Below are 48,409 nucleotides of genomic sequence, written 5' to 3' on the forward strand. Positions count from 1 at the left end.
GGTTGAGCCCGGAGGACGTCGAACGGGCCGACCGCTACGTGCAGTTCGCCATGGTCGCGGCGGACGAGGCGATCGCCGACTCGGGCCTGGACCTGCCCGGGAGCACCCTCTACGATCGTCGGGTCCGCCGGCCGGTTCGCCATGGGTCCGGGGGCCGCCGGACCGTGGTCGAGGCAGAACGGGGGTGCCTTGGTGAGGTGGCGACGGCGCACGAGGGCCGGCACCGGCCCCGAGCCCGTGGCGACGGCCGAGGCCGTCCCGCTCCCCGAGGAGCGTCCCGCGGCGGTGGCGGCACATCAGTGGAGCCATCGTTGGGGGCCCTGGGCCGAGCAGTGGCAGGACTGGCTGCGCCGCTCCCCCGTCGGGGTCGACCTGCTGGTGTGGTGGCGGGACGAGGGGGGCGACCTGCTCGCCCTCGTCGGGCCGCAGCGCTACCTCCAGCGGCTGGCCGAGCTGCTGTCCCGCGCCTCACCGCGGGACGTGGCGGCCCTGGGGATCGGGTGCACCCGCCGCATCGACCGGCCGTGCCGCGATCCGGGGACGTGCGGCCAGGACCGGGCCGACGACGACCCGACCGCCGCACCCCGGCACCGCACGGGTCCGGTTCCGGGCGCCTGCAGCGGATTCAAGGACTGCTGGAGCGCGTACGGGATCGACGTCGAGTTCACCGCCGACGACCGGCACCGCGCCGTGCACCTCCAGGACCCGTCGGACCACTCCAGGACGGACGTCTGGGTGGACGGCGTCCGGGTGGCGGACGGGATCACGCTGGACAGCTCGGGCTACTGGGTGGACGGACGGTACTACGTGGTCCAGGCCGAGGGCCCGCAGGACCACCCCGAGCAGAGCCACACGATGGGACACCTCTGCTGCACCGTCCTGTCGCTGGTCGTCCACGACGCCGAGCGGGCCGTCACGCGGATCCTCGTGCCCCGGGCCACCGAGGCGTGGACCGATCCCGAACTGGGCCGGGACGGCGACACCTTGTGCGTCTACCCGAGCCGCGGGGCCCGTGCGGCCGGGCGAGCGGACCGCGTCCTCCCCGTCGAGCCGCTGCCGCCCTCGCCGTCGCGCTGACCGTGGCGGAGGGGGGCGGCCGGACCGCGGGTGCCCGTCACAGCATGACGAGCAGCTTGGTGCCCGTCACCAACTTGCGGTTCACCGACGTCGACTGGACGAACACGGTGTACGACGGGTTGTCACCCGGCTTCACCGTGGCCTCCGCCGACGGCAGGCCCAGGAGCCGACGGGCCGCCGGACCGGAGAACACCCTGCCCGTCATCCGGCCGGTGGCCGGGTCCTTCTCGGCCACCGCGAGCTGCTTCGAGCCCTGGATCTTCTCCCGCTTGGACAACTCGTAGTAGGCGCAGCCGGTCTTGTAGGGGTGCCCGGCGCCGGTGACGAAGTCGCGGATCGGCATCGCCTCGTCGACCGGGACCAGGATGTACTTGCCGGCGTCCAGGGCGTCGAGATTGGCCGTCACGTCGGCGGTGCTCAAGTCCTGGCCCATCGCGAACAGGTTCCTGGTGCCGCGCACACCCTGCTCGCGGCCCCGCAGGAAGCTCGTGGCGGCCGACTTGACGGTGCCGATCGCCTCCTCGACGCCCTTGCTGGAGTCCGCGTCCCAGATCGCGATGTTGCCCGCGGGGAAGCCGTACTCCTGAGCGGTGCGCTTGGCCAGCGAGTTCGGGACCAGGATCGCCGACGTCCAGTGGTCGGGGAGGTCGTCCATGGCCTTCTGGATGCGGCTCAGCCACGTGCTCAGCACCGTGCTGCCCCGGCCGCCGTTCATCTGGGTGTGCATCCGGCCGTTCTGCGAGAACCCGGAGGCGTTCTCCTCACCGTCGGTGACGACGACCTGGAGGAAGGAGTGCTCCCCGTACCCCTCCCAGATGTTCTTCAGGTCGTCGACGGACTTCACGGCCGCCTCGATCAGCGCCGTCGCACCGCCGTTGACCTTGTAGAGACCGCGCAGCGACGGCAGGTGCTTGACGTCCATGTCCCACACCAGGTTCTCCACCTCGTGGTCGAACGCGTAGAGGCTGATGCGGGTCTCGTGACCCAGCCGGTCGGACTCCTCCTGAAGGCCCTTCACGAATTCGTCCACCACGCGAACAAGCTGCGCCGCGTGCTGGCGCATCGAGCCGGAATTGTCGACCACCAGGGAAACGTGGTTGACCTTGTGCTTGATCCTGTTCGCAGACATTCTTCTACCCCTTGTCCCAACGCGCTCGCGACGCCTTCCGGCGCCCCCTCCAACGTTGGTTCCACACTACGGTGAGGCACTGACAATCCGCCCTGACCTGGGTCTTCGCCGCCCACTGACGACCCGTCTGATGCGCCTGCCCGAGGACGGGAAACCGGAATGCGGCGGCGGGCACGGGTCGGACGAATCACCGCTCGTCGCCCGGCGGTCACCCGAATTCGGAATACCGCACCCGCCACCGTCCGGCGCGGATTTCCTCGCCGTCGACCTCGCCCCCTCCCGAACGCGGACCGCGACCCGGTCCAGCGGTCATCGGCCCGGTCCGGACGCGCAGAACGCCCGCCGGGACCAGGCCCGCCGGACGCTGCTGGAGAGGTGCCGGGCCCTCAGACAAGGGCGACGACCAGGAGGAGGAACGCGGTCACGATGACGGCCACCCGCAGGTAGTGGAGGCGGTCCCAGCGGCCGAGCTGCTCCCGCCAGTCCGCCGGGGCGCTCTCCGGCGTCCAGTGCGCCGCCCGGGAGTTGATCGGCACGAGCAGGGCGACCGACATCACCACGCTGAGGACGAGCAGCCCGGCGGCCGTGGCGACCAGCCCCGCCCCGGCGTCCCCCCAGGTCACGGCGGACCACGCCACGCCGAGCACCACCGACCCGATGTACCAGAACGGCATCACCCGCCCGAGCAGCCGGGCCCCCTCGCTGCGGGCGGCGAGTCCGCCGTTGTGCGGCAGCCCGTCGACGATCGGGTTGACGAAGACCGCCACCGCGAACTCCACACCCACCAGCAGGCCGACGACCACGACCGTGACGACGGCCAGTGCGTTCTGCATGTTCCCTCCCCAAGTTCGGACCCCGCGCCTTCTAGCGCCGCTAGGTCATGGGGCAATGCTAGAGGTGTCGCCGCTCGAATGTCTAGCGCCGCTAGCCTCCAAGGTGCGGCGGGTCGCCCCGGCCGCCTTCTCCCCGGGACGTCGCCCCGACCTCAGCCGCCCGCCGGACCGCCCCCGGCCGCCGCGACCACGTACCAGTGGGCCGGCAGCGCGACCCGGGAGCCGTCCGGGTGGTGTTCGCTCATCGCGAGGTCCGTCCCGCCCTCGTCGAGGATCTCCAACCCGGCGCCGCGCAGCAGCCCGGGCATCTCCCCCGGCGTGACCTCGGCCGGGCGCAGGTCGTGCTTGCGGACCTGGCGGAGCTTCTCCGGCGGCCCACCCGGCCGTTCGGCGACCTGCTGGAGCACCGTCTTCGCGGCGGCGGTCGGCTCGACCACGAAACCCCGGCCGCGCCGGCCGAGCAGCAGGGCGACGGCGGCCGCGACCGGTGGCCGGTCCGCCGGTTCGCTCTGGTGGAGCACCGCCCGCAGGTAGACGTTGGCGTCGCCGAGCCGGTCACCGAGGCGCCGTACCCCCGCCAGGTCGGTGAGGTCGAGCTGCTCGAACTCGGCCACCCCGTCGCGGTCCGCCCGACGGGCGTGTGCCACGGCCGAGGCGGACAGGTCGACGCCCACCGCCCGGGGGAACCGGCCGGCCAGATAGCGGGTCTGGGTGCCGTTGCCGCACCCGAGGTCGACGATGGGCAGCGTGCGGTCGGCGTGGCTCGCGAACAGGGCGGTGTGCGGGGCGGCCGTCAGCGCCGGATCCGCGTCCCAGAACGGCTCGCCCGGCTCACCCGTGTTCTCCGCCCAGAACCCCTCCCACGCGCGTACGTAGCGCTCCGAATCACTCATCAGCTGGTCTCTCCCTGGGTCGTGGCAGCGGTGACAGCCTCCATACCGGCCCCCGCGGCGGCGGAAACCGGCCGACCGAAACCTTCACCCCACGTTCGACCCCGCACCGGCGAAACCACCCGATCGGTGACTCCCGGGCGGGCGAAGGCGCCGGGCGATGGCGGCGGCCGACGGGGCCGCCGCGTTTCGGACGTCCGTGTTCACCGCTGCGGAACCGAACACCGACCGCCCCGCCGCCGTCCACGGGCGTGGACGGCGGCGGGGCGGAAGCCGGGCCCCGGGGGCGGATCAGCCGACGTCGATGCCGGTGACCGCCGGGGCGCCCATGCCCACCGCGTCCGCCTCGTACCCGGCCGCCGCGAAGGCTCGCCTGGTGAGGTCCAGGGCCGCCTCACCGGCGGCCGTGCGGTCGGCCGCCTCGACCTCCAGGCGCAGCACGAACGTCCCCTCCGGCTCGTCCAGGGTCAGCACATCGAGGTCGGGGACCTCCTCCGTACCGACCTCCTCGGGATCGGCGCCGCGCACGACGGCCAGCAGGGTACGGCGAGCGGAGTCGTCGACCGGCCGCTGGACTGTTCCGGGAATGGTGATCACATAGCTGCCCATGCCCTACATGTCACCCGAGCCCGGCGTCGCAAACCTCGGCGGGGCCGTGCGCCCCCCGGATGTCCGTGCCCGATGTTTCCTCCCAGTTCAGAGGCACGATCATCCACCCAGGTCGGCAGTCGGCAGGACTCCCGGCGGTTCCGACCACTGGGGCGACCACGCGCCTCGCGCGCGGCCCCGAGGCTCATCGCCCGCGCCGGCCGGAGATCGTCCGGTCGCGTCGCCAGCCGGAGGGGTCTGCCGCCGGCCGGCCTTCGGGGCGGCTACGCAGGCCGTCGTGCCCCGGGCTCCGGGCTCGCGCCGGGCAGCCGGGTGCGGAACGTGGTGGTGTCCGGTGTGTCGAGGACGGTGAGGGTGCCGCCGTGGACGGTGGCGATGTCACGTGCGATGGACAGGCCGAGGCCGGAGCCGCCGTCGTCGCGGCTGCGGGCGTCGTCGAGGCGGGTGAACCGCTCGAAGATCCGCTCCCGGTCGGCGGGGTCGATCCGGGGGCCGTCGTTGCTCACGTCCAGAACGGCGTACCCGGTGGCGCTGTCCTCGAACAGGCGCACGGTGACGCGGTGTCGGGCGTGGCGCCGGGCGTTGTCGAGGAGGTTGGTCAGCAGGCGCCCGAGCCACAGGGCGTTGCCCGTGACGGTGATCTCGTCCGGGGCGTCGAGGACGACCGGGTGGGGCTCGGGTCCGTAGGCCCGCGCGGTGGTGCGGACGAGTTCGGTGAGGCGGACCGGCTCGTCGGGGTGGTGGTGGCCGCCGGCGTCGAGACGGGCCAGGAGCAGGAGGTCGGTGGCGAGCGACTGGAGCCGTTCGGTGTCCTGGAGCGCGCCGGCCACCAGGTCGGCGCGCACCTCGGCGTCGGGGTGGGTGAGCGCCACCTCCAGCTGGGTCCGCAGCACGGCGAGAGGGCTGCGGAGCTCGTGGGAGGCGTCGGCGATGAAGCGGCGCTGTCGGGTGCCGGCCGCCTCCAGGCGTTCGAGCATGGCGTTCATGGTGCCGGCGAGGCGGGCGATCTCGTCGTCACTGCGTGGGTCGGGAACGCGCCGGTCGAGGTCGCGGTCGCCGATGGCGGCCACCTCGGCGCGGATCGCCTCGACCGGCCGCAGGGCGCGGCCGGTCGCCCGCCAGGTGAGGGCGCCGACGGTGAGAAGCAGGACGGTGCTCAGGGCGGCGAGGGCGCCCGTGGTGAGGTCCTCGGCGGCGTCCGCGGTGCGCAGGGAGGCCCCGACATGGACGGTGGCGGGCCCGGTGGGGGTGGCGGCGGTGACCGTGGTGACGCGCTGGTGGTGCTCGTCGCCCAGGGCGCCGAGGTTGAAGGTGTCGTGGCCCTCCCGGTGGCCGGCGGGGGTGAGGGCCGGGTGGCCCGCCAGGTTCTGGCTGGCGGCGACCACCGTGCCGTTCGCGTCGACGACCTGGATGAAGTCGGTGCCGTGGTCGAGCGGCAAGGGGTTGCCGAGGTGCCCGTCGGTGGCGAGCCGGGCGACGGCCTGGGCCTGTTCGCGGGCGCCGGTCTCCACGGTGCGTTCGAGGTTGACGCGCAGCAGGAGGATGACGGCGGCCGAGGCGACGGCGAGGACGACGGCGACGCTGAGGCAGGCGGCGGCGGTGGTCCGGGTGCGGACCGAGCGCGGGGCCAGGCGGTCCAGGAGGGCCACCGTGCGGGGGTGGCCGAGGAGCCTGCCGAGGGCGGTGCGGGCCCGGCGGTAGGCGGCGGGCCGGCGGGGTGCGGGGCCGGCGGTCGGGTCAGCCACCGTCGGCCGCCAGGCGGTAGCCGGTACCGCGGACCGTCTGCACCGAGGCCCTGCCGAAGGGGGTGTCGATCTTGCGGCGCAGCGCGCTGACGTGCACCTCGACGGTGTTGGGGTCGCTGTCGAGGGCACTGTCCCAGACGGCGTCGAGGATCTCGCGCTTGGAGACGGCCTCGCCGGCCCGGCGGGCGAGGTGGTCCAGGACGGCGAACTCGCGGGGTGTGAGCGCGATGGCGGTGCCGGCCCGGGTGCAGGTACGGGCGGCGGAGTCGACCACGAGGTCGCCCAGGACGGTGCGCCGGGGTGCGCGGCTGCCGATCCGGCGGGCGAGGGCCTTGAGGCGGGCGACGAGGACGACGAAGGAGAACGGCTTGGACAGGTAGTCGTCGGCTCCGGTGTCCAGGGCTTCGGCCTCGTCCCACTCGCCGTCCTTGGCGGTCAGCATCAGGATGCCGGCGTCGCTGCCGGCGGCCCGCAGCCGCGCGCACACCCGGTACCCGTTGAGACCGGGCAGCATGATGTCGAGCACGATCACGTCGTAGGCCTGGTCCATGGCCTTGGCCAGGCCCGAGAGGCCGTCGTGGGTGATGTCGACGGTGAACCCCTCGGCGGTCAGCCCGTGCTGCAGCGCCAGGGCCAGTCGGCGCTCGTCCTCCACCACCAGTACTCGCATGCCCCCAGGGTGGCAGGTCCGCGGACCGGGCGGCTGAAGGTGCCTTCAGGTCTTCAGCTGTCCTTCAGCAACGCCCGGTCATGCTGGCCGTACCGTCCGGGCGCAGGTCCCGGGCCTTGTCACAGGATCGGGGTGGGCGCAGTGAGCGAGCCCAGAGGCGGGACGCGGTCGCCGCAGGAGCCGGGCGGCGGCCGGGGCCGGCAGGCCGTGGTCCTCGGCCCGGACGGTGTCCGGCACCTGGTGACCGTCGACGGGGCCACCGGCACGGTCACCGGCGACGCGGTCCTGGGCGGCTGATCCACCGGGACGGCGCGGCCGGGCCGCGCGCGGAGACACCGCGACCGCGCTCCGGCCGCGGCCGCCCCGACTGGCTCGAACAGCTCCCTCTGGAAAGGCGCAACCCCGTGATGCTCTCCTCATCCGCCCTGCTGGCCGTCAATCCGCTGGACGCGAGTTCCCTTCTCGGCGCGTTCGGCGCCCTGGGCATCGCCGTGGTCCTCTTCGCGGAGACCGGTCTGCTGATCGGCTTCTTCCTGCCGGGTGACTCCCTGCTGTTCACGGCGGGCCTGCTGTGCACCACCGGCTCGCACAGCGGACCGCACCTCGACCTGGCCCAGGTCCTGACCGCGTCCGCCGTCGGGGCCCTCGCGGGTGCCCAGGTCGGCTACGTCATCGGGCGGCGCGGTGGCAGCGCGCTGCTCGCCCGCTCCCGCAACAGACGGCTGCACGAGGGAGCTCTGCGGGCCGATGAACTCCTCACCCGCTACGGCCACGGCAAGGCCGTGGTCCTCGCCCGGTTCGTCCCCGTGGTCCGCACCGTGCTCAACCCGTTGGCCGGAGCCCTCGGGGTCGACCTCCGCACCTTCACGATCTGGCAGAGCGTGGGTGGCCTCGTCTGGACCCTCGGTCTCGTCCTGGCGGGCTACGCGCTCGGCTCGTCGGTGCCCGATGTCGACCACTACCTCCTGCCGATCGTCGGCGTCGTCATCGCGGTCTCCCTGCTGCCCCTCGTGCTCGAAGTCCTCCGCTCGCGCCGCCGCCGGGAAGCCCGATGACGGCCGCCGCCACCGCGCTCGCCCTCGACGGCCGCCCGATCGACGCCGGCCTGTACCTGCGCGCCGACCACTGGGCCCAGCACCTTCCCGCTCCCGCCCGGGAGGTGATCACCGCGTTCTCCGCCTACGGGCTGGGACTTCTGGCCGTCCTGCTGCTCTGGGCCTGGTGGCGCGCCCGCGCCGACGACGGCGCCGCCATGGCCCGGGCTCTCGGCGCGCCGCTGGTGGTCACCGCCGTGTTCGCCGCCGACACCGTCCTCAAGACCCTGCTGCACGAGCCACGGCCGTGCCAGGTCCTCGACGCCGGCACCACGCTGGAGGCGTGCCCCGGCACCGGGGACTGGTCGCTGCCGAGCAACCACACCGTCATCGTGTTCGCCGGCGCCGCCGTACTGTGGCAGGTCAGCCGCCGCATCGGCGCGCTAGCGCTGCTCCTGGCCGCCGCGATGGGCGCCTCCCGGGTGCTGGTCGGCGTCCACTACCCGCACGATGTCGCGTTGGGCGCGCTGGTGGGCGTCTGCGCCGGATACGGGCTCGGCCTCCTGGCCGGGCGGGGCGGGGGCGTGGTGGACCGGGCCCGGTCGGGCGGCGCGCGCCGGTGGCTCACCGCGTGACCGGCCGCCGACGGCTCGCCGTCCTCGCCGGGAGCTGGGCGGCGTTCGCCGTGCTGGCGGCCGTACTCGCCGCGCACGACTGGGCACCCTTCCCGTTCGAACGGACCGGCGTCGACTGGAGCGTCGCGCACCGCCCGCCCGTCGCCGAGACGGTGGCCCTCGCCGTCACCTCGCTCGGCACGGGCGTCGCGCCCTACCTCCTGGTGCTGGCCGCGGGCCTCGTCACGCTGCGCGCCTCCCCCGCCGCCCGGTCCCGCCGTGCGACCGCCGGGACCGTGCTCGCCCCCGTGCTCTGCCTGGCCGCGGGCCAGTTGCTGCGCCAGGGCCTGATGCACGCCTTCGGCCGCCCCCGGCCGCCGCGGACCGACTGGGCGTTCACCGCCTCCGGATTCGCCTTCCCGTCCGGACACGCCTTCACCTCCGCGCTCTGCGCGGGCCTGCTCGCCCTCGCCGTCGCCCGCGCCCACCCCCGGGCGGCCCGGGCCGCCGTCGTGACCGCGGCCCTGTTCGCGGGCTCGATCGGCCTCAGCCGTATCTACCTCGGGGTGCACTGGCCCCTGGACGTCCTCGGCGCCTGGCTCCTCGCCGCCGGCTGCCTGGCCGCCGCCTCGATCGTCCCGCGTCCCCCGACGCGACCGAGGGCTCCCGCGCCCGAAGTCCCGTAGCGGCCGGCCCAGCCTGCGCACGGCTCGACGGGGAACCCGGCCGTGCCGCGGTCTCACACCCCTGCCGCACCGCTCGGACGGCGACCGCCCCCGGCCCGGCCGGGTCGCCCGGTCCGGGCTCCTGATCCGCCGAGGTCCCGCGCTTCCCCCGGAGCGCGGGGCCTCGGTCGCACCCGCGGGGAGCCGGTTTCCGGTTCCCCGCCTCGGTCGGCCACGGACGCGCACCTGGTCCGGCCCGGCCGACCGGCGGCCGTTCGGGCCCCGGAGGCCGAACGGGGATCCGACGACGCGGACGCTCCGGGAACGGCGGTGGCCCGACCCCGGGAGGTCGGGCCACCGCCGTACTGTGCTGCTGGACGGCAGGTCAGTGCTGCCAGACCCGCACGTAGTCGACCTGCATGTCGGCCGGGGTCGCCGACGGACCGCCGCCGGACCAGACGGCGTTGTTCAGGATCAGGTACTGCGGCGACGAGCTGATGCCGGTGGTGATCTGTCCGACCTGCTTGCCGTCGTAGAAGTAGGTCACCGAACCCGGCTTCCACTCGGCGCCGTAGGTGTGCCAGCCGCTGTAGTTGCTTGTGGCGCAGCCGCCGGGGCCGCCGGACGGCGAGTGGTAGTGGTAGCAGGCCTGGCCGCCCAGGCCCTCCATGACGTCCATCTCGCCGTCGGCCGGCCAGTTGTGACCGTCCGTCCAGAACGCCGGCCAGTTGGCGATCTGCGAGCCGTCGGCGGGCAGGTGGATCCGTGCCTCGAAGGCGCCGTAGGTGAACTCCGCCTTGCCGTTGGAGGAGAGCATGCCGGATCGGTACGGGTAGGTCTTGCCGTTCACCACGGTCGGCTGCTGGGCGATGTTCAGGTGCAGCGAGCCGCCGCTGACGGTGGACTGCGACGGGGCGTAGGCCGCCAGCTCGATGTCGGGGTTGACCGGCTGCGTGGTGCAGGTCTGGCAGCCGAACCAGTTGGGCGTCCACTTGGCGCTGTCGACGGTGCTGCCGTTGAACTCGTCCGCGAACACCGGGCGCCAGCTTCCCGCGATGCCCAGCGGACCGCCGGTGGAGCCGGTGGGGGTCGGCGTCGGGGTCGGGGTGGGCGTCGGGGTGGGCGTCGGGGTGGGCGTCGGCGTCGGGGTGGGCGTCGGGGTGGGCGTCGGCGTCGGCGTCGGCGTGGGGGTCGGCGTCGGGGTGGGCGTCGGCGTCACGGTGCCGCCGCTCGACGTGAAGCTGTGGACCGGCGTCAGGTTGTGCCAGCCGTCCGAGGCCTGGTAGGCGACGAAATAGGTGTACGAGCCGCTGGGGAAGGTCCGGCTCTTCGGCGTGACGGTGGTCTGCCGGGTGCCCAGCGTGGTGGCGACGGCCCCGGGGAAGTCGTAGTTGGCGCCGCTCGCCGAGCGCACCGCGATGGTCAGGCTCTGCAGTTTGAGCCGCTTGTTCGCGTGCACCTTGGCGGTGGCGGTCACGGCCGAGTCCGGCGCGGGCGAGGTCGGCGTGATGCCGAGCGAGTCGACGGTGACCGGGCTGGTGGCCGCCTCGGACTGCACCGCCCAGGTCGCGGTGCCGGCGGTCACGGCCGCGGCCGCGAGTCCGGCGACGGTCAGCCGCTTCCACGCCGTCGGCGCGCCCCGGCGGTGTCGGGCGTTGTTTCGCAGGGTTCTCATGCTGTGGCAGTACCTTTCCTGCCCCCCTGGAGAGCCGCGGGCCCCGTCCGCGGCAGGAGCGGAGGAGAGCCCGTCGAGGGTGGAGCTTGTGCGAACGGACGCGTCCTTCGCAAGCCGCGGAGCCCGGGCCCACCCCGTGCAGGCACCTGGGGCGACTGCCTCTCCACGGGCGAACCAGCAGGTCAGAGCGGGCATGAGGGCCGCCTGCGGGAACACCTGTGAGGTGCGGCACAGGTGACCGGGGCCACACGGGGCGTCCGCTCGGCGGGCCCCGCCGGCCCGCCCGGCCGACCCGGTCACGCGGTCGGCCCGGCAGGCGACGGGCATGGGCGCCAGCCAACGGCCGACGGGCGCCCGCGGTCAGGACTTGCGCCAGAGCGCCCAGCCCTGCGCCCGGTTCTCCTTCGCGACGTACCACTCGGCGGGGTGCTCCGGCCAGTACCCGTCGGTGGCCTTGCCCTCCGGGGCCGCCGGGGTGACCAGGACGGTCGCCTCCGCGGGGACGGGCTGCCAGCGCGGGTCGCGGTACCAGACCCGGCCCAGGTAGACCTCGAAGGCCTGGGCGTTGCGCAGACCCCCGTCGAGGTCCCAGGCCAGGACCACGTTGTCCGTGGGCTTGATCCCGGAGGCCTTGGTGAAGCCGGTCGCCAGCGGCTTGCGGTAGTTCGCGTGCGGGTAGCTGACCTGTTCGGTGATGGTGGCGGTGGCGAAGCCGGCGAACAGCGCGAGGGAGAGTCCGATCGCCCAGAGCACCCGGCGCCCGCCCGCGGCCAGGAACAGGACCACCGCGCCCAGGACGACGAAGGCGGCGACGGACGAGCGCATGACGTTCAGCCGCATCCAGTCGGTGGCCAGGAAGGTGACGTCCGGCAGGGCCCAGCCGATGAACAGCTTGGTGGTCAGCGCCGAGCCCGCGGACCAGACGACCAGCTTGCCGAGGAGCACCGTGAGGCCGACCGTGACGGCCGCCGTGACGGCGAGCCGGCGGCGGCCGAGCCGGGAGAGCACGGCGGCGCCGACGACGAAGGCCGCCGGGACCAGGAACGAGAGGTAGCGGGCGTAGACCCAGTCGTCGACCCGCCCGTCGTCCGGCAGGGCGGCGGCGGAGGCGAGCGCGGTGCCGACCAGCAGGGCCGCCAGCACCCCGCCGACGATCCGGTCCGGCCGCGGGAAGCGGCCGCTGAAGAGCGCGAACAGGCAGACCACGACCGCCAGGCCGCCGATGCCCCAGGTGGAGACGATGAAGTACCAGATCTGCCCGGCCACCCGGGTCAGCGTCATCCCGGTCTTGTCGGGGTCGGTGAGGCCCTTCCAGAGGTAGCCGCCGACGTCGCTCGGCTCGACGGTGAACTGGCGGTCGAGCCACCAGGACAGCGCCTTGACCCCCACCACGCCGACGCCCAGGGAGCCGAGGCCGACCAGCGTGGTGCGCCACGGGGCCCAGCGCAGCGCCAGGACCCCGACGAGGACCACTCCGGTGAGCGCCACCACCACGCCGCCGCGGTCGTGGGTGGCCATCGTGTACGCGGCGGCCGCGCCGGTGCCGGCCGCGTACCAGGAGCGGTGCTTGACCGGGCCCTCGCTCAGCCAGCCGTGCAGGCACAGCAGCCAGGCCAGGATCAGCACCGGCAGCACGGTGTCCGACATGACGAACTCGGAGTAGAAGATCACCGGCGGCAGCAGCGCGGTGGCCCCGGCGAAGACGTACGCCAGCAGCCGGCGCAGGCCCAGCCGGCGCAGCGCCAGGTAGGCCAGCGGGAAGACCAGCGCGTTCAGCAGCGCGTTGATCCCCATGATCAGGTGATAGGCCATGACCGGGTCGTCGGCGATCCGGAACGCCGGGGAGATCAGCAACGGATAGCCGCCCGGGATCACCACACCGACCGGCATCTCGGTGGTCGGCCGGCCGGCCAGCACGCGGGCCAGTACCAGGTAGGAGTCCTCGTCAGGGTGCACCGAGGGGTAGCTCAGGTGCCGGACGAGCACCAGGCGGAAGAGGACCTCGACCGCGTATCCGGCCACCAGGACCACCGGCCAGAACCAGCGCCGGCCGCGGGCCACCTCGAACCGCAGCGCCACCAGGCCCAACAGGCCTGACAGGCCGTCGGCGGGACGGGCGGGCCCGGTGGTCTCCGTGGCACCGGCCCGGCCCACGTCGGGGACGGCGGGCCGCGGCAGGGTCTGCGGCTGCGTGGAGCGTTGTGTCATGCAGCTACATATATAGGCTACCGACATATAATGTCCAGAAGAGCAACCCGCCGCAGCGGCGGACCCCGGAGCACCGCACGCCGACGGGGCGTTCGGGTGCGCACCGAGGCTCCGGGCGCTCCGGCACGAGTCCGCAGAGCGCCCGAAAGACACCAGGAAGAACGAAACGGAGCCGCACTCCGGTTCAGCGCCGGCCCTTCGCAAGGCGGCGGCGAGGACACCCCACCGGGGTGACGCCCACCGCCGTCGCGGCCGGGGCACCCGGACCCCGGCGACGGGCAGACCCCCCGCCAGCCCTTGGTGGCCACGTAGGCGGTCTCGGTGGCGAAACCCCAAGCCGGGGCAGCGTCCCACGGGATGTCCAGCTCGTCGTCGGTGGCGTAGACGTAGCCGGCGCCGCGGGTGAAGGCCGTGTCCAGGGTGGCGCGCATGGCGGTCGCGTCCGGGGCAGGGAAGTCACGTGGACGCCTCCAGTCCCTTCGACGGCCGGAGCCGGACCGACGGTGGGCACGGCCGGGCGGCGTGCGGAGGGACCGGAGCCGCCGCCGACCTGCGGGTCCCGCCGCTCCCCGGCCCCCCGCGACGCCGAGTCGATCATGGTTGAATGCTCTGCGTCGCGGCACTCGGGGGGCTTGTGCCGCGCGCCCGCGCACTCCTCTCGGCGATGTGACGCGGGTCACTTCGGCCCCGTGTCACGAACGGGAGGGCAGCTCGCGTCTGGTGGTTGTCCGCACGGCGGGAACGACCGACACGAAGGCGACGATGACGATGACGAACACGACAGCAACACGGCAGCACGAGGTCCTGGTCCTGGGCGCCGGCTACGCCGGACTCTCCGCGGCGATCCAGCTCGCGGCCCGCACCCGCAAGCGCGCGGATCTGCGGGTGACGCTGGTCAACCCCGACGAGCACTTCACCGAGCGGCTCCGGCTGCACATGACCGCCACCGGCCAGCAGACGGCCGCGATGAGCATCCCGGAGCTGCTGGACGGCACCGGTGCGACCTTCGTCCGCGGCTGGGTCACCGCCGTGGACGCCGGGGCGAAGACCGTCCGGATCGACGACGACCGGGTCCTGCGCTACGACACCCTGGTCTACGGCCTGGGCAGCGTCGCCGACACCGACGCCGTCCCCGGCGTGGACGACCACGCCCACACCCTCGACAGCCCGCAGGACGCCGCGCTCCTCGCCGACCGGCTGGCCCGGCTCGGCGGCGGGACCGTCGTGGTCGGCGGCAGCGGCCTCACCGGCGTGGAGGCCGCGGCGGAGATCGCCGAGCGGTACCCGGAGCTCCGGGTGGAGCTGCTGGGCCGTCAGGAGCCGGGCGCGACCATGCACCCGAAGGCCAAGGCCCACCTGGACGCGGCGCTCGCCCGGCTCGGTGTGCGGGTGCGCGGCGGCGTCGAGGTGGTCAAGGTCCTGCCGGACGGCGTCGAACTCGCGGACGGCACCGTCCTCCCCGCGGACGCGGTGTTGTGGACCAGCGGCACCCGCGTCTCCCCGCTGGCCGCCGCCGCCGGCCTGACCGTCGACGAGCGCGGCCGCGTGGTCACCGACCCGGCCCTGCGCTCGGTTTCCCACCCGGACGTCTACGCCGTGGGCGACGCGGCGGCGGTCCGCCAGGGCTACGGCGTGATGCACGGGACCTGCCAGAGCGGCATGCCCACCGGCGTGCACGCGGCCCTCTCACTCCTGCGGGTCCTGGCCGGCAAGGAGCCCAAGCCCTTCCGTTTCGGCTACTACCACACACCCGTCAGCCTGGGCCGGCACGACGCCGTCGTCCAGTTCACCCACCCCGACGACACCCCGCGCCGGCTCGTGCTGACCGGCAAGCGGGCCGCGAAGTACAAGGAGACGGTCAGCGCCGCGCCGTGGCCGACCTTCGCCCGCATGAAGAAGATGCCCGCCTCGGGCGCGTTCTGGCCGCACGGCGGCCGCTACACCAGGATCCGGAGCGCCAAGTGACCCAGCCGCGACAGGACGACGCCGACCAGCTCGTCTTCCAGCAGTACCGCAACCTGCTCTTCTCCGTCGCCTACCGCCTCCTCGGCACCGCCGCCGATGCCGAGGACGTGGTCCAGGACGCCTGGCTCAAGTGGTCGGCGGCCGACCGCTCCCAGGTCGCCGACCCCAAGGCCTACCTGGCCCGGATCGTCTCCAACCTGGCGATGGAGCGGCTCCGGTCGACCCGCCACCAGCGCGAGACCTACGTCGGACCGTGGCTCCCCGAGCCGATCCTCACCCTCCCGGACACCGCCGAGGACATCGCCGCGGCCGACTCGGTCTCGATGGCCCTGCTGGTCGTCCTGGAGACGCTGAGCCCGCTGGAGCGCGCGGTGTTCGTCCTGAAGGAGGTCTTCGCCTTCAGCTACGCGGAGATCGCCGAGGCGGTGGAGCGCTCGGAGCCGGCCGTGCGCCAGGCCGGGCACCGCGCCCGCGAGCACGTCCAGGCCCGCCGGCCCCGCTTCACCGCGGACGCCGCCCGCCGACGCGACGTCACCGAACGGTTCTTCGCGGCGACGTCGGGCGGCGACATCAACACCCTCATGGAGTTGCTCTCCCCGGACGTGACGCTGTGGACCGACGGCGGCGGCAAAGTCCGCCAGGCCCTCAAGCCGGTCGTCGGCCTGGAGACGGTGGCCCGCTGGTTCGCCGCGCTCGGCAGCGTGACCTATCAGGGCATCGAGCCCGGGCAGATGCGGGCGGAGCTCACCTCGATCAACGGCGGCCCGGGCCTGGTCTTCCGCGGCCCGGACCGCGTGGTCGCCACGCTGACCTTCGAGTTCGACCCCGAAGGGCGGATCTCGACGATCCACAACGTGGCCAACCCGGACAAGCTCCGCGCCGTCGGCGACGGCACCCGCCACGACCTGCGCTGAGCCGCCGTGGGTCGCCGACGCTCTCCGGGCCCCGCGCGCCCGGTCTGCGACCTCACTGTCATGGGAGCGGTACCGGGCACGGCCCGGGCGGGTGCGCGAGCGGCCGCCGGGACGGTGCCCACGTCGTGGACGCCGCCCCTGACGGCCGACGAGGCCGCGGACTACCAGCCGCCGGAGGTGGTGTGGAAGCCGCCGGAGGTGGTGGCCGTGTCGGCGGTGCGGGTCGACGGGAGGTCGGAGCCGGAGGTGCTGATCCGGGCGCCGCCCCGGCCCGGGGCCTCCTGGCGGTCGGCCGACTCGGTACCGGTCCACCGGGGCGCGGGGGCGGACGCGGGGGCCGCCGGGGGGCGCGGGTCCTCCCGGTCGATCCGCAGGACGAGGCTGCGGCCGCCGGGGTAGCCGCTCCGGTCGCGGTCGGTGCACCGGACCACCTGGCTGTGGGTGCCGCCACGCTCCTCCCAGCGGCCCACGACGGCGCGGATGCTGGGCCCCCAGACGCCGTCGTGCTCGTGCTCGACGGAGAGCTCCCAGTCCGCGGCATCGATCAGCTCGCTGGCACCGACGACGCCCGGCACCACGACGGTGCCGCCGCCCCGGACAGTCGCCACGGCCCGTTGCGGCCGGTCGGCCTGCACGCCGGTCACCGTGATCCGGTGGGCGCCTCGGTACTTCGGCATCTGTCACTCCCGCGGGCTGGTTCGACTGTTCCGTACTCCTCTTCCCTTGAACGGCCGGCGACCGGGCCAGGGTTCGCCGCCGGGCCGATGCCGGGCCGGTTCCCGGCGCGGGGCACGGGTGAGGAGCAGGGGTGGGGAGCAGGGGTGGGGAGCAGGGAGCGGGCCGGGGAGAGGAGGCGCGGCCGGCGGAAGTGGGCTGCGCCGCAGCGGAGTTCCGTCGCCGCCGGTCGCCCCGACCGCGGCGACGCGCGTTCGTCGGGCTCCCACCACACCGCGGTCCGGCCGGTCGGTGGGGGCAGGCCGGGCGCGCCCCCACCGGAGGCCGGGGTCAGTAGACCAGGATGTCCCAGTGGTTGCCCTCGTTGCAGTAGAGGTTGCCCGACGCGGCCTTCCACTGCGGGTAGCCGTCACCCCGGTAGCCGATGTAGGTGAAGGAGTTCTGGACGTAGGCGTCGATGCAGGAGTTGCGGGAGATGTCGACCTTGTAGCCGTTGTAGTGGCTGTACGTTCCGGAGGCGTGGCCCACCTCGGTGCCACCCGTGATGTTGATGGCGCAGCCGCTGGACTGCTTCAGGGTGATGATCGTGCTCACCGTGCCGGAGTTGATCTGCTCGAACGACGTGCAGGTGGAGTTGGACCGGGTGGTACAGCCGCCACTGGAACTCCACGTGATGCCGGCGTTCCTGAACTGACCGGCGGCGGTCGACTGCGAGACCTTGGTGCCACTGGCGCCGGCCGTGGGCGCCGTGACGGCGAGCCCGGCCAGGGCCAGGGCGATGACGGTGGCTGCGGTGCGGGGCTTCATCTGCGTCTCCCGGTGAGGGCGCTGAACCTCGGACCGGGCCAGGATGGCCCCGGCGCCCTCTATGCGAGTAGACCCCGTGCTGTGAATTTCCCGTGACGGCGGCGTGACCGGGTCGCCCCGAGCGCCGCCGCCGTGCCCGCCGACGTCCCCGACCTCACCGCCCCGGCCGGATCACGCCTGGGCGAGCAGCGGGTCGTAGGCGGTGGAGCGCTGACGGCCCGCCATGAAGGCGAGGAAGTCCTTGATGAACGCGGCCCGCGTGTACGTCCCGTTCGAGTCGAGCAGTTCGCGGTGGAAGCCGGTGCGGAAGAGCGCGCGGTACTCGTCCGCGTCGATGCTCTGGTTGCCGTCGGCATCGGTCACGTCGAACAGCACCTCGGCGACCCGGATCAGGGCGGGGCCGGCGAGGGAGGGAACCGCCTCCGCGTACTCCTGCCGGCTGACCCGGCCGTCGCCGTCCGTGTCGAGCGTCGACTGGAGCTCACGCCACCAGGCGGCATAGGCGTCGTAGAGCCTGGTCTCCTCCGGCTCGTCCAGGTCGAGGCGGCCGGACAGCTCCCGTGCCATGGCCGCCAGGTCGGGCCAGTCCAGGTAGCCGTTCCCGGTCTGGTCCAGCACGGTGTCGAAGAACTCCTCCGCGCCGCGCCGCCCGGCACCCGCCCGTGCCGACCGCCCCGACGGCCTCCCGGCGCCGGGCCGCTCGGGCTCGTCCGGGAGCGGGGTGACCAGTCGCAGCAGGGCACCGAACCGCTTCATCCCGTCACCCACGGCGGCCAGCGCCCTGGCCCGGGGGTCGTCGCTGTCGGGTGACAGCGAGATCAGGTCGAGAAGGTTGTCGGCGGTGACCCAGCCCTCCGGCAACAGGCGCGCCGAACCGAGGGCCAGGTAGGCGGCCTGGCTCAGGGCCTGGGCGCCGGGGACCTCGGTCAGTCCGGCCCGCCTGCGGAACGTCTCCGGCAGGGAGGCCACCGTGACCACCCCGATCGCCGGCCCGGCGAGGGCCCGGCCGGCCGCCCACAGCGTCGGCACGCCCTCCAGCAGGGGAGGCGCCGGAAGGTGGTCGAAGAGGTGGTACAGGATGGTGCGCAGCGCCTCGGTGTTCTCCAGCTCCTCCTCGACCACCCGGTCGTAGTACGGCCAGAAGTCCCGCAGTGAGGCGGGGAGTTGGCCGGAGGAGTCACCCAGCAGCGCCTGGAAGGCCAGGAACTGCGCGTACAGCTCCTCCATCGCGGCCTGGTCGAGCGGCCGCCCGCTCCAGCGGAACATGGTGACGGCGCTCTCGAACATCGTGGCGACCACCCACGCGCGGGCCGCCGGGTCCATCGCGTCGTAGGGCCGGTTCGCCGCGTCGGTGCCGCTCATCCGCGCGTGCATCCGGTTGAGCCGGGCCACCTCCCGGTCCCGGGCCGCCTCGTCCGCACCGGTCACGCGCTGCAGGCTGCGCAGGGTGTTGGTCATCCGGCGCCAGGGGTGGGTGAGGAAGGTGGAGCTGTCGACCAGGGCCGCACCGATCTGCGGGTGGGCGGCTTCCAGGACCGTCGCCCGGATCATGGCCACGGCCCAGCACGGGTCGTCGAAGAGGCGGTGGAACCGCGTGCCCGGGCCGAACAGCGGTCCGGGCCGCGCAGTGGACCCGGCTCCGGGAGTGGCTCCGGGTGCGGGAGTGGCCCCGGCTGTGGGGGTGGCTCCGCTTCCGGGGGCGGTGTGCTCGCCCTCCGGGTGGTCGTCGGTCGTCCGGGTCACGATCCGGCCTCTCCATTCGTGTCGGCCGCCACCCCGCCGAAGCGGCGGTGGCGTCGCTGATAGGTGTTCAGGCACTCCAGGAAGTGCGTCGCCCGGAAGTCGGGCCAGAGCACCGGCGGGAAGATCCACTCGGCGTAGGCGACCTGCCAGAGCATGAAGTTCGAGATGCGCTGCTCCCCGGAGGTCCGGATGACCAGGTCCACGTCGGGGGTGTCGGGGAACGGCAGGTGGGCCGCGAAGCCCTCCTCGTCGAGGGTCTCGGCCGACGCACCGCTGCGGATCAGCGAGCGCGCGGCCTCGACGATGTCCCGGCGCCCGCCGTGGTCGAACGCCACGGTCAGTGTCATGCCCCGGTTGCGGCTGGTGAGCGTCGTCAGGTCCGCGAAGTCGCGGGCCAGTGCGGCCGGGATCCGAGGATCCGCGCCGCCGAGGAAGCGGCAGCGGATCCCGCGCGCGTGCAACAGCGGAGCGTGCTTGCGCACGACCCGGCGCACCAGGTGCAGGAGGTAGTCGACCTCCTCGCCGGGGCGGCTCCAGTTCTCGGTGGAGAACGCGTACAGGCTGAGCCACCGGACGCCGGACGCCCGGGCCGCCTCGATGACGTCGATCACCGTCGCCTCGGCCGCGCGGTGACCGGAGGTGCGGGGCAGATCGCGCCGCGCCGCCCAGCGGCCGTTCCCGTCCATCACACAGGCGACATGACGTGGCACCGGGGCCGAGCGCTCCCCTGCGGCCGGCCGGGGCACGGCCGCTCCCCCGGGCGGCGCGAGACCTCCGAAGACCTGCTCCACCACCACTGCCGCCCCTCCGCTCGCCACCGGCCCGCGATCTCCGCGAGGCCGTCATGAGCGTGCCGGGGCCCGGGCCGTACTGTCCGGCGATCGGGCGATCTTCACCCGATCCGGTGACGGCGGGGCCTCCCGCCACCGCCTGCGGCACCGGAGGCCGAAGGGCGGCCCGGGTGCTCGGAGGTCCGGACCGGCCTCCAGCTGCCGGGTCGGTCGCCCTCGGCCGCCCCCCGGGGTGGGCGAACCGGCGGAGCCGGCGTACTTCCAGCCGGTGATGACGGTCGCACCGGTGGACCCGGGCGGCGCGGACCGCGAAGCGGTGCGGTGGACGACGACGGCGCGCGCCGGCGCCCGGGCCGGGCCGTCGACAGCCCGCGCGGCCGTCACCCCGTCAGAATCGCGGCCAGTCGGGCCGATTCCGCCCGGACGCGAGCCGGCGCCCCCGCGGCGCTCAGGGCGTCGAGGGCCGGGAGCGCCTCACGGATGCCCTCGGCCGCCGCGCACTCGGCGGCGAGTACCAGCGCGTCGGGCCAGTCCTCGCCGTGCTCACCGAGTTCGCCACCGAGCCCGGCCGGCGCGGCACTCTGGAGGCTGTCCGTGGCCAAGCCGAACCGGGTGGGACGCCGCCCGGTACACCACCGCCCGTTCCGTGGCGGTCGGACCGTCGATCCGCCCGCACCGGGCCTGTCAGTGCCCCGGAGTAGGTTGCGACGCATGAGCCCAGTGAACTCCGAGGCTGCCCGTCAGCCGGCCGGCACCCGTCCCCGTTGTCCCGCCGTCGGCCCGGGGCGCGGCGCCGAGGGGCACCGGCGCGACGCCCGCGCCACCGTCGAGGTCCTTCCGCTGTGGGCCGCCCCCTGGTCCCGCACCGCGCGGGCCCCGGCGGCGGGGTGACGCTCCCTCGCCCGCGGCACGGCCGTTCAGCTGTGGTTGACGATGACGAAGATGCCCCAGGCGATCGCGGCGACCACGGTGGCGAAGCAGAGTACGGCCACGGCGTAGCCGACCGGTCCGACGGCGGCCGGGGGCCCGGTCACGGCAGACCGCCCGGCGGGGCGGGCCGACGGGTTGAGGGCGCGCAGGCCGAGGGCGAACAGCGCCGGCAGGCCGGCTCCGGCGACGAGGCCCACCACGACGATCCCCCACAGTGCGTCGAGGTTGATCCAGGAGTTCACGAGGCCGCCTCGCCGGCGTCCGGGGCCGGGACCAGCGAACCGGTCCAGGCCTCGTTGACGTTCTCCGGCGTCACCGCCACGGCCGGCCGGCGGGAGGCCGCGAAGAAGGCGATCGAGGCCAGGACCAGAACGATGAAGATCACGACGACGCCGATGGTCCCGCCGATCCCGTGGGCGGCCCAGTAGGTCGCGGCGCCGACCGTCGCGGAGGCCGGCAGGGTGAGCAGCCAGGCCACCGCCATGCGGCGGGCGGTGTTCCAGCGCACCACGGCGCCCTTGCGGCCGACCCCGGCGCCCAGGATCGACCCGGTGGCCACGTGGGTGGTGGACAGCGAGTAGCCGAAGTCGGTGGAGGAGAGGATCACCGCCGCCGAGGCCGACTCGGCGGCCATGCCCTGCGGCGACTCGATCTCGATGAGTCCCTTGCCGAGCGTCCGGATGACCCGCCAGCCGCCGAGGTAGGTGCCCAGGGCGATGGCCATCGCGCAGGAGGTGATCACCCAGGTCGGGGAGGTGGCGCCGGCCTGGAGGGTGCCGTTGGCGATCAGGGCCAGGGTGATGACGCCCATGGTCTTCTGCGCGTCGTTGGTGCCGTGGGCGAGCGAGACCATCGAGGCCGAACCGATCTGGCCGATCCGGAAGCCGTGGTCGCGCGGGCCGTGGGAGACGTCGCGGGTGAGCCGGTAGACGAGGTGGGTGCCGACCACCGCGACCGTCCCGGCGATGAACGGCGACAGGGTGGCGGGCACGATCACCTTGGAGACCAGCCCCTGCCACTTGACGGCCGAGACCCCGGCCGCCGCCATCGTCGCCCCGACCACGCCGCCGATGAGCGCGTGCGAGGAGCTGGAGGGGATGCCGAGGTACCAGGTGGTCAGGTTCCACAGGATGCTGCCGGCCAGTCCCGCGAAGACCACCACCAGGGTCACGTCGGCGCTGTCGACCAGACCGCTCGCGATGGTCGCCGCGACGGCGGTCGACAGGAACGCGCCGACCAGGTTCAGCGCCGCCGAGAGGGCGACCGCCACGCGCGGGCGTAGGGCGCCGGTGACGATCGAGGTCGCCATGGCGTTGCCGGTGTCGTGGAATCCGTTGGTGAAGTCGAAACCCAGCGCGGTGGTGACCACCAGGGCCAGGACCGCGTCGTTGCCCGTCACGGAGCCGAACCTAGCTTCCGGCCCGGACGGACCGGCCGTGGACGAGCCCGGCGCGCCGGGGTTTCGACCGGACGGGGCCCGGCGGCACGCCGTCGCCGGGCCACCGGGCGCAAAGCACGGCCGGGCCGGCGCCGCCCTCCTCGGGTGATCACCCCCCGGGGCTGTCGGTTGCCGCGGGACGGGCCCGCTACTCCGGCGGTCCTGCCCGTCGGTGCGGACACGTCTTCGCCGTGGCCCCGCTGTCCCTCCCCGAGGAGCACGCCGACGGCGCCCCGCCGGGGCAGCGCCTCGCTACGGCGCTGCCCGCGGGCGGCCGGCCCGTGGCGCCAGGGGCGGTACCGAGGCACGGCCGCCCCGGCCACCGCGGCTCAGGCCGGGCGGACCGCGCCCATGTACGGCATCACGCTGATCGGGAGGACCTCGACGTTCTTCCCCTTGCGCGGAGCGTGGATCATCTTGCCGTCGCCGATGTAGAGGCCCACGTGGTGGATGTCGTCGTAGAAGAAGACGAGGTCACCGGGCTGGAGGTCGCCCCGGGCGACGTGCGGGCCGGACTTCCACTGGTCCTGGGATATCCGGGGGAGCTTGACGCCGGCCGCGCGGTAGGCGGCGCCGGTGAGGCCTGAGCAGTCGAAGGAGTTCGGTCCCGTGGAGCTCCACTCGTAGGGCTTGCCGAGCTGGGCGGTGGCGAACTTGACGACGTCGGCGGCCCGGCCGCCCGCGCTCGCCGGAGCGGGTCCGGCGGCGGCTCCGGCAGGGGCTTCGGCAGCGGCTCCGGCAGGGGCGGCTCCCGCCGGGGTGGCTCCGGCGGCCGGGCGCGTCGCGGGTGCCGTGGCGGAGCCCTGCGCGGGCCGCTCGGCAGCGCGCGCGGCGCGGTCGGCCGCAGCGGCCTGCTGGGCGGCGGCCCTGGCCTTCTCGGCGCTCTCCTGGGCGTTGATCCTGGCCCGGTCCTCGGCGCTGAGCTTGTTGAGCAGGGCCTCGGCCTCGGCGAGCTTGGCCTGGATCTGCTTCTTCTCCTCGCCCAGCGACGCGCCCGCGGCGTCGAGTTGGGCGAGCATCGCGGTGGCCTCGGCGCGGTCCTGGTCGAGCTTGCGCTGCGCGTCGCGGGCCTGCTTCAGCAACGCGGCCTGGCTGTCGGCGACCTGGTTCTGCACGGCCGCGCGCGCCAGGTAGCCGGCCGGGTCGGAGTCGAGCATCAGCTGGACGCCCGGGCCGATGCCGTTGCTGCGGTACTGCTCACCGGCCACCGCGCCGAGCGAGGTGCGCAGTTCGTTGAGCGAGTCCTGGCCGCGGGCGACCTTGTCCTGGATGCGGTTGGCGTCGGCCTGGAGCGACTGCCGCTTCTCCTGGAACCCGTTGTAACGCTCGATGGCCTGCTCGGCCTCCCCGTTGAGCCTGTCCACCTGCTCCTTGACGGAGGCCAGGGTGGGCGCCGGCTCGGCGTGCGCCGTCCCGGCGGCGAGCACCGCGCCGCCGGCCACGGCCGTGGTGAGGACAGCGAGGCGGGCCCGGCTCGGACGGCTGGGTTTGCGGTGATTTCCCATGGCGGCGGGCTCCTTCGGGGGACGGAACGTCGAGAACGGTGCTCCACGGCCGTTCCCTCTACACCAGGGGGAACGAGGGGTTCCGCCACTTCGGTTCGACGGATGCCGTCGTTCCGGTCCGTCGGTCTGGCCCGCCCGACCGTCCACGGAGCCACGGCCGGCCACCGTCCGGAGGACCGGAGCGTCGCCGACCTCGTCCAGAGCGACCGTCGGGCGCGGCCCGTTCGGGCCGCCGTCGCCGTGAGGGTCGACCCCCGCCGTGAAGGTCGGCCGGCTCCGCGGAGGTCAGCCGAGCCAGACGATGTCGATGACGTGCAGGCGCCCGGCCGGGCGGTTCACCAGGTAGACGAGGCTGAGCTGGCCGACGGAGGCGCAGCGGACGTCTTCGCCTTCGAGGTCGGTGGCGTCCCACTGCGGCCACCCGCAGGGGGTTCGGGAGGCGATGTCCAGCAGGTCGCGGACCGTCCGCTGGGCGTGTGGGGGGAGGTCGACGAAGGTCTTGGCCGCCTGCGGGGACAGTCGGGCCGGCCAGACGTGGTCGCTCACCGGTCCGTCCCGGTGAGTTCGGCGAGGTCGATCCCGTCCTCGTCGTCCGGGCCGGTGGCGACGAACGCGTCGACCACCGGTGCGCTGTCCAGACGGACCCGCCAGGTCCGGACCACGTGGTGCAGCGGGGAGAGGTCGTAGGTCTGACGCGAGTCGTCGAGCGCCTTGGCCCAGTCCCGTTCGAACGCCGGCAGCCACCTGGCTGCCCGCTCGGGCGGCTCGGCGTGGATGCGGGCGAGCAGTCGGGCGGCGGCACGCGGCGCCGGAGCCGCCGGCGCGGCGGGAAGGTGGTCGGGCTGGGCGCTCAAAGGGTCCTCCACTTCGCTGCCGGTCACGGTACGGCAATCGGTGCGGCCGGCGGCGGGACCTCAGCCGGATCTCCCCCGACGTTGGCCGATTCGGGTGCGCCGGCAGCCGACGATCGGGGCCGGCCGCACCGGTGGGCCGGCGGCCATCGGGCAGGCGCTCGCGCACGTCGAGGAGGGCTGCGGGCAGGGCCCGATCAGACCCCGCTGCGGTTCGGTGAGTCGGCTGCCCGTCACATCCGACAGGTCTTCGGGTTCTGCCCCGGATACAGGGGCAGAACCCGGCGGACCGAACACCGCGTCACCCAGGCCCTGGGCCCGGAGCGCCTGTTACCAGGGCACTGTTCCGCCGTCGTCGAAGAATCCGCCGGTCGGCCCGTCGTCGGGCAGGGTCGCGAGGTGGATCGCGATCGCCGCGCCCTGCTGGGGCGTGCGGACGCCCCGGAAGCCGTTGAGGTCGGTGGCGGTGAAGCCGGGACAGCCCGAGTTGATCAGGATGCCGGTGTCGCTCAGTTCCCTGGCGTGCTGGACGGTGACGGCGTTGAGGAAGGTCTTGGACGCCAAGTACGCGGCGGGGACCGGGCCCATGTCGATGCCGGGCGGTCTGCAGGGTGAGCGAGCCGACACTGCCGGACATGTTCACGAGGATCGGTGCCCCTCGTGGGTGCCGAGGACGGCTCCGCCACCCGGGGTCGGGGGACTCCTCCCCCCGGAGCTACCAGGCCCCCGCCCCGCGCGGACGGGCCGAACGGGCGGTTCACCGCGCGGACGGGCCGAACGGGCGGTTCACCGCGCGGACCGGGCGCCGGGAGCGTCAACAGGCCCGACGGCGCACCGCGCCGGGCCGGGCATCTCCCGGCCCGTCCGGGCTCCCCGGCCGGCGTCCCGGCCGCCCCCGGGTACGGCTCAGAGCCCGATCGGGCCGGGGCAGGACCGGAACCGGCCCTCCGGTACGGGAACAACCCACTCCTCGCCTCGCCGGCCGACAGTTTCCGAACCTGCGCGCGATTCCCGCTCCGCCCCGGGAACGGGCACGTCAACCCGCCCCCGCCCGCCGGCCGTGGCGGCCGACGGAGCCGTTACGGCACCACGCGCCCAGGCGGACCCACCGGACCCGGCCCGGGGTCGGGACCGTTCGGCGAGCCGTCGACCGGCCCCATGGGGGTTCACGGCCGGAAGATACGTGGTCGTCCCCCATGAACCGGATGTCCCCGCGCCGCCAGGATCAGCGATGCGCTCGGAGGCCGACCGGCTCCGGCAGGGCTCCACGGACGAAGGAAGAACGATGGCAGAGGGGCAGACGGCGGGTCAGGGCTCGGCGGATCCGTACGCCACGTTCTACCCCGACCTGATCGGGGCGGTGCTGCGCCGTCAGGGCGCGCGGGGCTGGACCGTCACTCCCGGGGACTTCTGGTGCCACGTCCGGCCGGACGACGCCGGCCTCGGCCGCCGGCAGGGCTGGAAGCTGCACGTGTCCGCCACCCCGCTCTCCGCCCCGACGGTGCTGACCCGGGCCGCCGAAGTGCTCGTCGCCGCCCGGGCCCCGTTCAAGTGCGCCGGTACACCCGGCCGGCTGACGGAACTCGTCTCCGCCCGCTACGACCGGGGCGGCGGCGGGAAGTTCATCACCGTCTACCCGGACGACGACGACCACTTCCGCCGGCTCGCCGAGGAACTGCACCGGGCCACCGCGCACCTGCCGGGGCCGGGCATCCTCTCCGACCGCCGGTACCGGCCGGACAGCCCGGTCCACTACCGCTACGGGGCCTTCCGTGGCTCCCCCCGGCTCACCAACGACGGTTCGGTCGAACCAATGCTGCAGGCGCCGGACGGGACCTTCGTCCGCGACCGGCGCACGGCCGGGTTCACCCCGCCCGCCTGGGCCCCCTCGCCGCTCCCGCTCCCCGACACTCCCCCGGCCGCCCCCGGGACGAGCGTGCTGCTGAACAACCGCTACGTCGTGCACAAGGCGATCCGGCACGCCTACAAGGGCGGCGTCTTCCTCGCCACCGACCGGCGGACCGGCCTGGAGGTCGTCGTCAAGGAGGCCCGCCGGCACGTCGGGGCCGTCCTCGAAGGCACCGACGCCGGCGACCTGCTCGACCACGAGGCCGCCATGCACGCCCTGCTCGCACCGCTCGGCCGATGTCCGCAGGTCGTGGAGGTCTTCGGCCAGGGCGGCAACCGGTACCTCGTGGAGGAGCTCGTCGCCGGGCGCACCCTGCGCGCCTGGGTGTCCGAGCGGCTGCGCCCCGACCGGGCCCAGGTGCTCGACCTGGCCGGGCAACTGCTGGACGTCGTCGCGGCCGTCCACGAACTCGGCCTGGTCCTGCGGGACTTCAACCCCAACAACCTGATGGTCACCCCGGACGGCGAGGTCCGCCTGATCGACCTGGAGTCCCTCGCCCGCCCCGGGGACCACGTCCTGCGCCTGCACACCCCGGGCTTCGGCGCGCCCGAGGTCGTCGACGGCGCACCGAGCGGCCCCGCCCCCGCGCCGGAGTCCGACCTCTACAGCCTCGGCGCCGTGCTGTTCCACCTGCTGACCGGTACCGACCCGGCGCTCGCCCCGGACCGCGGGGCGGCCCGCGGCCGGGACGAACGGACCGCCGCCCTGCTCGCCACCGCGCTCGCCGACCGCCCGGACCTCACCGGCCTCCGCCCGCTCGTCCTCGGGCTCATGGCCGAGGACCGGAACGGGCGGTGGAGCCTGGCGAAGGCCCGCGCGGCGCTCGCCGCGCTGCCCGCCGCCACCGCGGCCGCCCCGGGGAGCGGCGCCGTCCTGGACGACCGGACCGCGCGACGGCTGCTCGCCGACGGGCTGACCCATCTGATGGACACCATGACCCCGCAGGACCCGGTGCGGCTCTGGCCCGCCGGCCCCTCCGGCGAGGGGACCGATCCGCTGAACGTGCAGCACGGTGCCGCCGGCGTCCTGTCCGTCCTCACCGCGGCCGCCGCCCACCGCGCCGACCCGCGGCTGCGGGCCGGCGTCGCCGAGGCGGCGCAGTGGATCGCCGCCCGGGCCGGGACCGGCGGACAGCTGCTGCCCGGACTGCACTTCGGCCGCTCCGGCACCGCCTGGGCGCTGCTGGACGCGGCCCGGCTGCTCGGCGACGACGGTCTCGCCGCACACGCCGCCCAGCTGGCCCGCGCCGTCCCGCTGCGGTGGCCCAACCCCGACGTCTGCCACGGCGTGGCCGGCGCCGGCCTGGCCCAGCTCCACTTCTGGCGGACCACCGGCGACAAGGAGTTCCGCCGACGCGCGGTGACCGCCGCCGAACACCTGCTGACCACCGCCGCGCAGGGCCGCTCCGGTGTGGTGTGGCCCGTCCCGGCCGACTTCGACTCCGAACTCGCGGGCATCACCCACCTCGGCTTCGCCCACGGCGTCGCCGGCGTCGCGACCTTCCTGCTCCTCGCCGGCCTCGCCGCCGAACGGGAGGACTTCGTCCACGCCGCCCGGGTCGCCGCCGAGACGCTGCTCGCCACCGCACGGGTCCGTGACGGCGCCGCCGCCTGGCCGGTCGAGGACCGCGGCGCCGACGCCCCCGCCCACGCGCCCCACTGGTGCAGCGGCGCCTCCGGCATCGGCACCTTCCTGATCCGCCTCTGGCAGGCCACCGGGGACCCGCGCTACCGCGAGACGGCCGAACAGGCCGCGGCCGAGGTGTACCGCTGGCGGTGGCAGAGCTCACCGGCCGCCTGCCACGGCCTCGCGGGCAACGCCGAGTTCCTCCTCGACCTCGCCGACGCCCTCGACGACCTCCTCCACCGGCGCCGCGCCGAGGAACTCCTCGCCTGCGCCCACGCACGCCACGTCGTCCACGACGGGCTGCTCCTGATCCCCGACGACACCCTGACCAGGGTGGGCGTCGGCTACAACACCGGACTCGGCGGGCCCCTCGGCCTGCTGGTACGGCTCCACCACGGCGGACCGCGCCTCTGGCTCCCCGCCCCCGACCCGGCCGAAAGGAGGTGACCACCATGACCGAGGACGTCAACGCCCTGCAGCTGCTCGACAGCGAGGAGCAGACCACCACCGGCTACATGTGCTTCCCGTTCAGCATCTTCCAGTGCGGCAACTGGAGCATCAACGACATGTGACCACTCCCCCTCCACAGAAGGAGAACACCATGACCGAGGACGTCAACGCCCTGCAGCTGCTCGACAGCGAGGAGCAGACCGGCAGCGGCTACATCTGTTTCCCGTTCAGCATCTTCCAGTGCGGCAACTGGAGCATGGGCGACAACTGAGCCTGACCACGGGGTGAAGCAGCACGACACCCCCGGCGACACCCCACCCCCGGTGCGGGTGACCGAGCCCCCTCGGTCACCCGCACCGGCCCCGTTCCGGGCCCCGAACCTCCGGCGCACACCCACCCGCACGGCCCTGCCTCCGGGGCTCCGATGCACCGCGCGCCGGGGCACCCGTCCCGGTCGACCGAAAATGATCGCGCCCGACGCGCACACGTCAACTAAGGTCGACGGGAGACCCCCCTGCCGCAACCGTCCCGACGCTCCCGCGACACCGTCCCGTGGGGCCGGAGTGACAGCTGGGAGGCGGTGAAATGACTGCTCGATCAGGCAGCTCACGGCGTCCGTTTGTTGGCGAATCCTCGCCACTGGCGGGACATGCACGAACATAACCGGACAAACGCTTCGACCGGTGGAACCATGCGTTCCGGGAGCCCCTGAGCCTGCAAAACACCTCGTGGCCTGCGACTCGGACCGAGGAAGCCATGGTCAAAGAGGGCTGCCACCCAAAGGACTGAACCCTTCTTTACCTAACCTTTGACAAAGCGTCAGTCGACAGCCCTCCGCCCGGTCAGCAAGATGTGCATCCGAGCCGCCTGACAGTGGCGGCCGACCTTCCGACCATCCGTCCGACATCAAAGACGCTCCACGGCAGTCCGCGCACGGTCCTCCGTCCTCACGGACCCCGGAGTCCTGTTCCGTCGGTGGGCGCGGGTCCGCACGAGGGAGAGAACCGCCTTGGGCCGCTACATGCTCCGCAAGTTGGCCAACTATTTGATACTCGTCATACTTGCGGCTTCTCTCTCGTACTTCGTCGCGGGGCTCAGCCTGCACCCGCAGGCGAACTACGAGGGCCGCAACCCCCCGTTGGCCAAGGCGACCATCAGCAAGACGCTCGACGACGTCAACATGAACCCCGACACCCCGATCGTCAGCCGCTTCGGCACCTGGGCGAACGGTGTGATCCACGGGGACCTGGGCAAGTCGATCGACGGCTCGCCGGTCAACAGCGAGGTGGGCCGCCGGATCGGCGTCTCCACCCGGCTGCTGCTGCTGGCGACCCTGGTCGGCTCGGTCGGCGGCGTCGCGCTCGGCACCATCGGCGCGATCAAGCAGTACAAGTTCTTCGACCGGTTCACGACCCTGGCCTCGTTCTTCGTCCTCGCGATGCCCGTCTTCGTGCTCGGCCTCTTCCTGAAGCTGCTGACGATCAAGTTCCTGGGCGCCGGCACCATCCACTTCACCGGTGAGACGGACGCCGAGTTCGCCGGCCGCTGGGACTTCGCCGCCCTGGGCAACCGGGCCGAGCACATGCTGCTCCCCGGCCTGACGCTGATCCTCATCCAGATCGCCCTGTACAGCCGCTACCAGCGCAGCACCATGCTCGACGTCCTCGGCAGCGACTTCCTGCGCACCGCCCGGGCCAAGGGCCTGCGCCGGCGCACCGCCCTGGTCAAGCACGGCCTGCGCACGGCGATCCTCCCGGTGGTGCCGCTGCTGGTGTTCAACATCGTGCTGCTGTTCGTCGGTGCGACCTTCACCGAGAAGACCTTCGGCTGGCACGGCATGGGCGAGTTGCTGATCAACTCCATCACCCGCAACGACGTCAACACCACGTCGGCGGTGGCCCTGTTCACCGCCGGCCTGGTGCTGATCGCCGGTCTGCTGTCCGACCTGCTCTACGCGGCGCTCGATCCCCGGGTCCGGGTGCGCTGACGCACCCCGCCCCGCCGAGCACCCCAACACCCGTAGAGGAGAGAGAACATGAGCGCCGACCAACCCGCCCCCTCGAACACCTCCGCCGCCGGCGGCGAGGCGGTCTCCGCCCTGGCCGCCGCCACGGCCGGTGTCCCGCAGACCCCGGCCGCCAGCGCCCCGAAGTCCCCCGCCGCCGCCCGCAAGCGGACCGGCCGGGGCCGGCTCACCGCCCGCCGCTTCGCCCGCAACAGGCTCGCCCTCGTCGGCCTGGCCATCCTGGTCGTGCTGTTCGTGGCCGCGTACGCCGGCCCGTCGTTCAGCACGTACGACTACCGCTTCCACGACTACATGGCCTTCAACGCGCCGCCCGGCGGGAACCACTGGTGGGGGACCAACCAGGGCGGCCAGGACCTCTTCGCGCTGACCATGCGCGGACTGCAGAAGTCGCTGGTGATCGGTCTGCTGGTGGGCGGCATCAGCACCGTGGTCGCGGGCTTCGTCGGCGCCTTCGCCGGCTACTACGGCCGCTGGATCGACAAGGGCCTGACCTGGTTCGTCGACCTGCTGCTGGTCCTGCCGAGCTTCCTGATCATCGCCGTGCTGTCGCCGATCTTCCGCAACTCCAGCTGGCTGATCTTCGTGGTCCTGCTCGCGGCGTTCAGCTGGATGATCACCGCACGGGTGGTCCGCAGCATGACGCTGACGCTGAAGGACCGGGAGTTCGTGAAGGCCGCCAAGTACATGGGCGTCCCCGGCCCGGTCATCATCATCCGGCACATCCTGCCGAACATGGCCTCGCTACTGATCATCGACACGGTGATCCAGGTCGGTGCCGCGGTCATCGGCGAGAGCGGCCTGTCGTTCTTCGGCTTCGGCGTGCAGGCACCGGACGTCTCGCTCGGCACGATCATCGCCGACAACACCACCAACGCGCCGACCTTCCAGTGGCTGTTCTACTTCCCGGCCACCTGCCTGGTGCTGATCGGCATCGCGGTCGCGTTCGTCGGCGACGGTCTGCGCGACGCCTTCGACCCGACCTCCGGCGGGGCGAAGTCGAAGGGGCGCCGCCGCAGGGCCCTCGCCGAGCGCAACGCCGCCCGCCGGGGCGCCACGCTCCCCGGCGGCACCCGGGACGTCGTGGGTTCGTCATGACGGACGCGCTCCAGCCCCCGCAGCCCGACACCAGCACCCCCGGTACCAAGGAAGGACTCCGACCGGTGACCGACACCCGGCTGGACAAGCCGCAGCCCGTACTCGAAGTGACGGACCTTCAGGTCTCCTTCCCCAGCGAGGCCGGCGAGGTCCGCGCCGTCCGCGGCGTCTCCTACGCCGTCCGCCCGGGCGAGGTGCTCGGCATCGTCGGCGAGTCCGGCTCCGGCAAGTCCGTCTCCTCGATGGCCGTGCTCGGGCTGCTGCCCGAAGCCGCGGAGGTCTCCGGTTCGGTCCGGCTCGGCGGCCGTGAGCTGCTCGGCCTGTCCGACAACGAGCTCTCGAAGATCCGCGGCAAGGACATCGGCATGGTCTTCCAGGACCCGCTGTCCGCGCTCACCCCGGTCTACTCGGTCGGCACCCAGATCGTCGAGGCGCTGCGGATCCACCAGGACATGACCAAGGAGCAGGCCCGCACCCGGGCCGTCGAACTCCTGGACGTGGTGGGCATTCCGGACCCGAAGCGCCGGGTGGACAACTTCCCGCACGAGTTCTCCGGCGGCATGCGCCAGCGCGCGATGATCGCCATGGCGATCGCCAACGACCCCAAGGTGATCATCGCCGACGAGCCCACCACCGCCCTCGACGTGACCATCCAGGCGCAGGTCCTGGAGGTCCTGAAGAAGGCCCAGGACGTCACCGGCGCGGCGATCGTGATGATCACCCACGACCTCGGCGTGATCGCCGGCTTCGCCGACCGCGTCCAGGTGATGTACGCGGGCCGGGCCGTCGAGTCCGGCGGTGTCGACGAGGTGTACTACCGCCCGCGGATGCCGTACACCATCGGCCTGCTGGGCTCGATCCCCCGGCTGGACAACACCGGGCGCCGGGCCCTGACCCCGATCGAGGGCACCCCGCCGTCGATGGTCGAGCTGCCCGAGGGCTGCCCGTTCGCGGCCCGCTGCCCGATCGCCGTCGAGCGCTGCCGCGAGGTGGAGCCGGCGCTGTCGGTCAAGGAGGGCAACACCCACCCGACCGCCTGCCACCGCAGCCACGAACTGGCCGGCGCGCTGGACCCCGCCACCATCTACCCCGTGCCCGAACTCCCGGCCGCCGTCACGCTGGAGAGCGTGCCGCGCGAGCAGCGCCCCAAGGTACTGGAGATCGACGGGCTGACCAAGCACTTCCAGCTCACCCAGGGCGCCGTGATCAAGCGCAAGGTGGGCGTGGTCAAGGCGGTGGACGGCATCACGCTGGACATCCGCGAGGGCGAGACGCTCGGCCTGGTCGGCGAGTCCGGCTGCGGCAAGACCACCACCCTGCTGGAGATCCTGGACCTGCCCAGCGGCCAGGCCGGCACCGTCACCGTGTTCGGCAAGGACGTCCGCGGCCTCGGCCGGGCCGACCGCAAGGCGCTGCGCCGGGACATGCAGATCGTGTTCCAGGACCCGATGGCGGCCCTGGACGCCCGGATGCCGATCGGTGACATCCTGGCCGAGCCGCTGCGCACGCACCGCTGGGACAAGGAGCGGATCGCCGCCCGCGTCCCCGAGCTGCTGGAGATGGTCGGCCTCAACCCCGACCACGCCGACCGCTACCCGCAGGAGTTCTCCGGCGGCCAGCGCCAGCGCATCTCGATCGCCCGCGCGCTCGCCCTGGAGCCCCGCCTCGTCATCCTGGACGAGCCGGTCTCCGCCCTCGACGTCTCGATCCAGGCGGGCGTGCTCAACCTGCTGGACGAGCTCAAGGTGAAGCTCGGTCTGAGCTACCTGTTCGTCGCCCACGACCTCTCGGTGGTCCGGCACATCGCCGACCGGATCGCCGTGATGTACCTGGGCCGGATCGTCGAGCTGGGCGACTCCCGGTCCATCTTCGACGCGCCCTCCCACCCGTACACGCAGGCGCTGCTCTCCGCCGTCCCGCTCCCGGACCCGCGCCGGGAACGCGAGCGGACCCGGATCCTGCTCAGCGGCGACCTGCCCAGCCCGGCCAACGTGCCGACCGGGTGCCGGTTCCGCAACCGCTGCCCGAAGCACCCGGCGCTGAGCGAGGCCGAGCAGCAGCGCTGCCGCGACGAGGACCCCGGCAACAGCAGGCTCTCCGACGACCACGTCGCCGCCTGCCACTTCGCCGCCGCCCTCGAAGTGATCTGACCCCACGATCCGACCCCCACGAAAGGGGGCCGGGCCCGGCGGAACAACCCGGTCCGGCCCCACCCGCAAGTCCGCAGTGCCAACCCTCCAGCACCTTCCGCTCCGGCGGCCCGCTGGGTCCATCCACCCTTCCGCACACTCCCTGGGGAATCCCTTGAAGCACACCCGGATCCCGGTCGCGCTGGTCGCCACCGTCGCCACCGCCTCGCTCTGCCTCAGCGCCTGCTCCAGCAGCTCCTCCGGAGGGGACGCCGCTCCCGCCAAGTCCGAGGCCCCGAAGATGACCCAGCGGGCCATGAACGAGAAGGACCGTGCCGACCTGAAGCAGGGCGGCACGCTCAACTGGGCGATCGACCAGCTCTCCAGCCAGTGGAGCCCGCTGGAGGCGGACGGCAACGAGGTCTCCACGACCGACGTCATGAAGGCGCTCATGCCGACCTTCTGGCACTCGGACGCCGGTGGCACCCAGACCCCGAACAAGGACTACCTGCTCGACGCCAAGTCCGAGACCAAGGACGGCAAGCAGGTCGTCACCTGGACCCTCAACCCGAAGGCCAAGTGGAACGACGGCACGCCGATCACCTGGCAGGACCTGGAAGCCAACTGGAAGGCCCAGAACGGCACCAACCCGGAGTTCAAGGCCACCTCGACGACCGGCTTCGACCAGGTCGAGAGCGTCGTCAAGGGTGCCGACGACTACCAGGCGATCATGACCTTCAAGTCGCCGTTCTCCGAGTGGCAGGCGCTGTTCAACAACGCCGCCAACGCGCCGCTGTTCCCGGCCAAGTACGTCGCCACCCCGGACGTCTTCAACACCGCGTACGTCGACAAGATCCCGACCTCGGCGGGCCCGTTCAAGCTCGACAAGATCGACCAGACCGCCAAGACCGTCACCGTCGTCGCCGACCCCGCCTGGTGGGGCCAGAAGCCGCTGCTCGACAAGATCGTCTACAAGGCCATGGACACCAACACCATGCCGCAGGCGTTCCAGAACGGCGAGATCGACTTCTACGACAACGGCCCGGACGCGTCCGGCTTCAAGCAGATCCAGTCCACCGCCGACGGCGAGGTCCGCGAGGCCGGCGGCCCGAACTTCCGCCACTTCATGTTCAACGGCAAGAGCCCGATGCTGACCGACCCCAAGGTCCGCCAGGCGCTCTTCAAGGCCATCGACCGCGAGACCATCGCCAAGTCGGACCTCACCGGCCTGGGCTGGCCGGCCGCCGCGATGAACAACCACTTCCTGGTGCCGAACCAGAACGGCTACAAGGACAACTCGGACGGCCTGAGCAAGTTCGACCCCGAGGCCGCCAAGAAGATGCTCGACGAGGCGGGCTGGAAGATGGACGGCGACGTCCGCAAGAAGGACGGCAAGGAGCTCAACCTCAAGTTCGTCATCCCGGCCGGCGTCACCATCGCCACCAACGAGGGCTCGATGCTCACCCAGATGCTGCAGCAGGTCGGCGTCAAGGTGAACATCTTCACCGCCCCGTCGAACGAGTTCTTCGACAAGTACATCTACAAGTACGACTTCGACATGACGGCGTTCTCGCTGATCGGCACGCCGTTCCCGGCCAGCTCCGCGACCGCGAACTTCAAGACCGACGGCGGCGCCAACTACAGCCAGGTCGGCAGCCCCGAGCTGGACCAGGCGATGGCCGACGCCGCCGCCGCCCAGACCCCCGAGACCGAGTTCGCGGCCATCAACAAGGCCGACGCCGAGGCCTGGAAGGTCGCCGCCCTGGTCACCCTGTACCAGCGCCCCGCCATCTTCGGTGTGAAGAAGTCGGTCGCCAACCTCGGTGCCCCGGGCCTCTCGGACTACCTGTACGAGAACATCGGCTTCACCAAGTAACACGATCCCGGGGCGGGTCGGCCGGAATCCCGGCCGACCCGCCCCGAACCATGTCGGCCGCGGGCACCGTCGCCACTACGGCCGGGGGCGCGCACCCCACGGTTCGGGCACGCCCACCCGCACGTCGAGGTCCCACAGGACGCACTCCTCACCGGGCCGGGCCACGAACGACCAGGCCACGGTGGTGCGGCGCAGCTGTTCCGCCATCGATCCGGCGCGCCGCGCGCTGCCGGCGAGTTCTCCACCCTGCGGATGGTGGTGGAGGAACCGCCCGTAGGCCGTCCGGCAGAAGGCCGCGTAGCGCTCGGTGCAGAGGATCAGCCCGTGCCACGCCTCGTCCACGGCGAACGACGGCATGCCGATGACCTGCCGGTCCAGCATCGCCGCCCCGCAGCAGCGCAGCCACTGGCGCAGCCCGGTCTCGACCAGCTCGCGCGGTTCGAACGGGCACGTCCGGTAGACGGCGGGGGGCAGTTCGAGCGCGTCGACGGCCGCCTGCACGCGGTCGACGCGACGGGAGTACGTTCGTGAGAGCACGCCTGCTCCGTTCCCGGCGGCCGGGCGCTCAGCTGCCGCCGCAGCCGCCGCCGCAACCCCCTCCGCCACAGCCTCCCCCGCCGCAACCGCCGCCGCTGCCGCCGGAATCGCCGCCGCGGTAACGGGACTTCCTCTTCCGGTCCCCGCCGTCCGTCATCGAGCCGGCGATGATGCCGAACAGGACGAGTCCGGCCAGAATGACGATGCCGATGATGATCATCTATCCACTCCCCCAGTTGGCGCCGGACGAGGTGCCTGACGACCTGCGGCGCGCGGATTCCGCCCCGCTCGCACGGGCCCTCGGAATGCGGATCCGGCCGCGCCAGGACGGCCCCCGTCTGCGGCGATACTTCATTATGCTCGGAGGGTCTGACACTGAAACGACGTCAGATCGCCGGTGCGGCAAGCCAGCTGCCGTGCGGAGCCGGCGAGGGTGGGCGAGGACGGAGTCGAACCGTCACAGCCGAAGCGGGGGTGTTACCGACCCCTGGGCCCTCCCGTGCCCAGCTCACCCTCGGCGGAGGCGCCGCGCCGAAAAGGCCGCCTCGGGGACCCTCCCCCGAGGCGGCCCGGCCGGCGGCCGACGGGCGCACTACGAGGACGTCCCCCGGATCCAGGAGCACCGGAAGCGCTGACACGGGGAGCGGGTGAAGGCGTGCACGGTCGCGCTCCTTCCTGGTGGTTCGGCGCGATGCGCCCACTGTGACGCCCGCCCGGCGGACGGGGCAACCGACTTACGACGACACCGCCCGGCCCGTCGCCGCGGACGACGCACGGACCGGGCGACCGGGGTCAGGGGTGCTCACCGGGCGGCCGGGCCCGCCGCGGCCGCGTGCCGGGCACGGGCGAGCGTCGGATAGCGGACCGTGAACAGGAGCGGCAGGACGAACGTGGCGACGGTGAGCAGGGTGCGGGCGTCGCCCGCGTCCGGCCGGTAGTGGCGCAGCAGCGCGCCACCGAGGCCGGCGAGGGTGAACGCGGCCGCCCACACCGCGGTGATGACGCGGTTGACCCGGAGGAACAGCGGACTCTTCCAGACGTGCTCGGGGGTCTGGGTGCGGGCGATGCCGAGGGTGAAGGGCCGGCCGAGCGCGAGCGAGCCCCAGGCGGTGGCCGCCAGCCAGAGCGAGGACAGCGGCGGGCCGTAGTGGGCGACGGCGGTGGAGTCGGGCGCGGCGAAGGCGGCGCAGGTGTAGCCGGCCAGGAAGACGACGGCACTGGCCTCGATCACCAGGGCGTCCCAGCCCCGGCCGGCGCGGCGCTGGGTCACCACGAGCGCGAGGGCCAGCAGGAGGCCGGTGAGCGCGGCCCAGCGGAGGTCGACGGTGCCGGTGAGGACCGCGACGGCGATCCACGGGGCAAAACTGCGGAGGTGGCCCATGACGATGTCTCCCCTGTTGAACGTGCGATGCGGTGTCGAGCGTGCGATGCGGTGTCGAGCGTGCGGTCCGGTGTCGAGCGTGCGATCCGGTGTCGATCGTGCGGTCCGCTGTCGATCGGCGCCGCGGGCGGTCGCTCCGCCCGGCAATCCCTCAGCCTGTCAAGCACCCGCTCTCGGCGGAACGGGCAGAGAGTGCAAGACTTGATGCAGGAAACTGCACGGACCCGGGGGCGGCCATGAGTTTGCAGAGCTTGGGTCTGACGGACGACCAGGAGCGCGTCTACCGCTACGTGCTGCGTACCCGGCCGGGCGATCCCGACACCGCGGGCGCGGACCTGGGCCTGCCCGATGTGCGGGCGGTCCTCGAGGAGTTGCGGGACCTGGGGCTGCTCGACGCGACGCTGGCCCCGCTGCCGCCCGCGGCCGCCGTCGACCTGCTCGTCCGCCGCCGCGTGGAGCACACCTCCCGTGAACTGGCCCGGCTCGACTCCGCGTTCGACGTGGTGTGGGAGCTCGCCGAGGAGGCCCGCCACGGTCGCCGCGTCGAGCTCGTCGAGCGCATCAGGGACACCGCGCAGGTCACCCACCGGATCCGCACGATGCCGGGACGCGTCGAGACGCTGAACGCCAAACCGCTGCCCCGCAGCGGGGTTCCGCTCCGCGACGAAACGGCCCTCCGGTTCCGGCGGGCGCTCGCCGACGGGATGGCCTGCCGCACCCTCGTCAGCACGGCGGCGCTCGACCGGCCCGAGCAGATGGCCTACGCCCGGCACTGGCACGACCTGGGCGACGTCCACCGCGTGACGCCCGAACCGTTCCGCCGGCTGCTCATCGTCGACCGGCGGGTCGCCTTCGTCCGCCTCGACCCCGCCCGGCCGGAGTCGGACACCCTGCAGATCGGCCAACCCGGGATCGTCGCCGCGCTGGTCGACCTCTTCGAAGGGCTCTGGACCCGCGCCACCGACCTCGACCACCTCGACCTCACCACCGTCGAGGCCCAGGTCCTGCGCACCCTGAGCGAGCACAGCAAGGACGAGAACGCGGCCCGCGAGCTGAACATCTCCCTGCGCAAGTACCGCACCCACGTCGCCGGTCTGATGACCCGCCTCGGCGCCACCACCCGCTTCCAGGCCGCCCTGCGCGCCAAGGAGCGCGGCTGGCTGTGAACCCGGGGCGGGCCCGGAGCCGGGCCCGGGACGGGCGTCGACGCGCCTGCGCCGCCAGGGCGGTCCCACTGGATAGCGTGACCGGCGAGAACCACGGACAGCCACCAGGAGGACACGCAATGTCAGATCCGGCGAAGCGCCGCATCTTCTCCATGCTGGACACGGACGGCGACGGCGTCATCTCGCGGGCGGAGTACGCCGCCCGGGTCGACCGGGCGGCCGCGGCCGTGGGGCGCGACGCCCGGGACCCGCTCGTCGTCGCGGCCCGGACCGCCCACGAGGAGGTCTGGCGCCAGATGGACGCCGACCACGATTCCCGCGTCACCTTCGAGGAGTACCGCTCCTGGGCGGGACACGACGCGTTCGAGGCGACCTGCCGGCCCGCCCTCGGCTCGCTGTTCGACCTCGCCGACGCCGACGCCGACGGCCGCCTCACCCGCGAGGAGTTCAGCCGGCTGCGCACCGCGACCGGGAACGCGGAGGGCGACGTCGACGCGGCCTTCGACGCCCTCGACCCCGACGGCGGCGGCACCGTCGACCGCGACACCTACCTGGCGGCCATCCGGGACTTCCTCACCACCGGCACCTCCTCGATGGCGAGCGTGTACGGCGACGGCCGACCCGCGCCGGCGCCGGTCCCGTCCCCCTGAGCCACTCGCCCCGGGCCGGTGGTCCGGCCGGTTCGTGCTCACCGAGGGGTCTCAGCGCTTGATCTCGATCCGGTCGATGGTGACCGCCTCAAGCGGCCGGTCGTTCGCGTCGGTGGCCACCGAGCCGAGTTCGGCCACGACCTTCTCGGAGGCGGCGTCCGCGACCTTGCCGAAGATCGTGTGCTTGAAGTTCAGCCAGGCGGCCGGTCCCAGGGTGATGAAGAACTGGGAGCCGTTGGTGCCGGGGCCGGAGTTGGCCATGGCGAGCAGGTAGGGCTTGTCGAAGACGAGGTCAGGGTAGCGCTCGTCGCCGAAGGTGTACCCGGGGCCGCCGCGACCGGTTCCGGTCGGGTCGCCCGCCTGGATCATGAACCCGTCGATGATCCGGTGGACGGGGGTGCCGTCGTAGTACGGGCCGCTGATCGGCTCGTCGGTACGCGGGTCCGTCGCCCCCTCCCGGGTGCCTTCGGCGAGCTCCACGAAGTTGCGCACCGTCTTCGGCGCCTGGTTCGGGAACAGCTCCACGGTGATGGCACCGTGGCTGGTGTGGATCACAGCGTTCTTGGCGTCGGCCATGTCGGGACTCCTCACATCGTGACGCTCCGGACGCGAGCGACGCCCTCAGGCTATCCGTCCGGAGGACCGCTCCGTCCCGGGGTGGATCACACCGCCGGCGCCCGTCCGCGACCGGGTCGGCACCGGCTCCCCTGCCCGACGGCCGCGGCCGCGTCGGCGCGCCGAGCGCGCTGCCGCCGACCGCACGCCCGAGCCGCCGGGGATGCGGTTGGGCATTGACTCGGCAGGCGGCGGAGCCGATGATGCAACCCGAGGACGCGGTCCGGGCGCTACCGGCGGGTGGGAGAGTCCGCCCGGCGCCACCCCGGCCGTCCGTACGGAGGGTGGGGCGCCGGTGTTCCGGCGAGGTTCTGGGGGGCTTGCGAAGAGGAGGCTTTCCGTGACCGCTCCGACCGCCCGTCTGGCCCCCGCGGCCTATCTGCGCTGCTTCCCCTTCGACCCCCGGGGCATGGCCGCCCACCGCGAGGCCCTGCGGCGCTTCGCCAACCGCCTCGGCCTGCTCGCCCCCATCCTCTACTTCGACAACGGCGCCCCCTCCGCGGGCGTGCGCCCGCAGTTGGAGCTGCTGACCAGGTCCGTCCTCGACGGGCAGCACCGGATCGTGCTCGTGCCGGGCACGTGGGTGTTCTCCACCGACGAGCGACTGGCGCGGCTGATCACGTCCGCGTTCGCGGGTGCGAACTGTCGCACGGTCAAGCTGCCGGACCGCTTCGTGTCGATACCCCGCCCCCGGTCGGGGTCGGGGTCTGGAGCGCGGGCGGCCTGAGACCGACCGCGCGGGCGGGGCATTCGGCCCCGCCCGCACCCGCCCGCGCCCGCCCGCGCGGGTCAGCCGGTGGCGGTGGAGACCACCACGAGCTCGCCGACCGCCTCTTCGAGCGTGCCGCGGGCCTGCGCCGGCAGCGGGTCGTCGGTGATGAAGCAGTCGATCTCGGCGAGTTCCGCGAAGCTGCTCAGACCGATCACCCCCCACTTGGTGTGGTCCGCGACCACCACGGTCCGGCGGGCGGAGCCGATCATGGCGCGGTTGGCCTGCGCCTCGGCCAGGTTGGGCGTGGTCAGGCCCGCCCGTTCCGAGACGCCGTGCGCGCCCAGGATCAGCAGGTCCACGTGGAGGGAGCGGATCGTCTGCTCGGCCAGGGCGCCGACCAGGGCGGCCGAGCGGGTGGGCGATCCACCGGTCAGCAGCAGCGAGGGGGTGCTCGCCCCGGCGTCGCGGCCGGCCGCCCACACCAGGTCGGCGATCGCGAGCGAGTTGGTGACGATGGTCAGCTGCGGCACCTTGAGCAGCCTGGACGCCACCGCGAAGGTCGTGGTGCCGGCGGAGAGCGCGACGACGTTGCCGGGCTCCACCCGTGCGGCGGCGGCGTCCGCGATGGCGGCCTTGGCGGCCTCCTCCAGCGAGGACTTCGCCTCGAAGCCCGGCTCGTCGGTGCTGGAGGCGCCGATCGCCACGGCGCCGCCGTGCACCTTCTGCACCGTTCCCCGGCGGGCCAGGGTGTCCAGGTCGCGGCGGATGGTCATGTCCGACACCCCGAGCTGTTCGACCAGCTCGGCGACCCGCATCGCGCCACGACGGCGCACGGCCTCCAGGATCAGTGCCTGACGCTGTGGTGCCAGCATCCCTTGATCGGTCACGAGCTCCCCTGACGACCTGGGCGGGCATCGATGTCCCGCTACGTCCAGAGGGCAGGCTACCGCCGGAACGATCAGAAACCGACAGCCGGGCCCCCGGGGGCCGCCCCCGGCCTCCCGGGGCCGGGGGCAGGGGGCTCGGAGGGCTCGGGGCGCCCTGCGGCGGCGGGCCGCCGGGCCGGCCGCCAGACCCCCGACCCGGCCGCCACCTGCGTCTACGCGGCGAGTTCGCGAAGCCGGCGGGCGGCGTCCTCGGAGCACAGGTCGTTGACGAAGGCGTCGGCCCCGGGCCCCACGCCGGCCGGGTACGTGAGCCGGTCCGCCGTCCGGCGGACGGTGGACAGTTCGAGGTGCGGGGCCGGCTCCGCCCCGCCCCGCTCGGGGGCCTGGTGCCGGGCGGCGACATGGGGAGTGGGGCCGGCCGGCCCGCTCCGCCGTGGCAGAGGCGGGCGGAGCGGCACAGCAAGTCCAGCTAGAAGGTGGGGAGTTCGGCCCGTTCGTGCGAGTCGAGGCAGGTGAGGCCGGGCACCCGGCGATTGGGGTGGAGGTGGACTTCGTAGGGCCGGCGGGCGGCGAACGGGACGAAGGCGCTCTCGAGTTCGCCGTTGACGACCAGGCGGCGGGTGTCGACGCCTTCGACGGCGTCCGGCAGGGCGGACAGTGCGGCGGTCGGTCCAGGCGTCCAGGACGAGGCGGGCCCGCTCCTCGGGGAGGTCGGCGAAGGAGGTGTCGTGGTCGGGTGGGTGGTGGGTGCGGCCCTGGCGCTGTGCGGCGATGGTGACCCAGTCGCCGGCCACCGGGTCGAGTCTGGTTTCGGAGTCGCCCGGGGTGGGTTCGAGCGGGCGGCTGTCGGCGGTGTCGCGGCCGGTCCCGGCCTCGACGTCGTAGTGGATGAGCTCGCGGCGGTCCGCGAGCTTGGTGACCATCCCGTGCACGCCGGCATCCCTCGCGGACGGTTCTGTCGGGACGCGCGGCGCGGTGGAACGGTGGGCGGCCGACGGCAGGTGGTCCCCGACCGCGCCGCCCGGGCGGCCGGCGTCGCCGGTGCACTCGCTCATGATGCGCCTCCCGCAGGAATCTCCTCTCCATTAACGCACAGCATTAAACCGAAGTCCCCACAATGCAACAACCTTTCATCGGGCGACTCGTCGGATCACGGCTGAACGATCGGATCTGGCTGATTCTGTGGCTCTTTGGTGGATCCCCCTCGCCCAGTGTCAACAATGACGCCATGAGCCTCGACGACGCATTCGCCTCCCCCCTCCGCTGGGCGCCCGCCCCGGCCGCCTGCTCCCTGGCCGGCCACGTCCTGTCCGTCACCGCCGCCCCCCGCACCGACGTCTTCACCGACCCGCTCACCGGCGAGGCCAGGCGCAACGCCGCGACGGCGCTGGTCGACCCGCCGGACGGGGACTGGCAGTTCTCGGCCCGGCTCCGGGTCGGGTTCCGGGCCCCGTGGGACGCGGGCGCCCTCATCGTCCGGTCGGACGCCGACCACTGGGCGAAGCTCAACTTCGAGCAGTCACCGGACGGAGCGCCGAGCGTCTACTCGGTGGTCACCCGCGGGCGCTCGGACGACGCGGTCGCGGGACCGGTCGAGGGCGACGCACTGTGGCTGCGGATCAGCCGGATCGCGCCGGCGTTCGCCTTCCACGTCTCCTCCGACGGCCGTACCTGGCGTCTGATCAGGCAGTTCGCCCTGGACGGGCCGGCTCCCGTCCGGGTCGGCCTCGAGGTCCAGTCGCCGGTCGGCGAGGGCTGCCGCGTCGACTTCGACGACATCCGCCTGACGCCCACCCGGCTGGCCCACCTGTTCGACGGCCGCTGAGCCCGCCGGCGGGCGCGGCCCGCCGACCCTCGGAGAATCCCCCGGAAACCCACACGTTCGGACCACAACGCACACCAGGATCCCCCGGCGCACCCGGGGGATCCTGTCGCTTCCGCGGGCGGCACCGCCGATTCCGTCACGGAGAAGTGATGAACCAGTGACGCGGAGTTTACCGGACGGGCCGATTCGTCCCGTCCGGGCGCAACTTGGACGAAACCCTTGACACCGCCGGACAGCACTCCGAGACTCTCCGTCGACCGCTTGTTTGCGCCAACATCCCCGCGACGGACGCGCTGGGGGCGCCGACAGACGGTTACTCCCCGGTCATCCTCCGGACGCCGCGGACGGGACGACGGGACTGCCCACAAGGCCGCCCCCGGCCTGTCGATCCGGCGCGCAAGCTCCTTCACCGGGAACGAGTTCCCCTGCGCCGCGCCGCTCCACCGGCCCGCCGTCCTCGACCCCGCACGACGAAATTCCACCCCCACCCAAGATGCCCGCACGACAGTCCCGCCCCCACCGCATTCGCCGTGCGCGGGAACTCGACGTCAGGCATGCCCTGGAACAGGGTGCCTGACAGCACGTCGGCCCTGGCGGTTCCGCGCCACCAGGACCGGACGCGGCCGTCACGCGCGCATCTGCGAGACCCAGAGGTATGAAGTCATGCCGCGATTGAGAACGATCCTGTTCGGCGCCCTGCTGGCGCTGCTCCTCCCCCTCTTCCAGGGCGTCGGCACCGCCCAGGCGGCCACGGTGACGATCACCAACGGCACCCAGTTCGCCGACACCGCCGGGAACCCGGTGCACGCCCACGGCGGCGGCGTCATCAAGGTCGGCACGTACTACTACTGGTTCGGCGAGGACCGCAACGCCGACAACACCTTCCGCTACGTCTCCAGCTACCGCTCCCGCGACCTCCGGACCTGGGAGTTCCGCGGCCACGTGCTGAGCCAGGCCACCGACCCGGAGCTGCAGTACGCCGTGATCGAGCGGCCCAAGGTGATGTACAACGCCGCCACCGGCCAGTTCGTCATGTGGATGCACAAGGAGAACGGCGCGGACTACGGCGAGGCCCGGGCCGCGGTGGCCGTCTCCCCCACCGTCGACGGCAGCTACACCTGGCGCGGCAGCTTCCGGCCGCTGGGTGAGATGTCCCGAGACATCACCACCTTCGTGGACGACGACGGCACGGGGTACATGATCTCCGCCGCCAACGAGAACCGGGACCTGCACGTCTACCGGCTCACCGCCGACTACACCGGCATCGACGCCCAGGTGCAGAGCCTGTGGAACGGCCAGTCCCGCGAGGCGCCGGCGATGTTCAAGCGCGACGGCGTCTACTTCCTGCTCTCCTCCCACGCCACCGGCTGGGCGCCCAACCAGCAGAAGTACGGCACCGCCACCAGCGTCACCGGCTCCTGGAGCGACCTCCAGGACATCGGCGACTCCGTCACCTACTCCAGCCAGACCGCCTTCGTGCTGCCCGTCCAGGGCAGCGGCGGCACCGGCTACCTGTACATGGGCGACCGCTGGGGCAACGCCAGCGGCGGGACGGTCAACGACTCCCAGTACGTCTGGCTGCCGCTGACGTTCCCGACCGCCACCACCATGACCATGGGCTACTCCCCGCAGATCACCGTGAACGCCGCCACCGGCGTCGTCGCCGGCATGAAGGCCACCTGGGAGAGCCTGACGGGCCGCCAGAGCGGCAAGTGCGTCGACGTGCGGGACTACTCCTTCGCCCGGGCGGGCCAGCTCATCCAGTGGGGTTGCGGCAACGGCGCCAACCAGAACTTCTGGATCAAGAACCTCGGCACCGGCTACGCCCAGATCATGGCCCGACACAGCGGACAGTGTCTCGACATCGCCGACGCGTCGACCGCCGACGGCGCGCTCGCCGTCCAGAACCCCTGCGACGGCCGGCCGTCCCAGCAGTGGCAGGTCCAGAAGGTCACCGGTGCCACGGGCTACGTCCGCCTGATCGCCCGGCACAGCGGCAAGTGCCTGGACGTGACCAACCAGGCCACCGCCGACGGCACCGCGCTGGAGCAGTGGACCTGCGGCACCGGCACCAACCAGCAGTGGAAGCGCACCACGGCCTGACCGGAGCCCCCCGACGAAGCCCCTCCACCACCACCGTGTCCGGCGGAGGGGCTTCGCCCTGCCCGACCACCATCAGCCCAGGAGGACCCGTGTCCCTGCGCAAGCAACCCACCGGCCGCGCCGGCAGAGCCCGCACCCGCCGGTCCCGCACCGGCCTCGGCGCCGTCGTCACCGCCGCCGCGGCCCTGGCGGCCGGCACACTGAGCGCCCCGCCGGCCTTCGCCGACGAAGCCGCCGCGCACGTCACCGTCCGGCTCGACCCCGGCTACCAGCAGCAGCCGTTCCAGGGCTGGGGAACCTCCCTCGCCTGGTTCGCCAACGTCACCGGCGGGTGGCCGGAGGCCGAACGCTCCCAGCTCGCCGACGACCTCTTCGGCCCGGACGGCCTCGGCTTCACCGTCGCCCGCTACAACATCGGCGGCGGCGACAGCCCCGAGACGACGCCCTACCTGCGCCCGGGCGCCGCCGTGCCGGGGTACTGGAACCGCCCCGCGGCGTTCGGCCCGCCGGCCTCCGGCACGGCCGGCTGGACCGAGCCCGCCGACTGGTGGAACCCGGCCGACCCCACCCACTGGAACGCCGCCGCCGACGCCAACCAGCAGTGGTGGCTCAAGGCCGCGAAGACCCGCGGCGCGGACACCTTCGAGGCCTTCTCCAACTCCGCGCCCTACTTCATGACCAGGAGCGGGCTGGTCTCCGGCGCGGCCAACAGCTGGGAGGACAACCTCCGCCCCGACCAGTACGACCGCTTCGCCGCCTACCTGGCCGGGTCCCTCCAGCGGGCCCAGACCGCCACCGGCGTGACCTTCGGTGCCCTCTCCCCGATGAACGAGCCGAGCACCTCCTACTGGGGCGCCGGCGGCAGGCAGGAGGGCTCCCACTGGGACGTCGCCTCGCAGGCCCACCTGGTCACCGCGCTGCGCGGCGCACTGGACGCGGCCGGCGTGAGCACCCCGGTCTCGGCGATGGACGAGACCAGGCCCGACCTGTTCCGCTCCGACTGGGACTCCTACGCACCGGCGGTGCGCTCGACCGTGGGCAAGCTCAACACCCACACGTACGAGACCGGCGGCCGCACCGGAGCGCGCGACATCGCCAAGGGCGCCGGCAAGCCGCTCTGGATGTCCGAGGTCGACCTCGGGGGCACCGTCCCGCAGAGCTTCACCGACATGTCGCCCGCCCTCGACTTCGCCCAGCACGTCACCGACGACATCCGAGAACTGGAGCCGAGCGCCTGGGTGATGTGGCAGGCCGTCGAGGACTACGCCAACATGACGCCCGCCCACGAGAACGCCAACTGGGGCCTCGTCCAAGTGGACTTCACCTCCACGAACCCGGGCGCCGAGCCGATCCGCAAGAACAAGAAGTACTGGGCCATGGCCAACTACAGCCGCTTCATCCGGCCCGGGGCCCGGGTGATCACCACCGACTCCGCGAACGCCCTCGCCGCCCTGCGCCCCGGCGGCACGGGCACGGTGGCGGTCTACACCAACCCCACCGGCGCGCCGCAGAGCGTCACCCTCGACCTGGCGGCCTTCCAGAGCGTCAGCACCACCACCCCCGTCGAGCGCTACACCACCGACGCCGGAAAGAACCTGCAGCGCGACGGCGACCTGCGGGCCACCGCCGCCAAGACGCTCACCACCACGGTGGGCCCGGGCTCGGTGACCACCTTCGTCATCCCCGGCGCCACCGGCACCGACGCCGCGGTGACCGCCGCCGCCCCCACCGGGCAGGTGCGGCAGCTCGTCAACGACAACAGCGGCCTGGCGCTGTCGGCGGCCGCGAGCGCACAGGGCGGCCCCGTCCAGCACCCCGCCGACCCGGCCGACCCGGCGCAGCAGTGGAAGTTCACCAAGGTCTCCGGCGGCTCCGACAACACGGCCGCCTACCGCCTGACCAACACGGCGAACGGCAAGGCCCTGACCGCCACGGCCACCCCGGGCACGCTCGGCTTCGCGGCGGCCAACTCGTCCACGCAGCAGCTGTGGATGCTCTCCACCAACGGCGACGGCCACGGCACCCTGGTCAACAAGGCGACGGGCGACCTGCTCGACGTCACGGGCGCGTCCACGGGTGACGGGGCTCCGGTGGGGGTCTACCGGCCCACGACCGGGAGCAACCAGTCCTGGAACCTGCGCAGCGCGGCCCCCGACAGCTGGAAGGCGCTCCAGCTGCGGAGCAGCGGCAAGTGCGCCGACGTCCCCGGCGCCCCCGGCACGGCCGGCGCGCCCGCCGTGCAGTCCACCTGCAACGGCACCACCGGCCAGCAGTGGTCGCTGCGGGCGAGCAGCCCCGGCTACGTGAACGTGGTCGCGCGGGGCAGCGGGCAGTGCCTGGACGTCACCGGGGCCTCGACCGCCGACGGCGCCCCGCTGGTGCGGTACACCTGCAACGGCGGCGCCAACCAGGAGTGGTCGGTGCGCAGCACGGGCAGCGGCTACCTCACCCTGCTGGCGCGGCACAGCGGGAAGTGCCTGGACATCTCGGGGGCCTCGACCGCCGACGGCGCCCCGCTGGTGCAGAACACCTGCGGCGGCGGCCGCAGTCAGCAGATCAAGCTGAGCTGACGGCCGGGTGCCGGGCCGCGGGGGGGGGTGGGCGGGGGGACGTAGGGAGAGGTGAGGGGAGTGGAAAAGATGTGAAACAGATGT

Annotated in this window: 43 protein-coding genes and 2 pseudogenes; 20 read left to right on the plus strand and 25 right to left on the minus strand. The window is 73.2% G+C overall.

Features of this window, described 5'->3' with window-relative positions:
* Positions 1-285: 285 nt before the first annotated feature.
* Positions 286-1,077, plus strand: a complete 792-nt coding sequence (locus ABZ497_RS30100) for a hypothetical protein (protein WP_359809718.1) — start codon at positions 286-288, stop codon at positions 1,075-1,077.
* Between the two features lie 37 nt (positions 1,078-1,114).
* On the opposite strand, the gene ABZ497_RS30105 is transcribed toward ABZ497_RS30100, so the two are convergent.
* The 6 genes from ABZ497_RS30105 to ABZ497_RS30130 all read right to left on the minus strand — a co-directional run bounded on the left by ABZ497_RS30105 (position 1,115) and on the right by ABZ497_RS30130 (position 6,953).
* A complete protein-coding gene (locus ABZ497_RS30105; RefSeq protein ID WP_329491648.1) occupies positions 1,115-2,206 on the minus strand; it encodes a vWA domain-containing protein in 1,092 nt (363 codons plus the stop codon).
* A 386-nt stretch (positions 2,207-2,592) separates the two neighbouring features.
* Positions 2,593-3,039, minus strand: coding sequence for a DUF1772 domain-containing protein (locus tag ABZ497_RS30110; protein ID WP_359809720.1), 447 nt, complete (start codon positions 3,037-3,039; stop codon positions 2,593-2,595).
* A 152-nt stretch (positions 3,040-3,191) separates the two neighbouring features.
* Entirely contained in the window at positions 3,192-3,932 is a 741-nt protein-coding gene (locus ABZ497_RS30115; protein ID WP_359809721.1) for a class I SAM-dependent methyltransferase, read from the minus strand.
* Between the two features lie 288 nt (positions 3,933-4,220).
* Positions 4,221-4,538, minus strand: a complete 318-nt coding sequence (locus ABZ497_RS30120; protein WP_359809723.1) for a hypothetical protein — start codon at positions 4,536-4,538, stop codon at positions 4,221-4,223.
* 263 nt (positions 4,539-4,801) lie between these two features.
* Positions 4,802-6,283, minus strand: coding sequence for an ATP-binding protein (locus ABZ497_RS30125; protein ID WP_359809725.1), 1,482 nt, complete (start codon positions 6,281-6,283; stop codon positions 4,802-4,804).
* Positions 6,276-6,953, minus strand: a complete 678-nt coding sequence (locus ABZ497_RS30130; protein ID WP_329491643.1) for a response regulator transcription factor — start codon at positions 6,951-6,953, stop codon at positions 6,276-6,278. Before ABZ497_RS30130 ends, ABZ497_RS30125 begins: the two co-directional genes overlap by 8 nt.
* Before the next feature lie 141 nt (positions 6,954-7,094).
* Here ABZ497_RS30130 and ABZ497_RS30135 point away from each other — a divergent pair, with 141 nt between their 5' ends.
* From ABZ497_RS30135 to ABZ497_RS30150, 4 genes are all read left to right on the plus strand, one after another.
* Positions 7,095-7,250: a hypothetical protein gene (locus tag ABZ497_RS30135; RefSeq protein WP_359809728.1), complete on the plus strand. Its 156-nt coding sequence runs from the start codon at positions 7,095-7,097 to the stop codon at positions 7,248-7,250.
* A gap of 110 nt (positions 7,251-7,360) precedes the next feature.
* Positions 7,361-8,008: a DedA family protein gene (locus ABZ497_RS30140; RefSeq protein ID WP_359809730.1), complete on the plus strand. Its 648-nt coding sequence runs from the start codon at positions 7,361-7,363 to the stop codon at positions 8,006-8,008.
* Positions 8,005-8,622 carry a phosphatase PAP2 family protein gene (locus ABZ497_RS30145; RefSeq protein WP_359809732.1) on the plus strand — a complete coding sequence of 206 codons (618 nt, stop codon included), beginning with the start codon at positions 8,005-8,007 and terminating at the stop codon, positions 8,620-8,622. Before ABZ497_RS30140 ends, ABZ497_RS30145 begins: the two co-directional genes overlap by 4 nt.
* The gene (locus tag ABZ497_RS30150; protein ID WP_359809734.1) at positions 8,619-9,287 is read left to right on the plus strand and encodes a phosphatase PAP2 family protein; all 669 of its coding nucleotides are present in this window, start codon (positions 8,619-8,621) and stop codon (positions 9,285-9,287) included. The genes ABZ497_RS30145 and ABZ497_RS30150 overlap by 4 nt, the downstream gene beginning before the upstream one ends.
* Positions 9,288-9,651: 364 nt before the next feature.
* On the opposite strand, the gene ABZ497_RS30155 is transcribed toward ABZ497_RS30150, so the two are convergent.
* Positions 9,652-10,941, minus strand: coding sequence for a glycoside hydrolase family 16 protein (locus ABZ497_RS30155; protein ID WP_359809736.1), 1,290 nt, complete (start codon positions 10,939-10,941; stop codon positions 9,652-9,654).
* A gap of 360 nt (positions 10,942-11,301) precedes the next feature.
* The gene (locus ABZ497_RS30160) at positions 11,302-13,149 is read right to left on the minus strand and encodes a phospholipid carrier-dependent glycosyltransferase (RefSeq protein ID WP_359809738.1); all 1,848 of its coding nucleotides are present in this window, start codon (positions 13,147-13,149) and stop codon (positions 11,302-11,304) included.
* Positions 13,150-13,911: 762 nt separating this feature from the next.
* On the opposite strand from ABZ497_RS30160, the gene ABZ497_RS30165 reads away from it, so the two are divergent.
* Together ABZ497_RS30165 and ABZ497_RS30170 are read left to right on the plus strand one after the other, a co-directional pair.
* Positions 13,912-15,114, plus strand: coding sequence for an FAD-dependent oxidoreductase (locus ABZ497_RS30165; RefSeq protein ID WP_359809743.1), 1,203 nt, complete (start codon positions 13,912-13,914; stop codon positions 15,112-15,114).
* A complete protein-coding gene (locus ABZ497_RS30170) occupies positions 15,111-16,028 on the plus strand; it encodes an RNA polymerase sigma-70 factor (RefSeq protein ID WP_359809744.1) in 918 nt (305 codons plus the stop codon). The genes ABZ497_RS30165 and ABZ497_RS30170 overlap by 4 nt, the downstream gene beginning before the upstream one ends.
* A 161-nt stretch (positions 16,029-16,189) precedes the next feature.
* On the opposite strand, the gene ABZ497_RS30175 is transcribed toward ABZ497_RS30170, so the two are convergent.
* The 11 genes and pseudogenes from ABZ497_RS30175 to ABZ497_RS30225 all read right to left on the minus strand — a co-directional run.
* The gene (locus ABZ497_RS30175; RefSeq protein WP_359809746.1) at positions 16,190-16,705 is read right to left on the minus strand and encodes a hypothetical protein; all 516 of its coding nucleotides are present in this window, start codon (positions 16,703-16,705) and stop codon (positions 16,190-16,192) included.
* Between the two features lie 328 nt (positions 16,706-17,033).
* On the minus strand, positions 17,034-17,510 hold the full coding sequence (locus ABZ497_RS30180) for a hypothetical protein (RefSeq protein WP_329491633.1): 477 nt from the start codon (positions 17,508-17,510) through the stop codon (positions 17,034-17,036).
* 171 nt (positions 17,511-17,681) lie between these two features.
* Positions 17,682-19,121 (minus strand): oxygenase MpaB family protein, encoded by a 1,440-nt coding sequence (locus ABZ497_RS30185; protein ID WP_359809780.1) that lies wholly within the window; start codon positions 19,119-19,121, stop codon positions 17,682-17,684.
* 128 nt (positions 19,122-19,249) lie between these two features.
* Complete coding sequence (gene uppS, locus ABZ497_RS30190) at positions 19,250-19,939, minus strand: polyprenyl diphosphate synthase (protein ID WP_359809782.1); 690 nt, start codon at positions 19,937-19,939, stop codon at positions 19,250-19,252.
* A gap of 485 nt (positions 19,940-20,424) precedes the next feature.
* Positions 20,425-20,646: a hypothetical protein gene (locus ABZ497_RS30195; RefSeq protein ID WP_359809748.1), complete on the minus strand. Its 222-nt coding sequence runs from the start codon at positions 20,644-20,646 to the stop codon at positions 20,425-20,427.
* Positions 20,647-20,961: 315 nt separating this feature from the next.
* On the minus strand, positions 20,962-21,216 hold the full coding sequence (locus ABZ497_RS30200) for a hypothetical protein (RefSeq protein ID WP_359809750.1): 255 nt from the start codon (positions 21,214-21,216) through the stop codon (positions 20,962-20,964).
* Entirely contained in the window at positions 21,213-22,373 is a 1,161-nt protein-coding gene (locus ABZ497_RS30205) for an inorganic phosphate transporter (protein WP_359809752.1), read from the minus strand. Before ABZ497_RS30205 ends, ABZ497_RS30200 begins: the two co-directional genes overlap by 4 nt.
* A 368-nt stretch (positions 22,374-22,741) precedes the next feature.
* Positions 22,742-23,917, minus strand: a complete 1,176-nt coding sequence (locus tag ABZ497_RS30210) for an NlpC/P60 family protein (protein ID WP_359809754.1) — start codon at positions 23,915-23,917, stop codon at positions 22,742-22,744.
* A 285-nt stretch (positions 23,918-24,202) separates the two neighbouring features.
* Positions 24,203-24,463 (minus strand): hypothetical protein, encoded by a 261-nt coding sequence (locus ABZ497_RS30215; RefSeq protein ID WP_359809756.1) that lies wholly within the window; start codon positions 24,461-24,463, stop codon positions 24,203-24,205.
* On the minus strand, positions 24,460-24,771 hold the full coding sequence (locus ABZ497_RS30220; RefSeq protein WP_352297059.1) for a DUF6247 family protein: 312 nt from the start codon (positions 24,769-24,771) through the stop codon (positions 24,460-24,462). The genes ABZ497_RS30215 and ABZ497_RS30220 overlap by 4 nt, the downstream gene beginning before the upstream one ends.
* 327 nt (positions 24,772-25,098) lie before the next feature.
* A pseudogene (locus ABZ497_RS30225) lies at positions 25,099-25,423 on the minus strand (SDR family NAD(P)-dependent oxidoreductase); the annotation flags it as partial.
* 630 nt (positions 25,424-26,053) lie between these two features.
* Between ABZ497_RS30225 and lanL the strand changes: the two are divergent.
* The 7 genes from lanL to ABZ497_RS30260 all read left to right on the plus strand — a co-directional run bounded on the left by lanL (position 26,054) and on the right by ABZ497_RS30260 (position 35,879).
* A complete protein-coding gene (gene lanL / locus ABZ497_RS30230) occupies positions 26,054-28,750 on the plus strand; it encodes a class IV lanthionine synthetase LanL (protein ID WP_359809758.1) in 2,697 nt (898 codons plus the stop codon).
* Positions 28,751-28,755: 5 nt separating this feature from the next.
* Positions 28,756-28,875, plus strand: coding sequence for an ALQxL family class IV lanthipeptide (locus ABZ497_RS30235; protein WP_329491624.1), 120 nt, complete (start codon positions 28,756-28,758; stop codon positions 28,873-28,875).
* Between the two features lie 29 nt (positions 28,876-28,904).
* Complete coding sequence (locus ABZ497_RS30240; protein ID WP_352297073.1) at positions 28,905-29,024, plus strand: ALQxL family class IV lanthipeptide; 120 nt, start codon at positions 28,905-28,907, stop codon at positions 29,022-29,024.
* Between the two features lie 762 nt (positions 29,025-29,786).
* Positions 29,787-30,740, plus strand: a complete 954-nt coding sequence (locus ABZ497_RS30245) for an ABC transporter permease (protein WP_352297078.1) — start codon at positions 29,787-29,789, stop codon at positions 30,738-30,740.
* Positions 30,741-30,788: 48 nt separating this feature from the next.
* Positions 30,789-31,874, plus strand: coding sequence for an ABC transporter permease (locus ABZ497_RS30250; RefSeq protein WP_359809761.1), 1,086 nt, complete (start codon positions 30,789-30,791; stop codon positions 31,872-31,874).
* Positions 31,871-34,024, plus strand: coding sequence for an ABC transporter ATP-binding protein (locus tag ABZ497_RS30255; protein ID WP_352297084.1), 2,154 nt, complete (start codon positions 31,871-31,873; stop codon positions 34,022-34,024). The genes ABZ497_RS30250 and ABZ497_RS30255 overlap by 4 nt, the downstream gene beginning before the upstream one ends.
* 154 nt (positions 34,025-34,178) lie before the next feature.
* Complete coding sequence (locus ABZ497_RS30260; RefSeq protein ID WP_359809763.1) at positions 34,179-35,879, plus strand: ABC transporter family substrate-binding protein; 1,701 nt, start codon at positions 34,179-34,181, stop codon at positions 35,877-35,879.
* A gap of 75 nt (positions 35,880-35,954) precedes the next feature.
* Here the strand turns inward: ABZ497_RS30260 and ABZ497_RS30265 are convergent, their stop codons facing one another.
* The 3 genes from ABZ497_RS30265 to ABZ497_RS30275 all read right to left on the minus strand — a co-directional run bounded on the left by ABZ497_RS30265 (position 35,955) and on the right by ABZ497_RS30275 (position 37,797).
* The gene (locus tag ABZ497_RS30265) at positions 35,955-36,416 is read right to left on the minus strand and encodes a hypothetical protein (RefSeq protein WP_359809765.1); all 462 of its coding nucleotides are present in this window, start codon (positions 36,414-36,416) and stop codon (positions 35,955-35,957) included.
* A 28-nt stretch (positions 36,417-36,444) separates the two neighbouring features.
* Positions 36,445-36,636: a hypothetical protein gene (locus tag ABZ497_RS30270; protein ID WP_359809767.1), complete on the minus strand. Its 192-nt coding sequence runs from the start codon at positions 36,634-36,636 to the stop codon at positions 36,445-36,447.
* A 582-nt stretch (positions 36,637-37,218) separates the two neighbouring features.
* The gene (locus ABZ497_RS30275; RefSeq protein ID WP_329491616.1) at positions 37,219-37,797 is read right to left on the minus strand and encodes a hypothetical protein; all 579 of its coding nucleotides are present in this window, start codon (positions 37,795-37,797) and stop codon (positions 37,219-37,221) included.
* 236 nt (positions 37,798-38,033) lie between these two features.
* On the opposite strand from ABZ497_RS30275, the gene ABZ497_RS30280 reads away from it, so the two are divergent.
* Together ABZ497_RS30280 and ABZ497_RS30285 are read left to right on the plus strand one after the other, a co-directional pair.
* Positions 38,034-38,963, plus strand: coding sequence for a hypothetical protein (locus ABZ497_RS30280; RefSeq protein WP_359809769.1), 930 nt, complete (start codon positions 38,034-38,036; stop codon positions 38,961-38,963).
* Positions 38,964-39,082: 119 nt separating this feature from the next.
* A complete protein-coding gene (locus tag ABZ497_RS30285) occupies positions 39,083-39,613 on the plus strand; it encodes an EF-hand domain-containing protein (RefSeq protein WP_329491614.1) in 531 nt (176 codons plus the stop codon).
* Positions 39,614-39,664: 51 nt separating this feature from the next.
* Here the strand turns inward: ABZ497_RS30285 and ABZ497_RS30290 are convergent, their stop codons facing one another.
* Positions 39,665-40,189 (minus strand): peptidylprolyl isomerase, encoded by a 525-nt coding sequence (locus ABZ497_RS30290; protein WP_329491613.1) that lies wholly within the window; start codon positions 40,187-40,189, stop codon positions 39,665-39,667.
* A gap of 379 nt (positions 40,190-40,568) precedes the next feature.
* Here ABZ497_RS30290 and ABZ497_RS30295 point away from each other — a divergent pair, with 379 nt between their 5' ends.
* A complete protein-coding gene (locus tag ABZ497_RS30295) occupies positions 40,569-40,955 on the plus strand; it encodes a hypothetical protein (protein WP_359809771.1) in 387 nt (128 codons plus the stop codon).
* A 62-nt stretch (positions 40,956-41,017) separates the two neighbouring features.
* Here the strand turns inward: ABZ497_RS30295 and ABZ497_RS30300 are convergent, their stop codons facing one another.
* Together ABZ497_RS30300 and ABZ497_RS30305 are read right to left on the minus strand one after the other, a co-directional pair.
* Positions 41,018-41,827 carry a DeoR/GlpR family DNA-binding transcription regulator gene (locus tag ABZ497_RS30300; RefSeq protein ID WP_359809773.1) on the minus strand — a complete coding sequence of 270 codons (810 nt, stop codon included), beginning with the start codon at positions 41,825-41,827 and terminating at the stop codon, positions 41,018-41,020.
* A 212-nt stretch (positions 41,828-42,039) separates the two neighbouring features.
* Positions 42,040-42,750 (minus strand): annotated as a pseudogene (locus tag ABZ497_RS30305) (hypothetical protein).
* A 305-nt stretch (positions 42,751-43,055) separates the two neighbouring features.
* Here ABZ497_RS30305 and ABZ497_RS30310 point away from each other — a divergent pair.
* The 3 genes from ABZ497_RS30310 to ABZ497_RS30320 all read left to right on the plus strand — a co-directional run bounded on the left by ABZ497_RS30310 (position 43,056) and on the right by ABZ497_RS30320 (position 48,325).
* A complete protein-coding gene (locus ABZ497_RS30310) occupies positions 43,056-43,652 on the plus strand; it encodes a DUF1349 domain-containing protein (protein ID WP_359809775.1) in 597 nt (198 codons plus the stop codon).
* 663 nt (positions 43,653-44,315) lie between these two features.
* Complete coding sequence (locus ABZ497_RS30315; RefSeq protein ID WP_359809777.1) at positions 44,316-45,755, plus strand: RICIN domain-containing protein; 1,440 nt, start codon at positions 44,316-44,318, stop codon at positions 45,753-45,755.
* 89 nt (positions 45,756-45,844) lie between these two features.
* Positions 45,845-48,325, plus strand: coding sequence for an RICIN domain-containing protein (locus ABZ497_RS30320; RefSeq protein WP_359809778.1), 2,481 nt, complete (start codon positions 45,845-45,847; stop codon positions 48,323-48,325).
* The last annotated feature ends 84 nt before the right edge of the window (positions 48,326-48,409 follow it).

Origin of the sequence: Kitasatospora sp. NPDC005751 (assembly GCF_040630835.1) — a bacterium.
Taxonomy (GTDB): domain Bacteria; phylum Actinomycetota; class Actinomycetes; order Streptomycetales; family Streptomycetaceae; genus Kitasatospora.

Coding starts and splice junctions, on each gene's coding strand:
- ABZ497_RS30105 (WP_329491648.1), bottom strand. CDS start 2,206: ATGTCTGCGAACAGGATCAAGCACAAGGTCAACCACGTTTCCCTGGTG.
- ABZ497_RS30110 (WP_359809720.1), bottom strand. CDS start 3,039: ATGCAGAACGCACTGGCCGTCGTCACGGTCGTGGTCGTCGGCCTGCTG.
- ABZ497_RS30115 (WP_359809721.1), bottom strand. CDS start 3,932: ATGAGTGATTCGGAGCGCTACGTACGCGCGTGGGAGGGGTTCTGGGCG.
- ABZ497_RS30120 (WP_359809723.1), bottom strand. CDS start 4,538: ATGGGCAGCTATGTGATCACCATTCCCGGAACAGTCCAGCGGCCGGTC.
- ABZ497_RS30130 (WP_329491643.1), bottom strand. CDS start 6,953: ATGCGAGTACTGGTGGTGGAGGACGAGCGCCGACTGGCCCTGGCGCTG.
- ABZ497_RS30140 (WP_359809730.1), top strand. CDS start 7,361: ATGCTCTCCTCATCCGCCCTGCTGGCCGTCAATCCGCTGGACGCGAGT.
- ABZ497_RS30145 (WP_359809732.1), top strand. CDS start 8,005: ATGACGGCCGCCGCCACCGCGCTCGCCCTCGACGGCCGCCCGATCGAC.
- ABZ497_RS30155 (WP_359809736.1), bottom strand. CDS start 10,941: ATGAGAACCCTGCGAAACAACGCCCGACACCGCCGGGGCGCGCCGACG.
- ABZ497_RS30160 (WP_359809738.1), bottom strand. CDS start 13,149: ATGACACAACGCTCCACGCAGCCGCAGACCCTGCCGCGGCCCGCCGTC.
- ABZ497_RS30165 (WP_359809743.1), top strand. CDS start 13,912: ATGACGATGACGAACACGACAGCAACACGGCAGCACGAGGTCCTGGTC.
- ABZ497_RS30175 (WP_359809746.1), bottom strand. CDS start 16,705: ATGCCGAAGTACCGAGGCGCCCACCGGATCACGGTGACCGGCGTGCAG.
- ABZ497_RS30180 (WP_329491633.1), bottom strand. CDS start 17,510: ATGAAGCCCCGCACCGCAGCCACCGTCATCGCCCTGGCCCTGGCCGGG.
- uppS (WP_359809782.1), bottom strand. CDS start 19,939: ATGGACGGGAACGGCCGCTGGGCGGCGCGGCGCGATCTGCCCCGCACC.
- ABZ497_RS30210 (WP_359809754.1), bottom strand. CDS start 23,917: ATGGGAAATCACCGCAAACCCAGCCGTCCGAGCCGGGCCCGCCTCGCT.
- lanL (WP_359809758.1), top strand. CDS start 26,054: ATGGCAGAGGGGCAGACGGCGGGTCAGGGCTCGGCGGATCCGTACGCC.
- ABZ497_RS30235 (WP_329491624.1), top strand. CDS start 28,756: ATGACCGAGGACGTCAACGCCCTGCAGCTGCTCGACAGCGAGGAGCAG.
- ABZ497_RS30240 (WP_352297073.1), top strand. CDS start 28,905: ATGACCGAGGACGTCAACGCCCTGCAGCTGCTCGACAGCGAGGAGCAG.
- ABZ497_RS30250 (WP_359809761.1), top strand. CDS start 30,789: ATGAGCGCCGACCAACCCGCCCCCTCGAACACCTCCGCCGCCGGCGGC.
- ABZ497_RS30255 (WP_352297084.1), top strand. CDS start 31,871: ATGACGGACGCGCTCCAGCCCCCGCAGCCCGACACCAGCACCCCCGGT.
- ABZ497_RS30270 (WP_359809767.1), bottom strand. CDS start 36,636: ATGATCATCATCGGCATCGTCATTCTGGCCGGACTCGTCCTGTTCGGC.
- ABZ497_RS30275 (WP_329491616.1), bottom strand. CDS start 37,797: ATGGGCCACCTCCGCAGTTTTGCCCCGTGGATCGCCGTCGCGGTCCTC.
- ABZ497_RS30280 (WP_359809769.1), top strand. CDS start 38,034: ATGAGTTTGCAGAGCTTGGGTCTGACGGACGACCAGGAGCGCGTCTAC.
- ABZ497_RS30285 (WP_329491614.1), top strand. CDS start 39,083: ATGTCAGATCCGGCGAAGCGCCGCATCTTCTCCATGCTGGACACGGAC.
- ABZ497_RS30290 (WP_329491613.1), bottom strand. CDS start 40,189: ATGGCCGACGCCAAGAACGCTGTGATCCACACCAGCCACGGTGCCATC.
- ABZ497_RS30310 (WP_359809775.1), top strand. CDS start 43,056: ATGAGCCTCGACGACGCATTCGCCTCCCCCCTCCGCTGGGCGCCCGCC.
- ABZ497_RS30315 (WP_359809777.1), top strand. CDS start 44,316: ATGCCGCGATTGAGAACGATCCTGTTCGGCGCCCTGCTGGCGCTGCTC.